General features: G+C 38.3%; 46 protein-coding genes and 2 riboswitches (2 of these 48 cut by a window edge). Of the genes, 40 read left to right on the top strand and 6 right to left on the bottom strand.

Features of this window, described 5'->3' with window-relative positions; all coding sequences use genetic code 11:
• The 3 genes from ppk1 to G6N06_RS13770 form a co-directional block, all read right to left on the bottom strand.
• Positions 1-1,828, bottom strand: partial view of a polyphosphate kinase 1 gene (gene ppk1 / locus G6N06_RS13780; protein WP_163517350.1) — the 5' portion only. The gene continues 245 nt to the left of window position 1, outside the view; the window shows 1,828 of its 2,073 coding nt (coding positions 1-1,828); the start codon lies at positions 1,826-1,828; its stop codon lies off the left edge, out of view.
• 118 nt (positions 1,829-1,946) lie between these two features.
• The gene (locus G6N06_RS13775; protein WP_163517349.1) at positions 1,947-2,561 is read right to left on the bottom strand and encodes a deoxynucleoside kinase; all 615 of its coding nucleotides are present in this window, start codon (positions 2,559-2,561) and stop codon (positions 1,947-1,949) included.
• 2 nt (positions 2,562-2,563) lie between these two features.
• Entirely contained in the window at positions 2,564-3,343 is a 780-nt protein-coding gene (locus tag G6N06_RS13770) for a hypothetical protein (protein WP_163517347.1), read from the bottom strand.
• A 222-nt stretch (positions 3,344-3,565) separates the two neighbouring features.
• Between G6N06_RS13770 and G6N06_RS13765 the strand changes: the two genes are divergently transcribed.
• The 3 genes from G6N06_RS13765 to G6N06_RS13755 all read left to right on the top strand — a co-directional run bounded on the left by G6N06_RS13765 (position 3,566) and on the right by G6N06_RS13755 (position 8,859).
• Positions 3,566-4,441 carry a GLPGLI family protein gene (locus G6N06_RS13765; RefSeq protein WP_163517346.1) on the top strand — a complete coding sequence of 292 codons (876 nt, stop codon included), beginning with the start codon at positions 3,566-3,568 and terminating at the stop codon, positions 4,439-4,441.
• Between the two features lie 43 nt (positions 4,442-4,484).
• A complete protein-coding gene (locus tag G6N06_RS13760; protein WP_163517345.1) occupies positions 4,485-7,241 on the top strand; it encodes a TonB-dependent receptor in 2,757 nt (918 codons plus the stop codon).
• 70 nt (positions 7,242-7,311) lie between these two features.
• Positions 7,312-8,859 carry a M20/M25/M40 family metallo-hydrolase gene (locus tag G6N06_RS13755; protein ID WP_163517344.1) on the top strand — a complete coding sequence of 516 codons (1,548 nt, stop codon included), beginning with the start codon at positions 7,312-7,314 and terminating at the stop codon, positions 8,857-8,859.
• A 127-nt stretch (positions 8,860-8,986) separates the two neighbouring features.
• Here the strand turns inward: G6N06_RS13755 and metK are convergent, their stop codons facing one another.
• A complete protein-coding gene (metK, locus tag G6N06_RS13750; RefSeq protein WP_163517342.1) occupies positions 8,987-10,279 on the bottom strand; it encodes a methionine adenosyltransferase in 1,293 nt (430 codons plus the stop codon).
• 407 nt (positions 10,280-10,686) lie between these two features.
• Positions 10,687-10,809: riboswitch (SAM riboswitch) on the top strand.
• A gap of 119 nt (positions 10,810-10,928) precedes the next feature.
• On the opposite strand from metK, the gene G6N06_RS13745 reads away from it, so the two are divergent.
• From G6N06_RS13745 to G6N06_RS13650, 20 genes are all read left to right on the top strand, one after another.
• Positions 10,929-12,233 (top strand): O-acetylhomoserine aminocarboxypropyltransferase/cysteine synthase family protein, encoded by a 1,305-nt coding sequence (locus G6N06_RS13745; protein ID WP_163517341.1) that lies wholly within the window; start codon positions 10,929-10,931, stop codon positions 12,231-12,233.
• Between the two features lie 14 nt (positions 12,234-12,247).
• Positions 12,248-12,700, top strand: coding sequence for an OsmC family protein (locus tag G6N06_RS13740; RefSeq protein WP_163517339.1), 453 nt, complete (start codon positions 12,248-12,250; stop codon positions 12,698-12,700).
• On the top strand, positions 12,701-16,096 hold the full coding sequence (thrA, locus tag G6N06_RS13735) for a bifunctional aspartate kinase/homoserine dehydrogenase I (RefSeq protein ID WP_163517338.1): 3,396 nt from the start codon (positions 12,701-12,703) through the stop codon (positions 16,094-16,096). It begins immediately after the preceding gene.
• Between the two features lie 116 nt (positions 16,097-16,212).
• A complete protein-coding gene (locus G6N06_RS13730; protein ID WP_163517337.1) occupies positions 16,213-17,385 on the top strand; it encodes a trans-sulfuration enzyme family protein in 1,173 nt (390 codons plus the stop codon).
• An 18-nt stretch (positions 17,386-17,403) separates the two neighbouring features.
• Complete coding sequence (locus G6N06_RS13725) at positions 17,404-17,817, top strand: RrF2 family transcriptional regulator (RefSeq protein WP_163517336.1); 414 nt, start codon at positions 17,404-17,406, stop codon at positions 17,815-17,817.
• A gap of 125 nt (positions 17,818-17,942) precedes the next feature.
• Positions 17,943-18,212 (top strand): DUF2061 domain-containing protein, encoded by a 270-nt coding sequence (locus G6N06_RS13720; protein WP_163517335.1) that lies wholly within the window; start codon positions 17,943-17,945, stop codon positions 18,210-18,212.
• Positions 18,212-18,826: a phosphoadenosine phosphosulfate reductase domain-containing protein gene (locus G6N06_RS13715; protein WP_205334776.1), complete on the top strand. Its 615-nt coding sequence runs from the start codon at positions 18,212-18,214 to the stop codon at positions 18,824-18,826. Before G6N06_RS13720 ends, G6N06_RS13715 begins: the two co-directional genes overlap by 1 nt.
• Positions 18,827-18,935: 109 nt before the next feature.
• A complete protein-coding gene (cysD, locus tag G6N06_RS13710) occupies positions 18,936-19,841 on the top strand; it encodes a sulfate adenylyltransferase subunit CysD (RefSeq protein ID WP_163517333.1) in 906 nt (301 codons plus the stop codon).
• Between the two features lie 123 nt (positions 19,842-19,964).
• Positions 19,965-21,212, top strand: a complete 1,248-nt coding sequence (locus G6N06_RS13705; RefSeq protein WP_163517332.1) for a sulfate adenylyltransferase subunit 1 — start codon at positions 19,965-19,967, stop codon at positions 21,210-21,212.
• Between the two features lie 141 nt (positions 21,213-21,353).
• Positions 21,354-23,447: a ferredoxin-like domain-containing protein gene (locus G6N06_RS13700; protein WP_163517331.1), complete on the top strand. Its 2,094-nt coding sequence runs from the start codon at positions 21,354-21,356 to the stop codon at positions 23,445-23,447.
• Between the two features lie 66 nt (positions 23,448-23,513).
• Positions 23,514-24,281, top strand: a complete 768-nt coding sequence (cobA, locus tag G6N06_RS13695; protein WP_163517329.1) for a uroporphyrinogen-III C-methyltransferase — start codon at positions 23,514-23,516, stop codon at positions 24,279-24,281.
• Positions 24,282-24,283: 2 nt separating this feature from the next.
• Entirely contained in the window at positions 24,284-24,859 is a 576-nt protein-coding gene (locus G6N06_RS13690) for a precorrin-2 dehydrogenase/sirohydrochlorin ferrochelatase family protein (RefSeq protein ID WP_163517328.1), read from the top strand.
• Between the two features lies 1 nt (position 24,860).
• Entirely contained in the window at positions 24,861-25,910 is a 1,050-nt protein-coding gene (locus tag G6N06_RS13685; RefSeq protein WP_163517327.1) for an NAD(P)/FAD-dependent oxidoreductase, read from the top strand.
• A 63-nt stretch (positions 25,911-25,973) separates the two neighbouring features.
• Positions 25,974-26,735: a serine O-acetyltransferase EpsC gene (gene epsC, locus G6N06_RS13680; RefSeq protein WP_163517326.1), complete on the top strand. Its 762-nt coding sequence runs from the start codon at positions 25,974-25,976 to the stop codon at positions 26,733-26,735.
• Positions 26,732-27,622, top strand: a complete 891-nt coding sequence (gene cysM / locus G6N06_RS13675; protein ID WP_323027402.1) for a cysteine synthase CysM — start codon at positions 26,732-26,734, stop codon at positions 27,620-27,622. Before epsC ends, cysM begins: the two co-directional genes overlap by 4 nt.
• Before the next feature lie 58 nt (positions 27,623-27,680).
• Positions 27,681-27,823, top strand: a riboswitch (SAM riboswitch).
• A gap of 51 nt (positions 27,824-27,874) precedes the next feature.
• The gene (locus G6N06_RS13670) at positions 27,875-28,885 is read left to right on the top strand and encodes a homocysteine S-methyltransferase family protein (protein WP_163517325.1); all 1,011 of its coding nucleotides are present in this window, start codon (positions 27,875-27,877) and stop codon (positions 28,883-28,885) included.
• A gap of 811 nt (positions 28,886-29,696) precedes the next feature.
• Entirely contained in the window at positions 29,697-32,390 is a 2,694-nt protein-coding gene (gene metH / locus G6N06_RS13665; RefSeq protein WP_163517323.1) for a methionine synthase, read from the top strand.
• A 163-nt stretch (positions 32,391-32,553) separates the two neighbouring features.
• Positions 32,554-33,510 carry a methylenetetrahydrofolate reductase [NAD(P)H] gene (gene metF, locus G6N06_RS13660; RefSeq protein ID WP_163517387.1) on the top strand — a complete coding sequence of 319 codons (957 nt, stop codon included), beginning with the start codon at positions 32,554-32,556 and terminating at the stop codon, positions 33,508-33,510.
• A 98-nt stretch (positions 33,511-33,608) separates the two neighbouring features.
• Positions 33,609-34,703 carry an acyloxyacyl hydrolase gene (locus G6N06_RS13655; protein WP_163517321.1) on the top strand — a complete coding sequence of 365 codons (1,095 nt, stop codon included), beginning with the start codon at positions 33,609-33,611 and terminating at the stop codon, positions 34,701-34,703.
• Between the two features lie 205 nt (positions 34,704-34,908).
• Entirely contained in the window at positions 34,909-35,658 is a 750-nt protein-coding gene (locus tag G6N06_RS13650; RefSeq protein ID WP_163517319.1) for a head GIN domain-containing protein, read from the top strand.
• 4 nt (positions 35,659-35,662) lie between these two features.
• Here the strand turns inward: G6N06_RS13650 and gldA are convergent, their stop codons facing one another.
• Entirely contained in the window at positions 35,663-36,559 is an 897-nt protein-coding gene (gldA, locus tag G6N06_RS13645) for a gliding motility-associated ABC transporter ATP-binding subunit GldA (RefSeq protein ID WP_163517318.1), read from the bottom strand.
• A gap of 325 nt (positions 36,560-36,884) precedes the next feature.
• Between gldA and G6N06_RS13640 the strand changes: the two genes are divergently transcribed.
• The 17 genes from G6N06_RS13640 (at position 36,885) to dnaG (ending at position 57,271) form a co-directional block, all read left to right on the top strand.
• Positions 36,885-37,712, top strand: a complete 828-nt coding sequence (locus G6N06_RS13640) for a prephenate dehydratase (protein WP_163517317.1) — start codon at positions 36,885-36,887, stop codon at positions 37,710-37,712.
• Positions 37,709-38,854 carry a pyridoxal phosphate-dependent aminotransferase gene (locus G6N06_RS13635; protein WP_163517315.1) on the top strand — a complete coding sequence of 382 codons (1,146 nt, stop codon included), beginning with the start codon at positions 37,709-37,711 and terminating at the stop codon, positions 38,852-38,854. Before G6N06_RS13640 ends, G6N06_RS13635 begins: the two co-directional genes overlap by 4 nt.
• 170 nt (positions 38,855-39,024) lie before the next feature.
• Positions 39,025-39,876: a prephenate dehydrogenase gene (locus tag G6N06_RS13630; RefSeq protein ID WP_163517314.1), complete on the top strand. Its 852-nt coding sequence runs from the start codon at positions 39,025-39,027 to the stop codon at positions 39,874-39,876.
• A 121-nt stretch (positions 39,877-39,997) separates the two neighbouring features.
• Entirely contained in the window at positions 39,998-41,080 is a 1,083-nt protein-coding gene (locus G6N06_RS13625) for a bifunctional 3-deoxy-7-phosphoheptulonate synthase/chorismate mutase type II (protein ID WP_163517312.1), read from the top strand.
• Positions 41,081-41,325: 245 nt separating this feature from the next.
• A complete protein-coding gene (gene rsgA, locus G6N06_RS13620; RefSeq protein WP_163517311.1) occupies positions 41,326-42,273 on the top strand; it encodes a ribosome small subunit-dependent GTPase A in 948 nt (315 codons plus the stop codon).
• 158 nt (positions 42,274-42,431) lie between these two features.
• Positions 42,432-42,884, top strand: a complete 453-nt coding sequence (dtd, locus tag G6N06_RS13615) for a D-aminoacyl-tRNA deacylase (RefSeq protein ID WP_163517310.1) — start codon at positions 42,432-42,434, stop codon at positions 42,882-42,884.
• A gap of 51 nt (positions 42,885-42,935) precedes the next feature.
• Positions 42,936-44,855, top strand: coding sequence for a DUF3858 domain-containing protein (locus G6N06_RS13610; RefSeq protein WP_240338072.1), 1,920 nt, complete (start codon positions 42,936-42,938; stop codon positions 44,853-44,855).
• A 4-nt stretch (positions 44,856-44,859) separates the two neighbouring features.
• Positions 44,860-46,866 (top strand): DUF3858 domain-containing protein, encoded by a 2,007-nt coding sequence (locus tag G6N06_RS13605; protein WP_163517309.1) that lies wholly within the window; start codon positions 44,860-44,862, stop codon positions 46,864-46,866.
• A 1-nt stretch (position 46,867) separates the two neighbouring features.
• Positions 46,868-47,194 carry a nucleotide pyrophosphohydrolase gene (locus G6N06_RS13600; protein WP_163517308.1) on the top strand — a complete coding sequence of 109 codons (327 nt, stop codon included), beginning with the start codon at positions 46,868-46,870 and terminating at the stop codon, positions 47,192-47,194.
• A gap of 319 nt (positions 47,195-47,513) precedes the next feature.
• A complete protein-coding gene (locus G6N06_RS13595; protein WP_163517307.1) occupies positions 47,514-48,776 on the top strand; it encodes a 3-phosphoshikimate 1-carboxyvinyltransferase in 1,263 nt (420 codons plus the stop codon).
• Between the two features lie 180 nt (positions 48,777-48,956).
• Positions 48,957-50,006, top strand: coding sequence for a tRNA preQ1(34) S-adenosylmethionine ribosyltransferase-isomerase QueA (queA, locus tag G6N06_RS13590; RefSeq protein ID WP_163517305.1), 1,050 nt, complete (start codon positions 48,957-48,959; stop codon positions 50,004-50,006).
• A gap of 240 nt (positions 50,007-50,246) precedes the next feature.
• Positions 50,247-51,287, top strand: a complete 1,041-nt coding sequence (gene rlmN / locus G6N06_RS13585) for a dual-specificity RNA methyltransferase RlmN (protein WP_163517304.1) — start codon at positions 50,247-50,249, stop codon at positions 51,285-51,287.
• A gap of 126 nt (positions 51,288-51,413) precedes the next feature.
• The gene (locus G6N06_RS13580; protein ID WP_163517303.1) at positions 51,414-52,391 is read left to right on the top strand and encodes a polyprenyl synthetase family protein; all 978 of its coding nucleotides are present in this window, start codon (positions 51,414-51,416) and stop codon (positions 52,389-52,391) included.
• Positions 52,392-52,603: 212 nt separating this feature from the next.
• Positions 52,604-53,179, top strand: coding sequence for an RNA polymerase sigma factor (locus G6N06_RS13575; protein ID WP_163517301.1), 576 nt, complete (start codon positions 52,604-52,606; stop codon positions 53,177-53,179).
• A complete protein-coding gene (locus G6N06_RS13570; RefSeq protein ID WP_163517300.1) occupies positions 53,163-53,909 on the top strand; it encodes a hypothetical protein in 747 nt (248 codons plus the stop codon). The genes G6N06_RS13575 and G6N06_RS13570 overlap by 17 nt, the downstream gene beginning before the upstream one ends.
• Before the next feature lie 67 nt (positions 53,910-53,976).
• Positions 53,977-55,038: a hypothetical protein gene (locus G6N06_RS13565; RefSeq protein WP_163517298.1), complete on the top strand. Its 1,062-nt coding sequence runs from the start codon at positions 53,977-53,979 to the stop codon at positions 55,036-55,038.
• Positions 55,039-55,303: 265 nt separating this feature from the next.
• Positions 55,304-57,271 carry a DNA primase gene (gene dnaG, locus G6N06_RS13560; RefSeq protein ID WP_163517385.1) on the top strand — a complete coding sequence of 656 codons (1,968 nt, stop codon included), beginning with the start codon at positions 55,304-55,306 and terminating at the stop codon, positions 57,269-57,271.
• On the opposite strand, the gene G6N06_RS13555 is transcribed toward dnaG, so the two are convergent.
• A protein-coding gene (locus G6N06_RS13555) for a response regulator transcription factor (RefSeq protein ID WP_163517297.1) crosses the window boundary here: on the bottom strand, positions 57,268-57,671 show its 3' portion. The gene runs 226 nt beyond the window's last position; only the last 404 of its 630 coding nucleotides appear in the window; its start codon lies beyond the right edge, outside the window; its stop codon occupies positions 57,268-57,270. The two genes, dnaG and G6N06_RS13555, sit on opposite strands and share 4 nt — an antisense overlap.

The raw sequence follows: 57,671 nt of genomic DNA, 5'->3' as shown, positions 1-57,671 counted from the left end.
TTTTTTCATCACCTCCATTTCCGAAAATATAAATGCGGCCATGTTCTAAAAACCGATCCAAAATACTGGTGACCTTTATGTTTTTGCTTTGGCCTTTGATTCCTGGTACTAAACTGCACATGCCCCTTACCAACAATTTGATTTTAACTCCTTTATTGCTGGCTTCATAAAGCAATTTGATCATTTTTTTATCTTCCAGACTGTTCATCTTCAAGATCATATAAGCTTCTTTTCCAGCTTGGGCCAAGTGGATCTCCCGTTCAACCAAACTCACAAATTTATTGCGCATGTTAAAAGGGGAGATCAATAATTTTTTTGCTTTAGGTACGATAAAAATACCTTCCAGGACCAGAAACAGCTTATTGAGATCCTCAGTAATTTTTTTATTGTTGGTCATCAACCCAAAATCGGTATAAAGGGTTGCCGTGTTTTCGTTAAAATTTCCGGTCCCAATATAGCAATACGGCTTAATTACTTCATCAACTTGACGTTCAATATATATTATTTTGGAATGGACTTTAATTCCAGGATAGCTGTAGATCACCTGAGCGCCATTTTCTTTAAAAATCTCACCCCATTTCAAATTGTTTTTTTCATCAAAACGTGCCTTGACCTCAATAAAAACAATGACCTTTTTTCCGTTTTTGGCAGCTCTTGCAATGGCATTATTTAAACGTGATTCCTCCGCCACCCGATAAAGTGTCATCTTTATAGTTGTCACTTTCGGGTCTTCTGCGGCCTCCTCCAACAGTTTAATAACGGGCTCAAAGGACTGATAGGGATAGTGGGCCAATTGATCTTTAGTGTCAATAGCTTCAAACATAGAGTTAAACTTTGAAGTCACCGGATGATCAAGTGGTGGAAATTCTTCAAAATAAAAGTTTTTATTGGTTGGATTTGGGAAATTGAAAAAATCCTTAAAATTATGATAACTGCCTCCTAAGACCACATCTACATTGGTAACATCCAAAGCTTTTTTCAGGATCTTTTGGAAACTCTCTGGCATACGCCTGTCAATCAAGACTCGAGTGGCCTGACCTGTCTCACGCATAGGAAGCGATGCTTTAATTTTTTCCATGAGATTACCAGAAAACTCATCTTCAATATAAAGTTCAGCATCCCGAGATATTTTGATGGCATAATAGGATAAGTCGAGTTCCGGTTGCGTCCTGTAGAGATTGTATTTGATGATATCATCAATAAATGTGATATAATGCGCTTCGTTTTCTATAGTTGGTTGAGAACTCTTACCTGCATGAAGACTTGGAAACACAAAGAAACGAGGTTCATCTTTTGGTATTTGAACCACTTGAAATTTATCCTTTGAGATTGATGCTGTTATATAGGAGCTTTCGTTCTCTACAAAGACAGAATCTTTTGTCGAAAAAATCGAATTTTTAAAATCAATTTTAGATTTTAGGTTAGATTCGAAATAGTCTTTAGCTACCTTTTTTTGCGCTTCTGAAAAATCCTTATATTTTATCAAATGGATCCCTTCTTTCTTTAAGTCCGGGATGATTTCGTTCTGAAAAATTTGGCCGAATTCCTCTTGGAGCAGATCGACTTGTACTTTGATTTCGGCGAGTACGCGATTAGGTTTGCTGACCAATTTTTTACGAAGGGCCTTATCTAAATCCTTGACCTGCCTTATATCGGAAACCCTGACCCTGAAAAACTCATCTAAATTGGATGAAAAAATGGCCATGAACTTGATGCGTTCATAAAGTGGATTGCGCTTGTCTGCAACTTCTTGCAAAACGCGATGGTTAAAGCGTAACCATGAAAGATCACGATGATAATATTTAGTGTTATATAAAGGTAATGCCATAAATGAATATCAATAGTCGATCTCTCTTTCAGAATTTTCTAAAACTTATTTCAAAAAAATTTAGAAATGGAAAAATACACTTTTTAGCGTAAAAGAGTGTTAGAAAAATGATAAGGTCTTAAAATAATCCATGAATTTCTGCATCAATCGTGGTGATAATACTTCCCAAGTCCTCAGGATTTGAAACAAAATCTAAATTGTCAACATCAATAATCAAGAGTTTTCCTTTGTTATATCCGTGGATCCAAGCTTCATATCTTTCGTTCAATCGGCTTAGATAATCAATGCTGATGGAGTTTTCGTACTCTCTTCCCCGACTGTGGATTTGCTTGACCAGGTTAGGAATGGAACTGCGAAGATAAATTAAGAGGTCTGGACCCTGAACAAAGGACTCCATCAATTCAAATAACGCTCGGTAATTCTCGAAATCCCTGTTGGTCATAAGTCCCATGGCATGTAGGTTGGGTGCAAAAATATGGGAATCTTCATAGATGGTACGGTCTTGAATAATGTCCTTCCCGCTTTCACGAATCTGCAGGACCTGTCGAAATCGACTGTTTAAGAAATAGACCTGCAAGTTAAAACTCCAGCGTTCCATTTGATTGTAAAAGTCATCCAAATACGGATTGTCAACAACATCTTCCAATTGCGCCTCCCATCTATAATGTTTGGCTAATAATTTTGTGAGCGTGGTTTTCCCAGCGCCAATATTTCCGGCGATTGCAACATGCATATTTATCTGATTTTTAGTTGGAACTGATGAAGCGTTTCATCGGTGTAAATATACAAGCTTTCATTGGTTACTAAAAACTGTTTTATTAACAATTCAGGGAGGTGGATAGGGATGAGTTGGGGGGTGTCTTTGGCCAAAAAATAAAGTTTCTGATCACGTTGGATAATTAAATTGCCGTTGTCCTCCGCGATATGAATGAAACCGTCATTTTTTATTTTAGAAATGGTACTTCCAAAATAATTATAGGTGTACAAGAATTTTTCGGTAAGCAGCCAACTGTAGTTATAATTGCTCATAAGGTCCAGTACTTTTGATTCTACTGGCATGGTAGTGGCTCTTGTTTTGTTGGTTTTATAATCAAAAAGCTCTAAGTGCTGTGTGTCCTGATTGAAAATCCAAATGGTGTTATCCGATCCTGTAGAAATGTGGGTAATGTTTTTATAAGGTTGGATGTTGTTGAAATCGATTTTGTAGATTTCAGAGAGTCGATTGTCCAAAATCAAAACCGTGTTGAAATTTTTATAAAACATATTGATTTTTAAAGGATTGAAAGCATTTGCTGAGGTGATTGCTCCCAATTGCACATTGCTGTAACTATAGTTCTGGTTGGGTTCTTTTTTGTAGAAAGTGTTGCCAACGGTATAGAAAAGTGCTCCGAAATTATCAATATGGATAAGCTGATCCGCTGTTAAGGGAAACGTACCTATAATTTCGGTAGTGATTCTTTCTTGGGAAAACAGTGCTATCGAAAAAAAGAAGGAAAAATATAGAAGGCTTTTCATTATGGATTGAAATTTACAAAAATCGAACCACAAATTAGCAAATTAACTTATGGCCAAGGCCTCTAAAGTGTAAAAGTATTAGAATTTGAGAAAGGCGATAATATTCTCCTCAGGTGTTTTTGTGAAAAATTTAACGTTTGTTGATTTAACTATTTGGAGTTTATATAGTCCAACTGTAATGTTATATTTCTTAAACCACATCATACTAACAAAACGAATACAATGAAATCACACTCTTTTAAAATACTTGCCAGCTTTATCTTTTTGATTTCTGGAACGATAATGGCCCAAGACTTTCAAGGCAAAGCCTATTACCAATCAAAAACCACTATGGATATGAGCAATTTTGGTGGTCAGCAAATGACTGAACAGCAAAGGAAAATGATGGCCGAACGTATGAAAAGCATGCTGGAGAAAACCTTTATTCTAAGCTTCAATAGAACGGAATCTATTTATAAAGAAGAGGAGAAGTTGGCAGCACCAGGTGCGGGTGGTGGTAGATGGGGCGGTATGATGGGCAGTTTTACAGCTGGCGCACAATATAAAAACGTAAAAGACCAACAGTTGATTCAAGACCAAGAATTCTTCGGAAAGCAATTTTTAATCAAGGATTCAATTCCGAAACTGGAATGGAAAATGGAAAGTGAATCGAAGCAAATTGGACAATACCTTTGTTTTAAAGCTACCGCTGTTAAAAAAGTTGACGACATGGACTTTTCAAATATGAGACGTCGTAATAGAGATAACGAGCAAAGGCAGGGTGAAAAATCGAAGGACACTGCAAAATCAACCAATCTCATGGATGAAATTGAAGTGCCAAAGGAAATTCTTGTTACCGCGTGGTACACACCACAAATTCCCGTTAATCAGGGTCCAGGCGAGTATTGGGGACTTCCAGGCTTGATTTTGGAAGTCAATTCAGGCCGTACCACTATTCTGTGTTCAAAAATTGAGATCAATCCCACCGATAAAACAGAGATTAAAGCACCATCAAAAGGTAAGGTAGTTACCAAAAAGGAATACGAGGACATCGTCAAGGAGAAAATGGAAGAAATGCAAGAAATGTACGGTGGCAGAGGTCGTGGCTCCCGTCGTTAAAATACAATTACCTAACCTAAACTAATCCATCAAATACATTACAATGAAAAAGTTCATCACGCTTTTACTACTTTTAGTAGTAGGGCATTCATTTGCTCAAATAAAAGTAGAAGGGGTCGTTAAAGATAGTATCGGCAATCCGCTGGAACTCGCCAACGTCATTGCCATCAATCAAGAGACCAAAGCTTTAGAGTCTTACGGAATTACCAACGATCAGGGCCAATATAAATTGGCGCTTACAAAAAACACTACTTACTTGGTTCAGGTGAGTTATATCGGCATGAAAACCGTTGATGAAGTTTTGGCCGTAAAAGAGTCTGATCTTACCAAAAATTTCACCATGCAGGAAGATAATACTCTGGACGAGATTCAACTTACCTATGAAATGCCCGTAACCATAAAAGGGGACACCTTGACTTATAACGCCGATTCTTTTAATAAAGGCACAGAAAGAAAGCTTGAGGACGTCCTTAAAAATTTGCCAGGAGTTGAAATTAATGCCGATGGACAAATTGAAGTTGAAGGCAAAGTCGTCAATAAATTAATGGTAAACGGAAAGGATTTCTTTGATGGTGATTCAAAATTGGCTACTAAAAACATTCCATCAAGTGCTGTAGATAAAATACAGGTTTTGCGAAATTATTCCGAAGTTGGTCAATTAAGTGGTGTGCAAAACAATCAAGACAATGTCGCCATCAATATTAAATTGAAAGAAGGCAAGGAGAATTTTTGGTTTGGTGATGTGACTGCAGGAGGTGGTGTTGCGCCATCGCCAAATGATGAGTTGTATTTGGTGCAGCCCAAGCTGTTCTATTACAGTCCAAAATACAGTATTAACGTTATTGGCGACATCAATAATATAGGTGAAGTTGCACTTACCGGTCGTGATATTAGAAATTTTGGAGGCGGTTTTAGAAGTCCAAGTAACAGTAGTGGAACACGGATCAATCTTGGCGATAACAGTTTAGGGGGGTTGACCAATCTTGGAAATGCGCAAACCATAGAATCGAAATTAGGAGCCCTCAACTTCAGTTATGCTCCCAATAAAGCCTTGGATATTAGTGGATTTGCAATATATAATAGCAATAGATTGAAAACCCGACAAGAAAGCTTTGTACGCTATACAGATTCAGATTTGGGAATTCCAGACGAAGAAAAAGTAGAGACTGGTCGTGAAGCAACAAATCAAGGTTTGGCTAAGTTCAGTGCACGTTACAAGCCCAATGTCAATAATCAGTTGGACTATGATATCTTAGGCCGAATTTCGAGCGACTCTGAAGTCAATAATGTATTTTCATCGGTAGTTGGAAATACCGATCAACTTGATGAGGCTAAGCCTTTTAGTATCCATCAAAATGTGAATTATTACTACACATTAAACGAAACCAATATCTTTGCATTTGAAGCTCAGCATCTACTCAAGGACGAAGACCCGTTTTACAATGCGCTTTTGGTAAATGATCCCACCAACAACGATGCTCCTCCAAATGAAAGAGATGCTTTTGACAACACTGCGGAAAGTTTAGGGTTAAACAGAGATCAATTTGGATATAATCTGAATCAAGAACGACGTATTAAGTCCAACCAGCTCGATGCCAAGCTGGACTATTATAATATTTTGAATGCTACCAGCAATATCAATTTCACTTTGGGAGCCATTTTGAGCAATCAAAAATTCAATTCCAATATTTTTCAATTTTTGGACGATGGGTCCTATTTTGATCCTACTGCAAATTTAACCGATATTGAAGGAAATCTTCTCCGCAATGAAAATGACACAGAATACAATTTTAGTGATATCTATTTGGGAGTGCATTACAGGTTAAAATCCGGAAAATTTACATTTACACCTGGTTTCTCGCTTCATGCCTATGGCAATAAAAACATCCAATTTGGCAAAACTTACGAAGATAATTTCTTTAGGGTATTACCCGATTTTGAAACTTTGATTCAATTTAAAAGAAGTGAAAGCCTAACCTTTCGTTATAGTATGCAAAATTCTTTTACAGACGTTACGCGGTTAGCTCAAGGTCTGGTTTTAAATAACTATAACAGTATTCAATACGGTGAGCCAGAATTACAGAATGCGCTATCGCACAATTTGAGTTTGCGTTACTTTAGCTTTAACTTGTTTAATTACACCAATATTTTTGCATTTCTTAACTACAATAAAAATATAGACCAAATTAGATCACTGACTAATTTTGATAATGTGATTAGAACAAGCACCTACTTTAATTCAAACTTTGCAGATGAAAGTGTCTCTGCATCTGGTCGAATACAGCGTACTTATGGCAAGTTGAGAGCGAGCATGGGTGTGAATTATAACTACAGTAAAAGCAATCAGTTTATACAGGACCGAAGATCTGTAAATGAAAGTTTTTCTCAAAGTTACACACCAGAATTAAGGACCAATTTTAAGAAAGCTCCAAATGTGTCTTTGAGATATCAATACAGAGTGAGTAATAATAATCAAGGAACAAACAGCACCAAGTTTATAACCAATGCACCATCCATTGAATTTGATGCTTATATATGGAATGCCTTTACCGCAAGAACCGATTATTCCTATACCAAGCAAAGCAGTGATGTTGGTCCGTCCGATTCGTACCAAACATGGAACGCAAGTCTGGCCTATAGAAAAGATAAGGATGCCAAATGGGAATATGAATTAAAAGCCTCTAATTTATTGAATATAGATTCTAATATTAATAACGGCTCCAATAATATTTCGGTTTACAGTTCAGAGACCTTTATTCTGCCCCGATTTGTGACCTTTAGAGTTATTTACTCACTTTAAAAATATTTAAAATCTTGAATAATAATCGTATTTTCATACACTTAAATTTACATTATAAAACAAACTAAACATGAAGAAAATTTTATTTGGGGCATTCCTAATGTGCTCAATGTCTATTGTTACTGCACAAGAGAAAAATGCAGTTATTGAAAACATCATAAAAGAAGCCAATGAGAACTCACAATTGGAGGTGTTGGGGCATGAATTAATGGATGTTATTGGCCCGCGTTTGGTTGGGACACCACAAATGAAGCAAGCGCATGATTGGGCTGTGGATACCTATAAAAAATGGGGGATTCCAGCGGAAAACCAACAGTACGGCGAATGGAAGGCATGGGAGCGAGGCATTACTCATATTGATATGATCTCACCACGTGTTCAAAGCTTGGCCGGTACACAATTGGCTTGGAGTCCTAGTACAGGTCCAAAAGGAGTCACTGCCGAAGTGGTTACACTACCTACGGTAAAAGATTCTATGGATTTCCAAAATTGGCTGAAAAATGCCAAGGGCAAATTCGTCATGGTTTCTGAATACCAAATTACTGGAAGGCCTGACTATAACTGGGAAGAATTTGCCACACCAGAATCTTTTGAGAAAATGAAAAGAGAGCGTGATTCTTTATCCAAAGAATTTTATGCCAATATTCGACGTACCGGATACACCACTCGCAACATTCATGAAGCTTTGGAGAAGGCAGGAGCGGTAGGGATTGTTTCTTCATATTGGTCAAAAGGGTTTGGTGCCAATAAAATATTTGCATCAAGAACCAAAAAAATTCCAACTGTGGATATACAATTGGAAGACTATGGTATGTTGTATCGTTTAGTGGAATATGGTAATAAACCAAAGATAAAAATCGTTGCCGAATCTAAAGATTTAGGAGTGGCACCAACGTTTAATACGATCGCTCAAATAAAAGGAAGTGAAAAACCAGACGAGTATGTTGTTCTATCAGCACATTTTGATTCTTGGGATGGTGGTACAGGAGCCACTGACAACGGCACTGGAACTTTGGTAATGATGGAAGCCATGCGTTTATTGAAAAAGTTTTACCCAAACCCTAAGCGTACCATTTTGGTAGGCCATTGGGGCAGTGAAGAGCAAGGTTTGAATGGGTCGCGTGCTTTTGTTGAAGACCATCCAGAAATGATGGATAAGATCCAAGCCGTGTTCAACCAAGATAACGGTACCGGACGTGTGGTTAATTTATCAGGTGCAGGATATTTGCATGCTTATGATTATTTGACGCGTTGGTTAAATGCAGTTCCGAAAGATATTACTAAACATATTAAAACGGATTTCCCTGGCTCACCAAGTGGAGGTGGTTCTGATAATGCCTCTTTTATAGCTGTTGGAGCACCCTCATTTAACTTGAGTTCTTTAAATTGGTCATATTGGAATTATACATGGCACACTAACTTGGACACCTATGATAAAATTGTTTTTGACGATGTAAGAAGCAACGCCATCTTGACTGCAATTTTAGCCTATATGGCAAGTGAAGATGAGACAAAAGTGTCAAGTGAAAAAATCATATTGCCGGTCAGCGAACGTACTGGTAGACAAATGGAATGGCCAACTCAGCGTTCTCCAGAACGTAGAGGTGGGTTGGATTAATTTAAGCCTGTATAAAAAAACAAAAAACCTTCAACAGCAACGTTGAAGGTTTTTTTATGCTTTATAAAGTCTTGATTCCCTGCCTGCCGGCAGGCAGGTTAATTCTTAAAGCGAAGCGGTCTTAATTTTAATTAATTTCAAATGCTTCTTTCACCTTATCCACATAATCCAATTTCTCCCAAGTAAACAGCTCTACATCAAGCGTTATTTTTGTTCCGTTGAATTGCTCAAAGGTTTTGGAAACCGTTTCATTAACTCTACCCATATGGCCATAAGCTGCGGTTTCACTGTACATTGGTTGGCGAAGTTTTAAACGCTCTTCAATGGCCGCGGGACGTAAATCGAAAATCTCAAATATCTTTTCTGCAATTTCGCCGTCGGTCAAGTTGAAAGGGCAAGTGCCATAGGTGTTGACATAAATTGATGTTGGTTCTACTACGCCAATAGCATAACTTACCTGAACCAGGATTTCCTCACAAAGACCTGCAGCAACTAAATTTTTGGCAATATGACGCGTCGCGTAAGCAGCACTCCTATCCACCTTACTTGGGTCCTTTCCACTAAATGCGCCACCGCCATGACCACCTTTTCCACCGTAAGTATCCACAATGATTTTACGTCCTGTTAGTCCTGTATCCCCATGAGGTCCACCGATAACAAATTTTCCTGTAGGATTGATGTGGTAAGTAATATCATCACTAAACAGTACCTGAATATGCTCAGGAAGTCCTGCCTTAACTCTCGGAATTAAGATGCTGATAATATCTTTTCTGATCTTCTCCAACATTTCAGTTTCAGCAGCATCGATATCGGCTTTTGAATTTGATTTTGGTTTTATAAAATCGTCGTGTTGGGTAGAAACTACAATGGCATCAATGCGTTGTGGGATGTTGTCATCGCTATATTCAATGGTAACTTGACTTTTGGAATCTGGTCGTAAATAAGTGATATCCTTATTTTCTCTGCGTAATGCCGCCAATTCAATCATCAGTCGATGCGAAAGATCGAGGGCCAATGGCATATAATTTTCGGTTTCGCTGGTGGCATAACCAAACATCATCCCCTGATCTCCTGCTCCTTGCTCTTCTTTAGTGGCTCTATCAACTCCTCTGTTGATGTCTTCAGATTGCTCATGGATTGCTGAAAATACCCCGCAGGAATTGCCATCAAACATATAAGCGCTTTTAGTGTAGCCAATTTTATTGATGGTGTCCCGTGCTATTTTTTGCACGTCCAAATAGGTTTGTGATTTCACTTCGCCAGCCAAAACAACCTGTCCCGTTGTGACCAGGGTTTCGCAAGCAACTTTTGAGTCCTTGTCAAAGGCTAAAAAATTGTCTATTAAAGCATCACTAATTTGATCCGCTACTTTATCTGGGTGACCTTCAGATACGCTCTCTGAAGTAAATAAGTACGCCATAACCTTTTGTGTATTATATGTTTACGGAAGATTTGACGTGTCGTGTCGAAGGTAGTTTGCACTGCCTTTAGCATTTTTATCCCACATCGATTATGGGACTCGTCCTCGGAGTTTCCGATTCAGAAGAGGTTGCAATCAGTCAAATCTTTCCTCTTTATTATTAAGTGGCAAAAGTAAAAAAATTAAATGGATGGCAAATAGTTTTAATTTCTTTTGAGCTAAAATTAACGTTTTATAAAAAGATTCAAAATAATTGTCTATGATAAATACCCAATGAATATAGGGGGTTAGGTTTTATTTTATAAACAAAAAAACATAGGCAATTAAAAAAAAATTCAATTATAATTTGGAATTGTAACATTTGTGTTGCAATATTTGTGCTCACAAAGTTCAAATAACTTATTGAAGTGTTATCAAGAAAGGCGGAGGGATTAGACCCGGTGAAGCCTTAGCAACCCTTTAGGAATGGAGAAGGTGCTAAATTCTACTTAATTACTGATTCATTTATCAGGTAATTGGATAGATAACTAAACGTAATTACTCATCTGTAATTATAATTTTCTTTTTAACATTTTTCTATTAGGTTCGTCAGTGATGACGCAATTGGCTTTTGTTTTAATTCATTTATTAACTCAAAAAATTTAGAAAAATGAGTACACAAAAATTTGCAACCCAAGCGTTGCACGCAGGACACGATGTTCAATCCAATGGAGGTACCAGAGCCGTACCAATTTATCAATCTACAGCATTTGTTTTTAAAGATTCTGATCACGCCGCAAATTTATTTGCATTGGCAGAACCAGGAAACATTTACACCCGAATCAATAATCCAACCAATGACATTTTAGAGCAGCGGTTAGCGGCACTTGATGGTGGTATCGCGGCAGTTGTAACCTCTTCAGGCATGGCAGCAATTGCCACATCGTTGCTCACGCTTTTGAGAACGGGAGACCATATTGTGGCTTCAAGTAGTTTGTACGGAGGTACTTATAATTTGTTGAATGTGACCTTGCCAAGACATGGAATCACCACCACATTTGTTGATCCTTCAGATCCTGACAACTTTGATAAGGCAGTAAAAGAAAATACACGTGTGATTTTTATCGAATCCTTAGGAAATCCGAAATTGGATGTGTTGGATATCAAGGCCATTTCCAAAGTAGCCAAAGCTAATAAAGTACCTTTGTTTGTTGATAATACAGTGGCCACTTCGTATTTGGTAAAACCAATTGAACACGGGGCTGATATTGTCATCCATTCCTTGACGAAATATGTCAACGGAAATGGAACGGCCATTGGTGGAGCCATTGTTGACGCTGGGAAATTTGACTGGGCCAATGGGAAATTTCCTGAGTTTACGGAGCCATCTCCGGGTTATCATGGATTGGTCTATACCGACGTTTTGAAAAATGCTTCGTTTATAGCGAAAGTACGTATTGAAGGACTTCGCGATTATGGTTCTGCATTGAGCCCGTTTAATGCCTTTCAAATTATTCAAGGTTTGGAAACTTTGGAATTGCGTATCAAACAACACAGTAAAAATGCCTTGGAACTGGCCAAATGGTTGCAAGAACAAGAAGAAGTGACTTGGGTAAATTATCCAGGCTTGGACAGCAGTCCTTATAAAAAATTAGCCGATCAATATCTTCCTGAAGGTAAAAGCGGACTAGTGACTTTCGGTGTTGTTGGCGGTTACGAAGCTGCAAAGATTATTGCGGACAAAACCGAGTTGTTCTCATTGTTGGCAAATATTGGCGATAGCAAATCGCTTATCATCCATCCTGCAAGTACCACGCACCAGCAATTATCTGATGAAGCCCAAGAAACAACAGGTACAACCAAGGACTTAATCCGTTTGTCAGTTGGCTTGGAGCATATTGATGATTTAAAAGCCGATTTAAAACAGGCATTTAAAGTCGTGAGTGAGACACTTTTACATAATTCATCCAACTAATCCAGACCAAAATTATGAGCGATTTAATATTTAGTGTGCAGGGCGAAAGTGCCTCTGCAGCAAAGTTTGTTGCCAAAACTAGGCAGTTCAAGTTGATTGTGGACGAGCCTGAGGGTTTGGGTGGAACGGATGAAAATGCCAACCCGGTTGAATATATTTTAGCGGGTTTAGCAGGATGTTTAAACGTAGTTGGGCATTTGGTAGCGAAAGAATTAGGCTTTACAATTACGAAGTTAAACATAGAGGTGACCGGAAATATCAACGCCAATAAATTGTTCGGACTTCCTGGTGATGACAGGGCAGGTTTTAAAAAAATAGATTTAAAGCTGGTCCCAGAAACAGATGCGTCAATTGAGACCTTGGCCGAATGGTTAAGAATAGTTCAAGAGCGCTGCCCGGTAAAAGACAATTTAACCAATAGCACTCCTGTAAACGTGAGTGTTGAAAAACAATATGAAGTTCAATAAATGTCACAATTAAATTTCATACAAATTCAAGATTTTGAATTGGAGAGTGGTAAGGCAATTTCTTTAAAATTGTCTTACCAACTTTTTGGTCAAGCTTTAGGAAGCGCGCCAATTGTACTGGTTAATCACGCATTAACCGGCAATAGCAATGTTGCAGGTGAAGGAGGTTGGTGGTTGGATTTAATTGGGCCTGATAAAGTAATTGACACTAATGCTTATACTATTTTATCTTTTAATATTCCGGGGAATGGCTACGATGGTTTTGTGATCGAAAACTACAAAGATTTTGTAGCAAGAGATATTGCCCGTTTATTTTTGGAAGGATTGAGAGCATTAAAAATCCAAAAACTTTTTGCTTTGATAGGTGGTTCGTTGGGTGGTGGAATTGCTTGGGAAATGGCGTTTTTAGCACCAGAATTGGCCGAGCATTTAATTCCGGTAGCAACCGATTGGAAATCAACCGATTGGCTCATTGCCAATTGCCAGATCCAAGAGCAGTTTTTGGTCAATTCAAGTAATCCCGTACACGATGCCAGAATGCATGCCATGTTGTGTTACAGAACACCTAAATCTTTTAAAGAACGTTTTCAACGCAGCAAAAATGACGATTTAAAAATCTTTAATGTGGAGAGTTGGCTGTTGCACCATGGTAAAAAATTACAGGAACGCTTTCAATTATCTGCCTATAAATTAATGAATCAATTGCTAAAAACAATTGATGTGACAAAGAACAACGGGGATAGCGCCGATATTCTAAATGCCATCAATTCAAATATCACCATCATTGGGGTGGATTCCGATCTGTTTTTTACAGCTGAAGAAAATCGTGAAACTCAAAAACAATTGGCATTGACCCATCCAAATGTGACTTACAGTGAAATTAATTCAGACCATGGCCACGATGCCTTTTTAATAGAATTTGAACAATTGGAAAAAATTATTGAACCTATTTTCAGACCTCATACCGCACATAAAAAGATGAAAATATTAAAATTCGGGGGAAAATCATTAGCAAATGGTGAAGGGCTAAAACGTACCATCGCCATCATAAAGAAAAAAGTACAAGATCATGAGAGAATTGCGGTTGTCGTTTCCGCACGTGGTAAGGCAACTGATGAGTTGGAAAGTATTTTAACCAAAGCATCTCGAAGAAAAGATTTTCAGGAAGAATTTGAAGCCTTCAAAACTTATCAATCAGGGCCGTCTTCGCGTGTCGATTTCACTGCAGAGTTTTCAGCTTTGGAAAACATATTTCAGGGGGTCAAGCTTTTAGGTGACTACAGTGAAAAAATAAAAGCTGAGGTTTTAGCTGCTGGCGAAGTTATTTCGGCCAAATTGATTACCGCTTTATTGAAAGAAGAAGGGATCAATGCAAATGCAACCTTTGCCACAAAGCTGATTAAAACTGAAGGTGATTTTCTTAATTCACAGCCCCTTCAAAAGCAATCTCGCGAAAATGTTTTGGCACATTTTAAACAATTTGGTGGAACAACCGTCAATATTGTGACTGGATTTATAGGCTCTAACCTTAATAATGAAATTACCTTACTTGGACGCAACGGCAGTAATTATTCGGCGTCATTATTGGCCAATTACTTAGATGCTGAAGAACTACAAAATTATACACACGTCAACGGAATTTATACGGCTAACCCTGAGTTGGTTGAGGATGCCCAAAAAATAAGAGAACTGTCGTTTGCAGAAGCTAATGAACTCGCCAATTTTGGAACTACGGTTTTACACGCCAAAACCATTATTCCATTATTGGAAAAAAACATCAAACTTCGGATTTTAAATACCTTTAATCCTGAAGATGAAGGCACTTTAATTTCAGCAAAGGCCAATACCAAGGAAGTGACTTCTTTATCTGTATTGGATAATGTGGCCTTGATCAACTTTGAAGGTCGAGGCTTGTTAGGAAAGGTTGGAATTGATGCCAGAATTTTTAAAGCCTTAAGCCAGCATAATATCAGTGTGAGTATTATTTCACAAGGTTCTTCTGAGCGTGGCATTGGCTTGGTGATTGATGCCGAAAAGGCAACCCAAGCGGTTATAGCATTGGAGCGTGAGTTTGAAAACGACTTTTATTCGCAAGATGTGAGTAAAATTGCAGTGATTGATGACGTCTCGGTAATTTCAATTATTGGTATTGAATTGGGCTCGTTTCATAAGCCGTTTAATGCCTTGATTAAAAACCAGATCACACCGTTGTTGTTCAACAACACCGTTACGGGTAAGAACGTGAGTTTGGTAGTCAGAAAAAATCAATTGCATAAAGCTGTTAATGTAATCCACGGCGAAGTCTTTGGAATTTCTAAAAAAATCAATATTGCTATTTTCGGACACGGAGGTGTGGGTGGTGCTTTGATCAATCAAATTCTAAAATCAAAGAATGATATTGAAAACCGAAGAGGGATCAGCTTGAATGTTTTCGCGATTGCCAATTCTAAACAAGTGCTGCTGAACAAAAAGGGAGCTGACGATAATTGGAAGAATGATTTAGAACAGACTTCAAAAGGATATACCGTTCAGGATATTATTGATTTCGCAAAAAGTCATCACCTAGAGAATTTAATTGCTGTGGATAACACCTCAAGTTCTGTATTTTACAAAAATTATATCCCATTGGTAGAGGCTGGATTTGATCTGGTATCTTCCAATAAAATAGCCAATACGATTTCTCACGATTTCTATTCAAAACTCAGAAGCAATTTAGATAACAATAAGAAAAATTACCTGTACGAGACTACGGTTGGCGCTGGTTTACCATTGATAGATACAATTAATCTATTACATGAATCTGGTGAAAATATCACAAGAATTAGAGGTGTGTTTTCAGGTACTTTAAGTTACTTGTTCAATAATTTTTCAGTACAGGATAAACCGTTCAGTACGATTATACAAGAGACCATTGATAAAGGTTTTACCGAACCAGATCCGCGTGAGGATTTCTCAGGAAATGACGTGGCAAGGAAACTATTGATCTTGGCAAGAGAACTCGATTTGCAGAATGAATTTGAGGATATTTCTGTTGAAAATCTTATTCCGGAAGACTATCGAGAGATTCCAACTTCAGAGTTTCTGAAGCAATTGGAGGTTTTGGATGACAAATTCCAAGCCATAAAAGACCAACAAAAAGAAGGTCATGTGCTGCGCTATGTAGGCGATTTGTCGGGCGATTTATCTAAAGACAAAGGGAATTTGGAAGTTAAACTGGTATCCATTCCATTGGATAGCACTTTAGGCCATATCAAAGGTTCCGATGCCATTTTTGAGATTTTCACAGAATCTTATGGCGAGCAACCCATTGTCATTCAAGGTGCGGGGGCAGGAGCGGAGGTGACGGCAAGAGGTGTTTTTGGAGATATCTTAAGATTGTCAAAACATATTAATTAGAAAAGAATGTTTCGCAGACCTTTTCAGACCTGTCAGGTTTTTAAAACCTGACAGGTCTTTAAGGCTACACCAACCGAAAAAACATTCGTGAATTCGTGGCTAAAAAAAACCAGAACATGAGCAGCAACAAATTTGAAACCGACGCTATCAGAACCCAAATGGAGCGTTCAGAATTTTTGGAACATTCCACCCCCTTGCATTTAACGTCAAGCTTCATTTTTGAAGATGCTGAAGATATGCGAGCTTCTTTTGCTGAGGAAAAACAACGTAATATATACAGCCGATTCACGAATCCGAACACTTCTGAGTTTATAGATAAAATGTGCAAACTGGAAGGAGCCGAAAGCGGATATGCCTTTGCTACTGGAATGGCAGCCGTGTTTTCAACCTTTGCGGCTTTGTTGAATGCAGGCGATCATATTGTGTCGGCACGTAGTATCTTTGGTTCTACCAACACGTTATTTACAAAGTTTTTCCCGAAGTGGAATATAGAAACCAGTTACTTCAAAATTGATGAGGTTGATCAAATTGAAAGTCTAATTCAGCCTAACACCAAGATTTTGTATTTGGAAAGTCCCACGAATCCGGCAGTAGATATTTTGGATTTGGAACTTTTGGGACAGATTGCCAAAAAGCACCATCTGATTTATATTGTTGATAATTGTTTTGCGACGCCGTATTTACAAAATCCCATAAAATTTGGCGCTGATTTGGTGATCCATTCGGCTACAAAATTGATTGATGGTCAAGGTCGGGTTCTTGGTGGGGCAACCGTGGGAAGAGCTGATTTAATTCGGGAAATCTATTTATTTTCAAGAAATACCGGACCCGCATTATCTCCGTTTAACGCCTGGATTCTTTCAAAAAGTTTGGAGACTTTGGGGGTCAGAGTTGATAGACACTGTGATAATGCACTCAAAGTTGCGGAGTTTTTAGAATCGCATGAGAAGGTGGCTTTGGTGAAATATCCTTTTTTGAAATCCCATCCCCAGTATGAATTGGCCAAAAACCAAATGAAGCAAGGAGGGAATGTCGTTGCTTTTGAGGTTAAGGGAGGAATAGAAGCTGGACGTCAATTTTTAAACCATTTAAAAATGCTATCACTATCCGCAAATTTAGGCGATACACGTTCCATTGCTACGCATCCTGCAAGTACAACCCATAGCAAGTTGAGCGAGTCAGAGCGCCTTGAAACAGGTATTTCTGATGGATTGGTCCGTATATCAGTGGGATTGGAACATGGAGATGATATTATTGCGGATTTGAAACAAGCGTTAGAATATGTATAAAAAAAGTATCTTTACCGGATGCTTTCAAAAAAGACGAAATACGGAATTAAGGCGCTGACCTATTTGGCGAGACAAGAACAAAACGTTCCTGTGTCAATTGCGACCATTTCGGAAATGGAAAATATTTCACTTAAATTTCTGGAGAGTATCTTGTTGACCCTTCGCAAAAGTGGGCTTTTAGGATCTAAAAAAGGAAAAGGTGGTGGTTACTACTTACTTAAAAATCCTAAGGATATTAAAATGACTACCGTCATGAGAGTATTGGAAGGTCCCATTGCCATGATTCCATGTGTGAGTTTAAACTATTATGAAAAATGTGATGATTGTCCCACTGAAACGGAATGTGCGGTGCACCTTTTGATGATCCGCGTGCGCGATAGTAATTTGAAAATTTACGGAGAAACATCTTTGGCTGATTTGATCAATTATTAAATTCACAAAAAAAACCTGTTATTTTTATTGAATTCGGTGAGTACCGTTTTAAAATTATTTCTTAGGTTTGCACGATACCCTACTAAATCTATAGGGTTAAAAGTAAAAGGTAAAATATATTATTAATGGAAACAGTTTTAGAATCAAACATATCACATAGCCAAAACGGAACTACCGTCAGTACTGACGCGGAACCTAAAGAAAACATCAAACGAACGTTGCTAAAAACCATTAGTTGGCGTGTTGTAGGTACCCTTGCCACGGTGGCCATTTCCTATGTCATCACCGGAACCTTGGCATTGGCCTTCTCAATAGGCGGTATAGAATTGGTTTCGAAAATGGCGCTGTACTTTTTTCATGAACGCGCTTGGAATACTATAAAATGGGGAAAATAATGAAAATTAATTTAGAACAGATCAATAAAGATCTACGTACAAAATCACCTTTGGAAATTATTTTGTGGGCCGTTTCAGTTTCTGATCATCCAGTAGTCACCACCAATTTCAGACCTTATGAAGCCGCCATCTTGCATGCCGTTGCAGAGGTAAAACGAGATATTAAAGTGATTTGGTGCGATACGGGCTATAACACGCCACAAACTTACAAACATGCCGAGGCAGTTATAAATCAACTCGACTTGAACGTGCATTTATATGTACCTAAACAAACGACTGCACATCGGGATATCGTGTTGGGAATTCCTCACGTGGATGATCCAAATCATAAAGTGTTTACAGAGCAGGTAAAGTTGGAACCTTTTAAAAGAGCGATGTCTGAGCACCAACCTGATGCTTGGTTCACAAATTTACGCAAAGGACAGACCGCATTTAGAAATAGTATTGATATTGTATCCCAAGGCGCTGATGGCATTTTAAAGATAAGTCCTTTTTATTATTGGACGGATGAAGAACTTGATGGGTATCTCATTGAACATAACCTGCCCAATGAATTTAAATATTTTGATCCCACAAAGCAATTGGAGAACAGAGAATGTGGCTTGCACGCCTGAGTTTGAGGTCGCAGTCTCAGTCAGCACGTGCTAACAACTATATAACAACAACAAAACCCACCCCAGTAAAGATTTACTCGTCGGGGTAAGGGGGACAAGAAGTAAAATTATGAAGAAAGACACCTCGAAAATTAATCCTTTAGAAAATGAAGCTATCTACATTATTAGAGAAGTAGCTGCACAATTTGAAAAGCCTGTGCTCTTGTTTTCTGGAGGAAAGGATTCCATTACCTTGGTGAGATTGGCCCAAAAAGCCTTTTATCCTGCAAAAATTCCGTTTCCTTTAATGCATATTGACACTGGCCACAATTTTCCTGAAACCATTGAATTTAGGGATCGCTTGGTGAATGAATTGGGACTGGAATTGATTGTTCGGAAGGTTCAAGATTCCATCAATCAAGGAAAGGTAAAGGAGGAATCTGGCAAATATGCCAGCAGAAATAGCCTTCAAACCACGACGCTTTTAGATGCTATTGAAGAATTCAAATTTGACGCCTGTATTGGAGGTGCCAGAAGGGACGAAGAAAAGGCGAGAGCCAAGGAACGCATTTTTTCTGTGAGGGATGATTTTGGACAATGGGATGAAAAAAATCAACGTCCCGAATTATTCGATATGCTCAATGGACAAATTCAATTGGGACAAAATGTACGGGTGTTTCCGATTTCCAACTGGACAGAATTGGATGTTTGGTCGTATATCGAAAGAGAAAATATTGAAATCCCTTCCATTTATTTTGCACATACAAGAGCGACTTTTTTAAGAGACGGCTTGATTTGGTCTTCTGACGACGACGTGGTATACAGAGACGAAGATGAAGTGGTTGAAGAACGCGTGGTCCGATTTAGAACGGTGGGCGATATGAGTTGTACTGCGGCGGTGCTTTCTGAGGCAGCGGATATTGCCTCTGTCGTACAAGAAATCCGAGACTCCACCATTTCCGAACGTGGTGCACGCATTGACGACAAACGCTCAGAAGCCGCGATGGAAAAACGCAAACAACAGGGGTACTTTTAGTATTAGGAATTAAGTACAAAGAATTAAGTACTAAGAGAATTATAAAATTATAAGTAAAACATATAAGTATAAAACCGGTAAAATCTTAATACTACCTACTTAATACTTAATATCAAACAAAAAATGGAAGTTTTAAAAATAGCAACAGCAGGAAGTGTAGATGATGGGAAAAGCACCTTAATTGGGAGAATTCTATACGATACAAAATCTTTAACGAGTGATAAGCTCGACGCCATAAAAAATACCAGTAAACAAAAAGGATACGATTATCTTGATTTTTCATTGGCAACAGACGGTTTGGTAGCCGAAAGAGAACAAGGGATTACCATTGATGTCGCTCATATTTATTTCTCAACACAAACCAAGAGTTATATCATTGCGGATACTCCTGGTCATGTGGAGTATACGAGAAACATGGTGACAGGTGCTTCTACTTCGCAAGCGGCCATCATCTTGATTGACGCCCGAAAAGGGGTGATTGAACAAACTAATCGGCATTTTTTCATTAATAATTTATTGCGTGTAAAAGATGTGATCGTCGCCATCAATAAAATGGATTTGGTTGATTTTTCCCAAGAAATTTATAACAAGATCAAAGCCGATTTTAAAAGCTTAATGGATAAACGTGATTATCAAGAGCAAAACATCACCTTTATTCCGGTAAGTGCTTTAAAAGGTGATAATGTCGTTCATAAATCCAATAACATGCCATGGTACGATGGACAGACCTTATTGGAACATTTTGAGCAATTGGACACTAAAGACATCTACAATGTGGGCACGCCAAGATTTCCTGTACAGTATGTCATAAGACCAAAGACTGAAGAATTTCACGATTTTAGGGGCTATGCTGGAAAAGTATATGGAGGTGAACTTAGTATTGGTGATGAAGTGGTCGCTTTGCCATCCCAAACGAAATCTAAAATAAAAGAGATTTTTGTATATGACCAATTGTATCAAACCGCTTCAAGACGCTCGTCGGTTACCATCACTTTGGAAGATGATATCAATTTGAGCAGGGGCGATATGTTGGTGAAAGTAGATGACTTACCAATTATTGATAAGCAATTCACAGCAACCATTTCTTGGATGGATTCTCAGAATTTAGTCGCTGGTAACAAATATGTGCTGCAACATGGTGTCAATAAAGTTTTAGCAAAAGTAGATGCCATCCATCATAAAATCCATCCCGATTATTCTGGAATAGAAGAAAATATCAAGGCTTTGGGGATGAATGATATAGCTACCGTCACCTTTAAATTGAACAAGCCTATCTTTTTCGATCCGTTCAAACACCATCGTACCAATGGTTCCTTTATCTTAATTGATTCACACTCCAATAATACCGTTGGGGCAGGCTTTATTCAATAAGAATCTCAAACCTAAATTGGTGAACTAACAGGATTGCTCATAATCACAAATCACTAACAATATTCTCGCTTACCCGAGTCAGAATACCTTCCAGAACTTGCATAGATTGCAGTACAGATGGGAGGTTAGCAGGGCATTTTTATGCAAAGTTTTAGAACAGAATTAGAAAATCCAGTCGTTGAAAAAGATATTATCGATTTAGCCAATAAAATTGAACTCTTCAAATATGGCAAGATTGACGAGGATCAATTTAGAAGTGTGCGTTTGGCACGAGGTATTTATGGACAGCGCCAACAAGGTGTCCAAATGGTACGAATCAAATTGCCTTACGGAAAAGTTCTGAGTCAACAGTTAAGACGAATTGCGGATGTTTCTGACGAATATTCCCGAGGACGCTTACACATCACCACCCGCCAGGACATTCAAATTCATTATGTTGATATTGATAGAACTCCCGAACTCTGGGAAGAATTGGAAAAAGATACGATGACCATTCGTGAAGCCTGTGGGAATACGGTTAGAAATGTGACTGCAAGTGAAACTGCCGGGATCGATATCAATGAACCATTTGATGTATCGCCTTATGCCGACGCTATTTTTAAATTCTTTTTAAGAAATCCTATCTGCCAGGAAATGGGACGAAAATTTAAAGTCTCTTTTTCGGCGTCCGATGAAGATTCAGGCCTGTCCTACATGCATGATTTGGGCTTTATTGCTAAAACCAAAAATGGCATCAGAGGTTTTAAAGTCATGTTGGGTGGCGGATTGGGCTCACAACCGCGCCTTGCAGATGTGCTTTATGAATTTTTGCCAACCGATCGGATAATTCCATTGATGGAAGGGGTGCTACGTGTTTTTGACCGCCATGGCGAGCGAAAAAGTCGGGCCAAGGCACGGATGAAGTTCTTGATCAATGCTATTGGATTGGAAGAATTCAAATCTTTGGTTGATGAAGAGCAGAAGGCGATTGCGAATTCCACTATTCCCATTAATGTTGAAAATTATCCAATATCCATCCCGGTAACTGTTGACGTGCCGAAAGTAAACCTTAAAGATAAAGATGCTTTTAATGTTTGGAAATCTACCAACCTCATTCCACAAAAACAGGAGGGCTATGTGGCCATAGGAATTAAAGTCTTGTTGGGCGATTTCTATACGGACAAAGCACGTTTGTTAGCGGATTTGGTTCAGAATTATGCCGCGGGAGAAATCCGGTTGACCTTACGTCAAAACATCCTCATTCCTTTTGTGAAAGAGGAGTTGTTGCCTTATTTCTATCAGGAATTGGATAAGCTCGGTTTTGCGGAAGTTGGTTATAATAAAGCAGTTGATATCACGGCATGCCCAGGAACGGATACCTGTAATTTAGGAATCGCGAGTAGTACTGGAATCGCGGAAGAACTGGAGCGTGTGATCAAAACTGAGTATCCTCACTATTTAAACAATGATGATTTAGTCATCAAAATAAGCGGCTGTATGAATGCCTGTGGTCAGCACAACATGGCCAATATTGGATTTCAGGGCATGTCTATAAGAACTCCAGATAAATTAGTGGCGCCTGCGCTTCAAGTTTTGCTTGGCGGCGGAAATTTGGGCAACGGAAAAGGAGTGTATGCCGATAAAGTGGTGAAAGTACCGAGTAAGAGAGGGCCAGAGGCTTTACGTCGTATTTTAAATGATTTTGAAGCCAATGCCCATGGGAAGTCCTTTTTGGATTATTATTTGGCACAAGGCGAAAAATACTTTTATAACCTTTTAACCGACTTGTCAGATGTGTCCAGTTTAACCCAAGACGATTTTATTGATTGGGGGACTAATGAAGATTATGTAAAAGCCATTGGAATTGGAGAATGTGCAGGGGTGATGATCGATTTGATTGAAACCTTGTTTTTGGAAAGTGAAGAAAAAATTGATAACGCCAAGGAAGCTTTAGGACATAAAGTGTATTCCAATGCCATTTATTTAGCCTACACGGCCATGGTTAACGCGGCAAAGGCACTATTAATTTCAGAAGACATTGTCACAAATACCCAAGCCGTAATTATAAGTCAGTTTGATGCTGAATTTGTTGAATCCCAAAAAATTGATTTGGGAACTAGCTTTTCGGAAGTCATTTATCAAATAAGAAAGAATGCTCCAACGCAAGCTTTCGCCCAAAATTACATTGAGAATGCAACGGTGTTTTTAGATAAAGCAAGAGCTTTTAGAAAACAAAAACAGGCCATAACTATTTAAACAAACCTGACGGGTTTTTACTTGTCCGCCGAAGGAGGAAAACCTGTCAGGTTTAAACCCACAAACATGAAAACACCAAAATTAACCGTAGTAGGTGCAGGTCCAGGAGATCCAGAACTGATCACCCTTAAAGCCATCAAAGCGATAGAATCTGCAGATGTCATTTTATATGATGCCTTGATCAACGTAGTTTTGTTGGACTATGCTTCCCCAAATGCAGAACTCATATTTGTGGGCAAACGCAAGGGCTGTTATGCCTACGAACAAAACCAAATCAACGACTTGATTGTGGCCAGGGCAAAATCCCATGGACACGTAGTCCGACTAAAAGGTGGCGATCCTTTTATTTTTGGTCGTGGTGCTGAGGAAATTGATTTTGTGCGACACTATGGAATAGAAACCTATGTCGTTCCTGGCATTTCATCAGCATTGGCGGTGCCTGCCTACCAAGGGATTCCATTAACAAAACGAGGTGCATCTGAAAGTTTTTGGGTGATAACTGGCACCACAAAATCCCACCAATTATCAAAGGATGTCAAACTTGCCGCGCAATCTACAGCAACGGTGGTCATTTTAATGGGCATGGGCAAATTGTCCGAAATTGTCGACGTGTTTTCTTCGGAAGGAAAGCAAAATACTCCAGTGGCAATTATCCAAAATGGCACCACGGAAAACGAAAAATTTGGTGTCGGAACCATTTCAACAATTTATGGTATCGTCGAAAAGCAGAACTTATCCAATCCCGCAATCATCGTCATTGGTGAAGTTGTTAACCAGCGGGTCAAGCTAAATTCTATACATACAGAAGTCAACCAACAACTCATAACAGCTTAAAAATGGAACGAAATAACTTATACCCTATTTTCTTAAGAATGCATAAAATCCAAACCTTAATTGTTGGTGGTGGGAATGTTGGTTTGGAAAAACTCACATTTTTATTAAAATCGAGCCCCGACGCCAATGTGGAAATGGTGGCCCCTTTTTTCAGGGATGAGGTGAAAGCACTCGCGGAACAATTCAACATCAACTTAATCTATACGGCTTATGACGAGTCTTTTTTATGTGACAAAGATTTGGTCATCGCAGCAACTGATAATGTGGAAGTCAACACAAAAATCTATAAAGATGCCAAAAACCGCAATCTATTGGTCAACGTCGCAGACACCCCTGAATTTTGTGATTTCTATTTAGGAGGTATTGTCACAAAAGGCAATGTTAAAATAGCCATTTCCACCAATGGGAAATCGCCCACTACAGCGAAACGCTTACGTCAGTTTTTTGAAGAAGTCATTCCTGACGATGTCAATATTCTGGTAGAAAATTTAAACCAATACAGAAAAACAATTAAAGGCAATTTTGAGCAAAAAGTGAATGCACTCAACAAAATTACCGAAACTTTAATAAGCAAATAACATGATTAAAACAGATATATTAATAATAGGTGCTGGACCTACAGGATTATTCACCGTCTTTGAAGCAGGATTATTGAAACTCAAATGTCATTTAATTGATGCTTTGCCACAACCTGGAGGTCAGTGTTCAGAATTATATCCTAAAAAGCCCATTTATGATATTCCGGGAGTGCCAGATATTTTGGCTGGAGATTTGACGAATAACCTCTTGGAACAAGGCAAGCAATTCCAGCCTGGATTTACTTTGGGTGAACGCGCAGAGACTATAGAAAGGCAAGAAGATGGTAGTTTTATTGTAACCACTAACAAAGGAACTCGGCATCATGCGCCAATTGTCGCTATAGCTGGGGGTTTGGGTAGCTTTGAACCGAGAAAGCCATTGATTGATAATATCGCCTATTACGAGGATTTAGGGGTGGACTATTTCATCAAAGATCCTGAAATCTATAGAAATAAGAAAGTGGTGATTTCTGGAGGTGGTGACTCCGCTTTAGATTGGAGTATTTTTTTGGCGGATATCGCATCAGAAGTAACGCTTGTTCATAGACGTACTGAATTTAGAGGCGCTTTGGATTCGGTTGAGAAAGTCCAAGAACTAAAGCTTCTTGGAAAAATAAACCTTATCACACCTGCAGAAGTTACTGCATTACACGGGAATAAAAGATTGGAAGGTCTTACTATAGAACAGGAAGGAGAGAGAATCTTGCTTGAAGCAGATCATTTTATTCCACTTTTCGGATTGTCGCCAAAATTAGGACCAATTGGCGATTGGGGCTTGGAAATTGAAAAAAACGCCATAAAGGTCGATACTTTTGATTATCAAACCAATATCCCAGGGATTTATGCCATTGGCGATGTCAATACCTATCCCGGAAAATTGAAGTTGATTCTTTGTGGGTTCCATGAAGCAACCTTAATGTGCCAATCGGCGTATCAAATCATCAATCCCGGTAAAAAATATGTGCTTAAATATACTACGGTCAGTGGCATAGATGGGTTTGATGGCACGCGTAAGGAAGCGCCGAAAGCAGTTGTTCAAGCTATTCTATAATTTGCTGTAAATAATTGATTAATTTTGATATTACCCTCATGAATAATGCGTAATATTGATCATATGAGTATACTTTCAAATCAATTAAATCAATTTCAGACTTATAATATCTGTTTAAAGGATCCTGTCGAGACCTTCACAAAAGCCTTGTTTTATATGCTATTTGATGAAGAATATCGGACTCTAAACTGTCAATTTGTAAAAGACACATTTCTTAAGATTGCGACAAAATTGAAATTGGAGGACGGTGAAGAAACATGGTCGAAATTTGAAAGTCAATTTGGAACTATTCGGGAGAAGCTTGACTTGGATGCGATTGCCATAGAACAAAATGATCCTGCGGCCAAGAGTTTAACTGAAGTGTATCTGGCATATCCAGGGTTTCACGCCATTGCTATTTATAGATTAAGTCATGCGCTATATAAGCTAAACTATTTTGTTATTTCAAGAATGATGAGTGAACACGTACATGGTTTAACCGGCGTGGATATTCATCCCGGTGCAACAATCGGAGATTCTTTTTTTATCGATCACGGTACAGGAATTGTCATTGGCGAAACGGCCATCATTAAAAACAACGTCAAAATTTATCAAGGGGTGACCTTGGGCGGCATTCAAATAAAAAAGAGTCTATCGGAAACAAAACGTCACCCCACCATTGAAGATAATGTGACCATCTATGCCAACGCAACTATTTTGGGAGGAGATATCGTCATTGGCGCAAATAGCATTATTGGGGCGAACGTATGGATTACCCAATCGGTTCCTGAAAATTCGTTAGTCACCTATCAAACAGAAATAAAAATTAGCACACGCAAAAAATGATTCAAAGTCAATCGATAATCGACCAAATTGGTAACACACCACTTGTTGAAGTGAAACATATTATTTCGAAAGATGGCGTCCGTTTGTTTTTAAAATTAGAAGGCACAAATCCAGGAGGCAGCGTTAAGGATCGCGCGGCTTTGAATATGATTTCGGAAGCTTTAAAACGTGGTGATGTCAAAAAAGGAGATACTTTGGTAGAAGCTACAAGCGGGAATACAGGAATTGCCTTAGCATTCATAGCTCAGTTGTTAGGTGTGAAAATGGTGTTGGTCATGCCTGAGAATTCTACCGAAGAGCGGATCAAAACCATGAGGGCCTATGGTGCGGAATTAATTCTGACTTCCGCAGATGATGGAATCGAGGGAGCCCGAGACGTCGCTGAAAAGCTCGAAAAAGACAAGGGCTATTTTATGTTAAACCAATTTGGCAATGACGACAATTGGAAAGCCCATTATAAAACCACCGGTCCAGAAATTTGGCGTGATACTAATGGTGAAGTGACACATTTTGTTTCGGCTATGGGAACCACCGGAACCATTATGGGCGTGTCCACGTTTTTAAAAGAGCAGAATAAAAACATCACCATTGTTGGCGCACAACCAAAAGATGGTGCTAAAATCCCTGGCATCCGTAAATGGCCGGAAGCTTATCTTCCCCGAATTTTTGATCGCTCGAAAGTGGATAAGGTGATTGAAGTGAGCGAGGAAGATGCAAGAGCCACAACCCAAAGATTGGCTAAAGAAGAAGGTGTCTTTGCAGGAATGAGCAGTGGAGGCTCGGTTGCTGCGGCCTTAAAAATCGCTCAAAAAATGGATAAGGGAATCATCGTCGCCGTCATCTGTGATATTGGCGATCGGTATTTATCTTCAGATTTATTTGAATAAAAGTTGGTGGACTATTTTTTATACACTAAATTCGCCCTTAGTTCATACTATTATTAATTTGTTATCACGAAAGGCAGAGGGATTAGACCCAGTGAAGCCTTAGCAACCCTTACGAATTCCTGCGAAGGCAGGAATCTCAATTTAAGAAGGTGCTAAATTCTACTTTATTCTGAATTGTTTCAGAATTAAGACAGATAACCAAAGTGTTTTTTCTCCTCACTTTCCTGATGACATTATTTAGTTTATTAAACAATGTCAGATATCAATCGAATTTTACAAGACCGTATTCTCATCTTAGATGGTGCCATGGGGACCATGTTGCAACGCTATAACTTCTCTGAAGAAGATTTTCGTGGCGAACGTTTCAAAGATTATCCAAGCTCACTTAAAGGCAATAATGATTTGCTATCATTAACCCAGCCACAGGCTATTGCTGATGTTCATCGTAAATATTTTGAGGCGGGAGCAGATATTGTAGAAACCAATACCTTTTCGGGAACTACCATCGCTATGGCCGACTATAATTTGGAGGATTTGGTTTACGAACTGAATTTCGAATCTGCTAAAATAGCCAAACAAGTTGCCGATGAATTTACCAAAGCCAATCCTAATAAACCACGATTTGTTGCAGGCAGCATTGGGCCTACCAATAAAACCGCAAGTTTATCGCCAGATGTCAATCGGCCAGAATTTCGAGCCATCACCTTTGACGAGCTTCGGATTGCCTATAAACAGCAAGTGGAAGCTTTGATTGATGGAGGTGTCGATATTTTACTGGTAGAAACGATTTTTGATACCTTAAATGCCAAAGCCGCCTTGTTTGCTATTGATGAGGTCAAAGAAGAACGAGACCTCGATATTCCAATCATGGTTTCAGGAACCATTACAGATGCTTCTGGACGGACACTTTCTGGACAAACAGTGGAAGCGTTTTTACTGTCCATTTCCCATATTCCTTTGCTCAGCGTCGGATTTAATTGCGCGCTTGGAGCAGATCAATTACAACCTTATTTACAACGATTATCCAACGAAACAGAGTTTTTTACATCAGCGCACCCCAATGCAGGATTACCAAATGCTTTTGGAGAATACGAACAGACCCCTGATCAAATGAACGCTTTTATTGAAGAATACCTGAAAGATGGATTGATCAATATTGTTGGTGGCTGTTGTGGATCTACCCCAGAGCATATTCAAAAAATAGCAGAAACCGCAAAAAACTATAAACCTCGTAGAATTCCTGCGGAGGCAGGAATCTCGTGAACAAAAGCAAAATTAAGATAGTTATAGCCAATTCCTGCGAACGCAGGAATCTCATGTACAAAGGAAATATTATGACAATTGAAGTTTGGCTAAGTATTGAATCACTTTAGGTCAAATTAGAGCAGTAACCAATTCCTGCGGAGGCAGGAATCTCGTGAACAAAAGCAAAATTAAGATAGTTATAGCCAATTCCTGCGAACGCAGGAATCTCATGTACAAAGGAAATATTATGACAATTGAAGTTTGGCTAAGTATTGAATCACTTTAGGTCAAATTAGAGCAGTAACCAATTCCTGCGGAGGCAGGAATCTCGTGAACAAAAGCAAAATTAAGATAGTTATAGCCAATTCCTGCGAACGCAGGAATCTCATGTACAAAGGAAATATTATGACAATTGAAGTTTGGCTAAGTATTGAATCACTTTAGGTCAAATTAGAGCAGTAACCAATTCCTGCGGAGGCAGGAATCTCGTGAACAAAAGCAAAATTAAGATAGTTATAGCCAATTCCTGCGAACGCAGGAATCTCATGTACAAAAGCAAAATTATGACAGTTACAATTAGCCAAAGTATGGAGTCACTTATCGCCATCTTAGAGCAGTAAACTTTTAGGTTCAGCGTTGCTAAACCTTATGAATAGAATGATAATGAGCAAAAAACACAAATACTTAGCACTTTCTGGATTAGAACCCTTGGTTGTCACCCCAGAAAGCAAATTCCTGCGAAGGCAGGAATCTTGTTGATATGATAAAACGGATAGTAAATATTTAATATTATCGCATTTTAATAAAGTGTCATAGAGAATACATATGCATGCGAAATAGAAAGAAAATGAAGAAACAAAATAAATATCTAACACTTTCAGGACTCGAGCCATTAATCGTAACTCCTGAAAGTAATTTCATCAACGTAGGCGAGCGCACCAACGTCACAGGATCACGTAAATTCCTACGTCTTATAAAAGACGAAAACTACAGTGAAGCCTTAGATGTGGCACGAGATCAGGTTGAAGGCGGCGCGCAAATTATTGATGTCAATATGGATGAAGGCATGTTGGACGGCGTGAATGCGATGACCAAGTTCTTAAACCTTATTGCTTCAGAACCCGATATCGCCCGATTGCCCATCATGATTGACAGTTCCAAATGGGAAATCATTGAAGCGGGATTGAAAGTAGTGCAAGGAAAATCGGTAGTCAACTCCATAAGCTTGAAGGAAGGTGAAGAGACGTTTATTCATCAAGCTAAATTGGTGAAACGATACGGAGCAGCCGTCATAGTGATGGCTTTTGATGAAGATGGGCAAGCCGATACCTTAGAACGGCGTATCGAAATCTGTAAGCGCTCGTACGATATTTTGGTGAACAAAGTCAAATTCCCACCTCAGGATATAATTTTTGATCCCAATATTTTCCCGGTGGCGACAGGAATGGAGGAGCACCGTTTGAATGCTCTCGACTTTTTCAAGGCTACCCAATGGATTCGTGAGAATCTTCCGTATGCTAATGTTTCTGGTGGTGTGAGTAACGTTTCGTTTTCTTTTAGGGGGAATACAGTTGTTCGTGAAGCCATCAACTCGGCATTTCTGTACCATGCCATTCAGCACGGAATGAACATGGGCATCGTCAATCCGACCATGTTGGAGGTTTATGACGAAATTCCAAAGGATTTATTAGAGCATGTGGAAGATGTTCTGTTTGACCGACGTGATGATGCCACGGAGCGTTTGTTGGACTTTTCTGAGACGGTTAAAGGTGATAAAAAGGAAGATGTTGCCAAGATTTTGGAATGGCGAAATGATCCACTACAAGAGCGCATCACCCATTCCTTGGTTAAAGGGATTGAAGCTTTTATCATAGAAGATGTAGAGCAGGCCCGTCAAGAAACCTTAAAACCAATTGAAGTTATTGAAGGCCATTTAATGATTGGGATGGGCGTGGTTGGTGATTTATTTGGTAGTGGAAAAATGTTCTTGCCCCAAGTGGTCAAATCGGCTCGAGTGATGAAAAAGGCCGTTGCCTATCTGCAACCTTTTATTGAAGCCGAGAAAGATGGAAAGCAAGAGTTTGCCGGACGAGTATTAATGGCAACCGTAAAAGGTGATGTACATGATATTGGTAAAAATATCGTCAGCGTTGTTTTGGGATGTAACAATTATGAAATCATCGATTTGGGTGTGATGGTGCCGCCTGAAAAAATTATTGAAACGGCCATTAGGGAAAACGTCGATATTATTGGATTAAGTGGACTTATTACACCGTCATTGGATGAAATGGTCTATGTCTCCAAAGAAATGGAAAAGAAAAATATTAACATTCCGTTAATGATAGGTGGTGCCACGACCTCCAGAGCACATGCAGCCGTTAAGATTGCTCCAAACTATGGCCACACCACCGTACATGTCAACGATGCCTCAAGGGCAGTGACTGTTGTAGGTAGTTTGCTCCAAAAAGACAATCGGGTGTATAAAGAACAAATTCGTGAGGAATATGAGAAATTTCGCGAGCAGTTTTTAAAACGTGGCAAACAAAAGAATTATATCACGATTGAGGAAGCGCGAAACAGAAAATATAAAGTCGATTGGAATACGGCAGAAATTATTAAACCCAATCAGTTGGGCGTTCAGGTTATCGAAGACTTTGAATTGACAAAGCTGGAGGAATTTATTGATTGGAGTCCGTTTTTTAGAAGCTGGGATTTGCACGGAAAATATCCCGATATCCTAACCGATGAGGTTGTGGGAGAACAAGCCACTGAACTATTTAAAGATGCAAAAGCACTATTGAAAAAAGTCTTCGACGGAAAACTTTTAAAAGCTAAAGCTATTTTTGGACTGTTCCCTGCTAATACCATAAATGATGATGACATTGAGATTTATGACGAATCAGGAAAACCAAAAGTTACGTTTTTAACCCTTCGGCAGCAATTGGATAAACGCGAAGGCGTTCCAAATATCGCTTTAGCCGATTTCATAGCACCAAAAGATTCAGGAAAAAAAGATTATATGGGATGTTTCTGTGTATCGACAGGATTTGGTACAGCAGAATTGGCGAAAAAATTTGAAGAGGATTTGGACGATTATAACGCCATTATGATCAAGGCCATTGCAGATCGTCTTGCCGAGGCATTTGCTGAGTATTTGCATAGGGAAGTACGGATTGATCATTGGGGCTACGATACTGATGAGGATTTATCTAATGAGGAACTGATCAAAGAAAGCTATAAAGGAATTCGTCCAGCACCTGGATATCCAGCCTGTCCTGACCATTTGGAGAAAAAAACCATTTGGAGACTGTTACAGGTCAAAGAAAATATTGGTGTAGAAATCACGGATAGTTTGGCCATGTGGCCTGCAGCAAGTGTTTCGGGGTATTATTTTGCAAATAAGGAAGCCAAATACTTTGGATTGGGGAAAATAACCGACGATCAATTGAAAGATTATGCGAAAAGACGAGGCGTTTCTAATGAAGAAGCTGAAAAATGGTTGAACCCAAATTTAGCGGATTAAAGATGAAATGCTATGTGTCTCTCTGTGAAATACCTATACCGCAAAGTTTCGCAGAGAGACCCAGAGGAACGCAGAGTAAAAAAATAAATATTAATTGTAAATCATAGAATACATTCGTGTATTCGTGGCAAAAAAGAGATCCCCACTTTCGTGGGGAGTTGACATGAAAGTAACAGAACATATAGCACAAGCCAACGGAAATACACAGTTTTCGTTTGAAATTTTACCCCCATTAAAAGGGCAACATATCAAATCAATTTTTGATAATATTGATCCGTTAATGGAATTCAATCCGCCGTTTATTGATGTGACTTACCATCGAGAAGAATATATTTATAAAGAACAGGAAAACGGATTGCTTAAACGACAAGTGGTCAAGAAGCGGCCTGGAACTGTGGGTATTTGTGCAGCCATTCAAAACAGGTACAAAGTGGATGCTATTCCGCATATTTTATGTGGGGGTTTTACTAAGGAAGATACCGAAAATTTCCTGATCGACCTCGATTTTTTGGGTATTCAGAATGTCATGGCCTTAAGAGGCGATGCCGTTAAAACTGAAACCTATTTCACCCCTGAAAAAGAAGGCCATGAGTACGCCAATGGTTTGGTGCAGCAGATTAATGCACTGAACGATGGAGTCTACCTTGATGAGGAACTACAAAATACCTCAAAAACCAATTTTTGCATTGGTGTTGCGGCCTACCCTGAAAAACACATGGAATCCCCAAGCTTGGACAGTGACATCCATTTTTTAAAGAAGAAAATAAAAAGTGGCGCAGAATATGTCGTCACCCAGATGTTCTTTGACAATCAGAAATATTTTGATTTTGTTGAAAAATGCAGAAAAGAAGGCATCACCATTCCGATAATTCCCGGATTAAAACCCATTGCCACCAAAAGGCAATTGAACTTGTTGCCTCATCGTTTTCATGTTGATTTGCCTGAAGCTTTGATTCTTGAGGTTATTAAATGCAAGGACAACTCTGAAGTGAAACAAGTGGGTATCGAGTGGTGCATCCAACAATCAAAGGAATTACAAAAAGCCGGAATTCCTGTACTGCACTACTATTCTATGGGGAAAAGTGATAATATTCAAACCATTGCATCTCAAGTTTTTTGAGTTTAAGCTAAGATCTAAGACACCAACTTAAAAAGATAGATTCCTACAAGCCTTCCGGTTTTAATTATTCTTTTAAATTTGCGGTATAACTCAAATGAATGAAGTATTTTCTAGTTGGTGTTTTTTGTTTAACGAGTTCATGTCTGTTTGCGCAACAGAATCCTGGACTGTTTACCTTAGACGCCAATTATTTCTATGGAACCATTCTTGAACACAATCCGGATATAGCCCATCTCATCACTGATCATCCCACCGGTCTGATTTTAAGCTTTAACAAAAAAACATACGGTCATAAGCCATGGGAAAGTCGCTACAATTACCCAGATTGGGGAGCTTCTTTCATCTATCAGGATATGAAAAACCAATATTTAGGTGAGAACTACGGCGTGTATGCCCATTATAATTTCTATTTTTTAAAACGGAATCTTAACTTCAGAATTGGACAGGGTATTGCTTACACCACCAATCCGTACCAAAAAGAAACCAATTATTTGAACGGGGCCTATGGCTCGGATTTGATGAGCACTACCTATCTCATGCTCAATTATAAAAAAGAGAATGTTTTTAAAGGTTTGGGGTTTCAGGCGGGGATTTCAGTGATCCATTATTCCAACGCAAATGTTAGGGCTCCAAACAACTCCACCAATACGTTTGTTTTTAATATAGGAACCAATTATTTATTTGATTATAGCAAAGAACCCAACTATCAACCATCAACTGAATCTAAAAAATTCACGGAAAAGATCAAATACAATCTTGCCTTTAGGACAGGTGTCAATGAGAGCGATATCATCGGTACTGGGCAATTTCCATTTTATAACGTATCGTTCTATGCTGATAAACGCATCAACAGGAAAAGTGCATTTCAGATCGGAACAGATATGTTTTTTGCCCAGTTTCTAAAGGAATTGATCTATTTCTACTCGGTGGCCTATCCAGAACGTAATGTGGATCCTGATACAGATTACAAACGTGTAGGCGTTTTTGTGGGGCATGAATTGTTTATTAATAAACTATCCGTAATTGCTCAACTGGGCTATTACGTGTACTATCCTTACGATTTTGAAGGTCGAGTTTATAACAGAATAGGCTTAAAACGCTATTTTGGAGATCAGTTTTTTGGTGCGATTACCTTAAAAGCCCATGGCGCAAAGGCAGAAGCGGTTGAATTTGGCGTGGGAGTGCGATTGTAGGAAGTGGGAAGTGGGGAGCACTGATTGACGATTATTGATTGTTGATTGCTGATTTGTCGAATGTGAAGGTTAATAAATAGTACATAGATGAGAGACAGAATTGTAATAACAAATAAAAATAAAAAATAAGTAATATAGGAATAACGAAGCTTGAAGCGCGAAGAAAAATGGTTTGATCAATAGTAGTTATTCGGAAAGAAATATAATGAAAAAATACATTTACATCCTATTTGCAATAGTCTTGCTGTCATGCAATGCCAAGGTGATGCCTGATTGTTTGCAGAATGCTGGACCAATTATTCAGATGGAAGTTCCTGTGGCTGCGTTTAGTAAGATTATTGTTTTTGAGCGGGTGCAACTCATCCTTAAGGAAGCACCAGAGCATAAGGTCGTCGTCGAGACCGGCGAATATTTGAGGAATGATATTGAAGTAAAAATAGAAGATGATGTATTGCTATTAAAAGACCATAACGGCTGCAATATCACACGAGACTATGGCATTACTAAAATTTACGTTAGTGCGCCCAATATTACCGATCTCAGATCCAGTACAGGACTACCTATTTTGAGTGATGGTGTTTTAAACTATCCAAATTTGACTTTGATTTCTGAAGATTTTGAAGCTGAAGACCAATACCATACGGTGGGCGATTTTAGATTGGAGGTCAATTGCACAAACCTGAATGTAGTGACTAACAACTTGTCCCATTTATTTTTAAACGGGACGGTAGAGAATTTGGAAATCGGTTTCTATTCTGGCGATTCTCGATTTGAAGGCCGGCACTTAATTGCACAAAATATCAGAATATTTCAGCGCAGTAGTAATGACATGATTCTTAATCCGCAGGCATCATTAAGAGGAGAAATAAGAAGTACAGGCAATGTTATTGTGGTAAATGAACCTCCTATTGTGGAGGTTGAAACTTATTATAAAGGACGTTTGATTTTAGAATAAGCCTTTATTCCATGGTCAACTCCCTAAACAGGCTTTCCAGGTTTTTATTCTTTTGGTTGAGTCGTAGAATTTTCAAGCCATTATCATGTGCAAAATCAAACACCATTGGACGCATATCTTCTTTGGTAGAAAAGGTCAATTCATATATAAAATCGTGCGTATTTTTGACGTTTTGTATGTGTTTTAAGCGGTTCATCAGAATATCTTCAACACGATAATCAAATTCAACTTCGATAATTTGCTCTTGGTTGGCTTTTAAATCCGAAAGTTTTTTGTCAGCAACAATCTCGCCTTTATTGATAATGATGACGCGATCACAGATAGCTTCCACTTCTTGCATAATGTGGGTGGACAAAAAGACTGTTTTTTCTTTCCCCAAAGATTTGATCAGATGTCTGATTTCCACCAACTGATTTGGATCCAATCCTGTAGTAGGTTCATCCAGGATCAACACTTCCGGATCGTGTAATAGGGCGTTCGCCAATCCGACGCGTTGCCTATAACCTTTTGAAAGTTGTCCTATCTTTTTATGGGCTTCTGTTGTTAGTCCCGTAAGCTCAATAACTTCTTCAATTCTGGATTTTGAGACTTTGTAAACATCCGCATTGAATGACAAATATTCCTTGACATACATTTCTAAGTAGAGGGGATTGTGCTCAGGTAAATACCCGACACGTTTTTGAACTTCGCGCGGATTTATTTGAACATCAAAGTCGTTTACTTTTGCTTCACCATCAGAAGCTTCAATATAGGTGGTCAGGATTTTCATCATTGTGGATTTACCAGCCCCGTTGGGACCTAAAAAACCAACGATTTCGCCTTTATCTACTTTAAAGGAAATGTTGTTGAGCGCTTTTTGATCGGCGTATAGTTTGCTAATATTAGTGACTTCAATGGACATAATTCAAATTGTTTGCCCAAAAATAAGCATTTTACACATGTTATGATTTAACGAAATCGTTGTATTATAAAAAGAATCGAAAAAATATTTTGTTTATAAAAATTATTCGCTACTTTAGCGAAATCAAATTATGCAAACAGCTAATTATACATATCAAAACTGGTTTTATTTCTTTTTTAGCAAAAGGGACGAGACTTCGTATGTGTAATTTATGAACAATAAATTTAATATAAAGGTCTCGATGAAAATCGGGACTTTTTTGTTTCAAAAAACTTGAAAAATCAGCAAAAATGATGAAAAACAATAAATTAAATTGATTTAGCACATGATAAAATCTGTTGCCATACAAGGAATTAAAGGATCATTCCACCATATTGTCGCTTTACAGTATTTTGACAATCCATTGAACATTGATGAGTGCATGACCTTTGATGGCGCTGTGCAGAGTGTTTTATCCAATAAAACAGATGCGGTGATCATGGCCATTGAAAACTCTATAGCTGGGTCTATCATTCCAAATTACGCGTTGATTGACGATAATAAATTGCATATTATTGGCGAGCATTATTTGGATATTCAACATCACTTAATGGCCTTGCCAGGTCAAAGCATTGAAGATATCCATGAAGTGTATTCACATCCCATGGCTTTGTTGCAGTGTAAACAATTTTTTAAAAATTATCCTCATATCAAATTGGTAGAGGATAAAGATACCGCTGAAGTGGCACAACGGATTCGGCAGAAACAACTTAAAAATGTAGGGGCTATTGCCAGTCAATTGGCTTCAGAATTGTTTGAACTGGAGATTGTCGCAGAAAGTATCCAGACCATTAAACAGAATGAAACCCGTTTTGTGGTTGCTGTGACCAACAATTCTGAAGCGCAAGAAGTACAGATCAATAAGGCTTCCTTAAAATTTGACGTAGATCACAAACGTGGCAGTTTGGCATCGGTCTTAAACGTGATGAGCGACTGTAGAATGAACCTTACCAAAATACAATCCCTGCCAATAATTGAAACCCCATGGAAGTATGCTTTTTTTGTGGATATCACTTTTGAGGCGTATCAGGATTATCAAAAAGCAAAATCAATAATGGAAATAATGGCACAAAATTTCAAGGTTTTGGGCGAATATAAAAATGCACGAAAATGATCACTTTTGCAGATAGATTAAACACTGTTGAAGAATACTACTTCTCAAAAAAATTGAGGGAAGTCAACTTACTTAAATCCCAAGGGAAACCTATTATAAATTTAGGGATTGGGAGTCCCGATTTGGAACCGCCATCCCGAGTTATTATGGCTATCAATGAGAGCATGAACGATGCTGTAGCCCACAAATACCAGAGTTATCAAGGTTTGCCGGAGTTGAGAGAGGCCATGGTGGATTTTTATAAGGAACATTTTGGTGTCCACTTAAGTCCGCTGACTGAAGTATTGCCATTAATGGGAAGTAAGGAAGGCATCATGCATATATCTATGGCGTTTTTAAATCAGGGAGATGAGGTTTTGATTCCAAACCCAGGATATCCAACCTATGAATCTGTGACAAAACTAGTGGGTGCGAAACCCGTCTTTTATGATTTGGTGGAAGAAAACGATTGGTGTCCTGATTTTGTTGCCTTAGAAAAAAGTGACTTATCCAAAGTAAAATTAATGTGGGTCAGTTATCCACATATGCCAACGGGAGCTACAGCAAGTAATAAGGTTTTTGAAGATATTATCGCTTTTGCAAAAAGACATAATATTTTGGTGGTGAATGATAACCCTTACAGTTTTGTATTGAATGACTATCCACGAAGCATTTTAAAATATAAAGGTGCCAAAGATTTTTGCTTGGAGCTTAATTCGTTAAGTAAAACCTTTAATATGGCGGGATGGCGAGTTGGAATGGTTTTAGGAAAAACAGAATATATCAACGCTATTTTAAAGGTGAAAAGTAATATGGATTCTGGAATGTTTTATGGTATTCAAAAGGGCGCCATTGAAGCTTTGAAATGTTCAAAAATGTGGTTTATCAGTTTGAACAGTGTTTATGAAGAGCGTCGCCAAAAAGTATGGGAACTAGCCACAGCATTGAATTGTACCTATGATGTAAGTGCAACAGGACTTTTTGTTTGGGCAAAACTACCGCCACATATAAAGGCCGAAGAATATATCGATAAGATATTGAAGGAACATTCAATTTTTATTGCTCCTGGGACCATTTTTGGGAGCAATGGAGAAGGCTATATACGCTTTTCACTATGTGCGCCATTGGAAGACTTGCACGAAGCAATCTCAAGGGTGAAATGAGTGGAACACTTGTCGGATGTCAGATTGAAGTTGGCAGTTACGGTTGTTAGAACGAATGATAATGATATTACATCCAAAAATTATAGTCTTGGAGAGATGGTCCATTTGTAGATCAAAATAATAATAAGAAAACAAGAAGAATGTCCAAGAGGGACGACATAATATCAGTAATGAAAAATATATACATCATAGGAGTTGGTTTGATTGGTGGAAGTTTGGCCCTTGATATTAAGAAACACCATCAAAAGGTGAAGGTGTTTGGGATTGATCATAACGAAACCCATTTGGAAGAGGCTGTACAGCTCAATGTTATCGATGCCAAAGCCACTTATGAAGATCTGAAAAAGGCGGATTTGGTCATTATGTCCATACCTGTAGATGCCGCAGTCAATGAGATCATAAAGGTATTGGATTTGGTTTCAGATGATACCTTGGTCATGGACGTTGGATCTACAAAAGCCGAAATCTGCAAAGCTATTGACGGCCATCCAAAACGTCGTAATTTTCTGGCAACGCATCCCATCGCAGGGACGGAGTTTTCTGGGCCAAAAGCCGCAATAAATGGATTGTACCAAAACAAAACCAATATTATTTGTGAGGTTGAAAAGACAGCTTTCAAACTTCAGGAAAAAGCCCTTACGTTATTTGCAGATCTGGGTATGCGCATCCGCTATATGAATCCTGAAGCCCATGATAAACATATTGCCTATGTGTCGCATCTATCGCATATAAGTTCGTTTATGTTGGGTAAAACAGTGATTGATAAAGAGCGAAACGAACGCGATATTTTTGATATGGCAGGAAGTGGATTTGCATCGACCGTCCGTTTGGCAAAAAGCTCCCCAGAAATGTGGACGCCAATTTTCAAACAGAATAAAGTCAATGTCTTAGAAACCTTGGATGAATACATCATCAATCTCCAAAAATTTAGGGAGTTCATACACGAGGATGATTTTGAGGCCATTTATACACAAATGAAAAATACAAATCACATAAAAGAAATATTAAACGGTATACAATAGTATTAAATAAATGAAAATCACAGCACCAAATTCCAATACTATCAGCTTATAGAGTAAACCTTGGAATTTGCCTGCCTGTCGGCAGACAGGGAATTTTAAAATTTGGAAATTAATAAGTATTATGGAAAACAAGAGAGAATTAAGAACATGGTTAGATGATCTGAAATTGGATCATCCTTTGGTCATTGCAGGTCCATGCAGTGCAGAAACAGAAGAACAGGTATTGGGTATTGCCCAAGAATTGAAAGATACAGATGTTAGTTATTTTAGAGCTGGAATTTGGAAGCCACGTACACGTCCTGGAATGTTTGAGGGCGTTGGCGCATTGGGATTGAAATGGCTGCAAAAGGTTAAAGAAGAAACAGGTCTTAAAACCGCAACGGAGGTAGCCAATAGAGCACATGTTGAACTGGCTTTGGAGCATGATATCGACTTGCTTTGGATCGGTGCACGTTCTACCGTGAGCCCATTTATTGTTCAAGAAATTGCTGATGCACTAAAAGGAACAGACAAGATTGTACTGGTGAAGAATCCGGTAAATCCAGATTTACCATTGTGGTTGGGAGCTATTGAGCGCTTGGCATCGGCAGATATCAAAAGATTGGGTGCTATACACAGAGGGTTTTCAACTTATGAAAAAACGAAGTACAGAAACAATCCAGAATGGCAATTGGCCATTGAATTGCAAACGAAGTTTCCAGATTTGCCTTTGATCAATGATCCGTCGCACATCACAGGAAAGCGAGATATGATTTTTGATGTATCACAAACTGCCTTAGACCTGAATTTTGACGGGCTCATGATTGAGACTCATACAAATCCAGATGCAGCTTGGAGTGATGCTTCCCAACAGGTAACGCCTCAAACCCTGATTCAAATTATGAAAGATTTGCGCATAAGGAAAGAATCTGATCCTGAAAAAGAATACAATGCCGAATTGAGTCATTTGAGAGCGCAGATTGATGTTGTAGATAATCAGCTCATTGAAATACTGGGCAAGCGTATGAAATTTTCTGATGGGATTGGGGCTCTAAAAAAGAAAAAGAACGTGGCTGTTTTACAAAGCAAGCGTTGGAATGAAATTTTGGGGAATATGGTCTTGGAAGGTGAACAAAATGGTTTGAGCGAAGAGTTTATACTTAAAATGTTTAAAGCAATTCACCAGGAATCAATTAATCACCAAGAAAAGATTATTAATTCTTAACCCTTAAAACAACTGTCATATTGAGCGGATTGAAATGTTTTTGTAGCTAAAAGTGTGGCAATCTTCGCTCAAGCTGACGGGTGTTATGAAAGAAACAGGAAAAATCCTGTGAAATATTGAGTTTTTAATCTACTAAAGCAAGTGTTGTTTGTAACTATCTCAATTAGCCTTATGGCATAATATTAAATTGTAGAAATAGCCTTTATCGACTTAAAAATTGTTATTTTGTTTATTAAATTTGATGCATGACAGGAACCGTTTATAAGTCTACAGGAAGTTGGTACACCGTAAAAACTGAACTCGGTGCGTTTTATGATTGTCGCATAAAAGGAAAATTCAGAATCAAGGACATCAAAAGCACTAACCCCATTGCAGTGGGCGATGTGGTTGATTTTGATGTGGAGGTTTTGGACAATGTCACTACCGGAATTATCCATACCATTCATGATCGGGAGAATTATATTGTACGCAAATCGGTTAACCTCGCCAGGCAGACCCATATTATTGCCGCCAATATCGATCAGGTGTTTTTGCTTATCACCATTAACAATCCTCCAACCTTGACCAGTTTTATAGATCGGTTTTTGGTAACTACTCAAGCGTATCGCATAAAGACGGTTCTGATTTTCAATAAAATGGATACTTATGATGAGGAGAATGTGATGGAAGTAAAGTACTTATCCTCCATCTATAGACGAATTGGCTATGAATGTATCGAAGCTTCAGCAGTAACCGGTAAAAATATCGAACATCTGAAAGCTTTGATGAAAGATAAAACAAGCATGTTTGCCGGGCATTCTGGTGTTGGGAAGTCGACTTTGGTCAATGCCATTGAACCTGGATTAAATCTGAAAACCAAGGAAATATCCATGCAGCACATGCAGGGACAGCACACCACAACGTTTGCGGAAATGTTTGACTTGAGCTTCGGCGCGAGAATTATTGACACACCTGGAATTAAAGGTTTTGGTGTGGTGGATATGGATAGGGAGGAAGTTGGCGATTATTTTCCAGAGTTTTTCGCATTAAAACATAAGTGCAGATTTAATAATTGTTTGCATATTGAAGAACCGCAATGCGCAGTAAAAGAAGCATTGGACAAAGATGAAATCTCATTCTCCCGCTATAGAAGTTATCTGCAAATTTTGGAGGGAGATGATGAGCATTACCGCACCGAAGAATGGGTGAAATGAGTTTTTGGTCTTCAGTAGGCAGTCTTCAGTTTTTATTTTTCAGTTGACAATTTACCAGCAATCCTGCAAGGTTTCAAATACTTCCTGCAAGGTTTCAAAATTAAAATAGCCAAAATCAAAATCAACATTTTAAACACCCTACAAGACTATAGATTATCATGAGAGCAGTCATCCAAAGAGTATCAAGAGCAAGTGTCACCATTGATAATGAAAAAGTCGCATCGATCGGATCAGGCTTGCTGATTTTATTGGGAATTGTCAACGACGATACACAGGAGGACATACAATGGCTGTCCAGAAAAATTGCCAATCTTCGTGTTTTTCAAGATGATAATGGCGTGATGAATCGTTCGCTTTTGGAGGTAGATGGAGATGCCATTGTAGTCAGTCAGTTTACACTTCATGCGTCCACCAAAAAAGGAAATAGGCCAAGTTATATTAAAGCTGCTAAGCCGGATATTGCAATCCCTTTATATGATCATTTCGTAAAACAATTGGAAGGAGATCTCAATAAGGCAGTTCAAACTGGTCAATTTGGTGCGGATATGAAAGTGGAGCTCTTAAATGATGGACCAGTAACTATCATTATAGATTCTAAGAATTCTGAATAACAATTTTGATATTTCATAAAAAGGGTTACTTTAGCTATATAACTTAGCCCCATGATCAAAATTTACCGCTTAATTTTTGTTCTGGTTTTTCCTATGCTCTGCTTTTCTCAAAAGGATGAACTATTGAACTCCCACACCATCCCTTCTGCCTTAAGAGAAAATGCCAATGCCGTCGTAAGATGGGACGACTCCTATATTGAAGTCAAGGCAACCAATAAAATGGCACATACCAACAAACGGATTGTCACCATATTAAATTCTTCCGGAAACTCTAAAGTCGATGCTTTTTTGGGATATGATAAAGGTGTTTCCATCAAAAAAATGGAAGCACGAATTTATAACGCCCATGGAAAGGAAATCAAAAGAATCAAAAGAAATGATTTTGAAGATGTCAGCGCCGTAGATGGTGGCACACTTTATTCTGACAGTCGTGTCAAATATTTAAAATATACCCCAACTGATTACCCTTATACGGTGTTGTTTGAAACCGAGGTGGAATACAGTTATACGGCTTATATCAGGAGATGGATGCCTATAGAAGGATTTTCTACAAGCACTGAATATAGCCGCTACGCATTTCGTTACGACCCTTCCAACGAATTGAATAAATCTGAAACCAATTTCGAGGAGTTTGGCGTTGTCAATCAATCCAAGCCAGGAGAGATCCATTACGAAGCCAATAATCTTAAAGCTATCGTTTATGAGGCTTACAGTCCTAACTTGAAGGATATAACGCCATACGCCATGCTCAACTTAAAAAACTTCTCCTATGAAGGCTATGTCGGTAATTCGAACGATTGGGAAGGATTGGGAAAATGGATGCATGAACAATTGTTGATAGGAAGAACGCAAGTTTCTGAAAAAACCAAGAATGAAATCATGAACTTGGTTGCAGGACTTGACCATCCTATTGACAAGGCTAAAGTGGTGTATCAATATGTTCAAAATAACACAAGATACATCAGTGTACAGGAAGGTATTGGTGGAATACAACCTATTGATGCCTTAAAAGTTGATGAAGTCAAATATGGCGATTGTAAAGGACTTACAAATTATACCAAAGCCTTGCTGGACCTTGTTGGGGTGGAATCATATTATACAAGAGTCTATGCATCTCCGAACAATCTTGTAGATATCAATAAGGATTTTGCCTCTTTTCTTGGGCAATCAAACCATGTTATTTTAAATCTACCTTATGAAGGAACAAATATCTGGTTGGAATGCACGAGTCAAACTTCGCCATTTGGGTATAATGCCAATTTTACTGACGACAGAAATGTCTTTGTGATCAGGCCAGATGGTGGCGAAATTGTCCGTACAAAAGTTTATACTGCTGAGGAAAACCTGTTGGATACCAAGGCAAATATCGTCTTGACAGAAGAGGGCGATATTGAAGCTAAAATTAATTTAAATTCCTACGGTACCCAATATGGTTATCACGAGGGAATCCAAAATAGGACTTTAAAAGATCAAACCCTTCATTACAAGGACTATTGGAACTATATCAGCAATGTAGATATACTCTTAATGAAGTACAGTAATGATAAGGACATGATAAGGTTTACCGAAGACATTGAGCTGACCGCAAAAAAATATGCATCCAAAACTGGCGACAGATTATTGTTGAGTCCTAATTTCTTCAATGTGCTTTCTAAAGTGCCAACACGTTATAGAGATAGAAAACTGCCATTCCAAATAGCACGTGGTTATCATGATACGGATGAATACGTGATTTCAATTCCGGAAAACTTTGAGATTGAAGCACTTCAAAATGACGTTCTTATTGAAAATAAGTTCGGGAAATACAGCTATTCCATTACTAAAAACGACGATCATACCTTAATGTTTAAACGCAGTTTTATTTTAAATAAAGGTGATTACACCAAGGAAGATTATGAAAACTTCAGAAACTTTTATTTAGAAGTTGTTAAGCAAGATCAATCAAGAATTATACTCATAAAAAAATCTTAGCCCCATGAAAAAAATTACCTACCTACTTATTGTTTTGGCCTTTAACTGGACCTATGCCCAAGATTACCGATTTGGTAAAGTATCGAAGGACGAACTTCAGGAAACCGTATATCCTGGAGATCCTGAGGCAAATGCAGCCGTTTTATACCTAAATCAAAAAACCTATTACAATTTTATGCAAAATGAAGGTTTTGTGCAGGTTACTGAAGTGTATAAACGCATAAAAATATATAATAAAGATGGTTATGATTGGGCTACCGAAGAGATCCAATTACGAGATGCTGGATCAAAAGGCGAAAGTGTCAGTAATTTAAAGGCAGTTACCTATACTTTGGAGAACGGAAAGATAGAGGAGACCAAATTAAAGAAAGATGGCATTTTTGACGAAAAAAACAATAAATATTGGAAAACCTCAAAGTTCACCATGCCAAATATTAAAGATGGATGCGTCATAGAATTTGAATATAAGATTATTTCTCCTTACATAAGTATTGGCGACATTAATTTGCAATATGGAATTCCAATAAAGGAATTGGATATGTACGTAAGAATACCTGAGTTCTATAATTTTAATAGATATGTTAATCCAAGAGCGGTCTATATCCCAAAAATCAATGAAAGTCAGGTGAACCGAACTGAGGAAATTCGCAGTAAGAGCAGAGAAGCTGGTGGCGTTTCAGCTACAACTTTTTCTTCAAGAAAATGGGAGTTCAGAGAGAATAAAACCGAAATAAAATTATCCAATATTCCGGCACTTAGAAGTGAAAGCTTTGTGAGTAATCTAAATACATACAGAACAAAATTAATATGGGAATATGCTTTTTCTAAAGACCCCGGAGGTCAAATTACCAATTATGCTTCCACCTGGGATGATGTGACAAAAACAATTTTCAACGACAAAGATTTTGGAGCGCAATTGAATCAGACCAATTATTTTGAACAGGATGTTTCTGCATTGATCGACGGTGTCACAAATGATTCAGAAAAAATAAAACTCATTTATAATTTTGTAAAATCAAAAGTTAAGTGGAATGATTATAATGGATACACCACAGATAACGGTGTGAGAAAGGCCTATAAAGATGGTGTGGGTAATGTGGCCGATATTAATTTAATGCTCACCGCAATGTTGCGTTATGCCAAAATAAATGCCAATCCGATGTTGATTAGTACAAGAAGCAATGATATTCCCCTATTTCCTGCCACCGGCAGCTTTAATTATGTTGTTGCCGCAGTAGAAGTTCTCAATGATGTCATTATTTTGGATGCAACCGACAAATATGCAACTCCGAATGTGCTTCCTGTGAGAGCTATTAACTGGCAAGGGCGGATTATAAGAGAGTCTGGTAGTTCTGCATGGTTTGATCTGAAACCTAAAGAGGTCGTAAAAGAGAATACCTTTTTAAGTGCAAAAATTAATGACGATCTTTCTATTGAAGGTAAGGTAAGGGGTTATATGACCTCATTTGCCGCCAAGAACTTTAGGAGTAAATATCAAAATTTTAATGCCGAAGAAAAATTGATGGCCATTGAAAAGGATAAGGGCGAAATAGAAGTGTCAAATTATGAAATTACTGATATGGAAAATGTAGATAATCCAATTATTTACGTTTATGATTATAATCTGAAGAGTGGGATAGAGCAAATTGGAGATAAAGTATTTTTAACACCAATGTTGTTTTTTGCTCCAAAAGAAAATCCGTTTAAACAGGACAAAAGAGAATATCCAATTGATTTTGTGTATTCATTTAACGATAAATATACTATTAATGTCATGATTCCTGACGGATATATGGTGGAGTCCATGCCCGAAAGTTCTGTTGTACAATTTCAAGAAAATGCAGGTGAGTTTAAGTATATTGCAAAGCTAAATGGGAAGATGCTACAGTTTTTAGTGACTATGGATATCAACCAATCCTTCATTCTTCCAACTGAATATACCAATTTCAGGCAGTTCTATCAGTTGATGACAGAAAAGCAAACTGAAAAAGTAGTGCTTAAAAAAATATAAAATGGAGCTTAAAAATGCACAAAAAATAGTTGATGAGTGGATCAAAACCCATGGTGTCCGATATTTTAATGAGTTGACCAATATGGCACAACTTACTGAGGAAGTTGGAGAGGTGGCCAGGATTATCGCGCGTCGCTATGGCGAACAGAGTGAAAAGGAAAGTGACAAAGACAAAGATCTCGGTGAGGAATTGGCAGATGTGGTCTTTGTCGTTTTATGTTTGGCCAATCAGACAGGAATTGATCTGCAGGCGGCTTTCGACAAAAAGATGGACCAAAAAACAAAACGTGATCACGATAGGCATCATGGGAATGAGAAGTTGAAATGATTTTTTTAAGTTATGAGTTATGAGTTATGAGTTATGAGTTATGAGTTCAGAGTTTCAGAAGTTCAAAGTTTATGGAATAACTTTTTTACTTTCGTAAATCCCGCCTCTACAAATGCTGAGGAAGGGTAGGCGTAGATCCTAAATCCTAAATCAAAAATAATCAATCAATAATCCACAAATTTTTGTGAAACTTCGTGCCTCTTTTGTGTTCCATTGTGGAATAGCTTTTCTATTTTCGCAGATCATAAATCTCGCCTCCGCAAAAGCTGAGAACAGGCAGGCGTAAATCGTATATCAAAAATCGTAAATCGTAAATCCCATGTTGTTAGCTCTACATAAATCTACCATTGTAGAAAATCCTCCAAAAATAGTCATCACTGGTTCAAAAAGTGAAACCAATAGATTATTATTGTTGCAAGCACTTTATCCCGAACTAAAGATTCATAATATCTCCAATTCTGACGATTCTGAAGTGATGCAAAAAGCATTAAAATCGGCATCAAATCTTATTGACATTTCCCATGCTGGTACGGCAATGCGATTTTTGACTGCTTTTTTTGCGACACAGGAAGGAAGAGGAATTACCATAACCGGTTCAGATAGGATGAAAGAACGGCCGATCCAAGTATTGGTAGAAGCCCTAAATGCTTTAGGCGCAGATATCTCTTATGTGGAAACTGAAGGCTGTCCGCCATTAAAAATCAACGGTAAATTGCTGTCAAAAGAGAAAGTGTCTCTAAAGGCCAATGTAAGCAGTCAATATATTTCTGCGCTATTATTGATTGCCCCAAAATTGAAAAGCGGTTTGGAATTGACCTTAGAGGGCGAGATTACATCCGTTCCCTATATCAATATGACCTTGGACTTACTTAATCAAATTGGGGTGAAAACCCATTTTGAGAATAATAAAATAAAAATAAGTCCACTTGAACGCTTAAGTCCTGATCAACCACCTCTCACCGTAGAAAGTGATTGGTCTTCTGCATCTTATTTCTACTCTATTGTAGCATTAAGTCCTGTGGGAACTGAAATCACTTTATCCTCCTACAAAAAAAACAGTTTGCAAGGCGACTCTATTCTATCCAAGATTTATACTGATTTTGGTGTGGAGACTACATTTGGAAACCATGCTATCACCCTTTTGAAAAAAGAAGAATGCCAATTAAAAAAGATGGACTGCGAGCTTAAAAACGCTCCGGATATTGCGCAAACGATAGCCGTAACCTGTTTTGGACTCGGAATTGGCTGCTATTTAACAGGATTACATACATTAAAAATTAAAGAAACGGACAGGCTTGTCGCTCTTAAAACAGAACTTGAAAAGTTAGGCGCAAAGGTTACCATTACAGAAAATAACTTGACGTTACAGCCGAATCAATTGTTTGATCTTGGGAGTAAATCCCATGTGAATCAAGGGTTAGGAGAGATTATTGGTACTTATCATGACCATAGAATGGCGATGGCCTTCGCACCTTTAGGTCTCAAAATGAATCTCCAAATAGAGGACGCGATGGTCGTTTCAAAATCCTATCCCACCTTCTGGAAAGACCTTAAAACTGTCGGTTTTAAAATAACAAAATAATAAACGCTCATTTACTTGACAAGGCCTAGTTTGAGATTGTATCTTTGCAGCCTGCAAAAATCTATACAAATGGTGTTGTGACGTACTTATGATTAAGCTGTTAGCATACGATTTGATAGAAAAGGATATTTTTAAGATTTGTTGGCAAACAGATCTGATCATTAAAAAACATATAAATACATGAAATTATCCCACTTTAATTTTAAACTTCCTGAAGAACTATTGGCTGAACATCCAGCAGAAATTAGAGATGAATCCCGTTTGATGGTCTTGGATAGAAAAAAACAAACTATTGAACACAAAATGTTTAAGGATATCATTGATTATTTTGATGAAGGAGATGTCATGATCTTAAACAATACGAAGGTTTTTCCAGCCCGTTTATACGGCAATAAAGAAAAAACAGGAGCAAGAATTGAAGTCTTTTTATTAAGAGAACTTAATGAAGAACAACGTTTATGGGATGTTTTGGTTGATCCAGCCCGAAAAATACGAATTGGAAACAAATTGTATTTTGGAGATGATGAAACTTTAGTAGCTGAAGTTATAGATAACACGACATCCAGAGGACGTACCTTACGTTTTCTTTACGACGGATCCTATAAAGAATTCCGTCAAAAACTCACCTTACTCGGAGAAACGCCGTTACCAAAATACATAAAAAGGGAGGTTGAACCAGAAGATGAGGAGCGATACCAAACTATTTTCGCTAAAAACGAAGGCGCAGTAGCAGCACCAACTGCTGGTTTGCATTTCTCTAAACATCTATTAAAACGTTTGGAAATTAAAGGTATCGAATTTGCCGAGGTGACCCTTCACGTTGGATTGGGTACATTCAATCCTGTTGAGGTGGAAGATTTATCCAAACATAAAATGGACAGTGAGGAAGCTTTTATCACACAACAAGCAGCCGATATTGTCAATGATGCCAAAGCTCGTAAAAAAAGAGTGTGTGCGGTAGGTACAACTGCCATGAGAGCCATCGAAAGTTCGGTATCTTCAAGTGGAACGTTGAATGAGTTTTCAGGATGGACCAATAAATTCATTTTCCCACCATATGAGTTTAGCATTGCCAATTGCATGATCACTAATTTCCATACGCCAAAATCCACTTTGTTGATGATGGCTTCTGCATTTGCCGGTCATGATTTTATTAAGAAGGCCTATGAAGAGGCTGTTAAGGAGAAATACCGTTTCTATACTTATGGCGACGCCATGTTGATTATCTAAATAACAGATTGTTTTAAATATGGCCTCATCTTTGGATGGGGCTTTTTTTTTAGTAGGCAGTCAACAGTCGGAAGTCTCAGTTTTCAGTAGAATAGGCGTCAATATCAGGTTGGGCGCTTCAATTTCATCTTCAATTTGAATTTCACTTAACTCCCTAGGGATCTTTAAATTCGAACTTTCTCAAATTATATCTTGACCTTTTCGAAATTCGTCAAACCTTTCATTATTTTTGCAACATCAATGGAAACAACAAAAAAAGACATACGCGCATTAACCAAAGAGCAACTTCGTGAGTTTTTTGTCGCACAGGGCGATAAGGATTTTAGGGGTAATCAGGTTTATGAATGGCTGTGGAACAAAGGCGCCCACAAGTTTGACGACATGACCAACATCTCAAAAGAGACACGGCTTATGTTGGAGGACAATTTTGTCATTAACCATATTGAGGTGGACCAGATGCAACGCAGCAATGACGGTACCATTAAAAATGCCGTACGCCTGCATGATGGTTTGATTGTAGAGTCCGTACTGATTCCAACAAAGAAGCGGACCACTGCCTGTGTATCTTCGCAAGTTGGGTGTAGTCTCGACTGCAAATTCTGCGCTACTTCGCGTCTCAAACGCATGCGTAACTTGAATCCTGATGAAATTTTTGATCAAGTTGTTGCCATTGACAAACAAAGTCGATTGTATTTCAATAAACCTTTGACAAACATCGTGTTTATGGGAATGGGAGAGCCTCTTATGAACTATAATAATGTATTGAAGGCAATTGATAAGATTACCTCCCCTGAAGGTTTGGGGATGTCTCCAAAACGCATTGTGGTGTCTACCTCAGGTGTTCCCAAAATGATCAAGAAAATGGCCGATGACGAAGTCAAATTCGGTCTTGCCGTTTCCTTGCATTCTGCCATTGATGAAATCCGCACCTCCATTATGCCATTTAACGCAACGTTTCCATTGGCCGATTTAAGGGAGGCTTTAGAGCATTGGTATGCCAAAACAAAAAACCTTATTACTTTTGAATATGTGGTATGGGATGGCATCAATGACACTAAAAAGGATGTGGAAGCCTTGATTCAATTCTGCAAGTTCGCTCCCAGCAAAGTCAATTTAATTGAATATAACCCTATTGATGATGGCGAATTCCAACAAGCGGATAACGCAGCATTAGATATGTATATTTCCATGTTGGAAGCAAACAATATCACCGTGACGGTAAGACGTTCAAGAGGCAAGGATATCGATGCGGCTTGCGGACAGTTGGCAAATAAGTCATAAATAAAGCTGCTTGTTGTTTTATTTGTAGAAATTATCGTAAAAAAACTTAGCTTTCTGAAATTTTAGATAGCATATCATTCCCATTTTTAGTACGTTTGTTATAGAAATTCGCTTGACGACCTCCATTTGAAAATTGACGAACAAATAAAGCAGCCCATTGCCTATGAAATGGAACTTTTCGAACAGAAGTTCCTGCTCTCCATGTCTTCAAAAGTGGCACTTTTAAATAGGATTACCACCTTTATTGTCAATAGAAAAGGCAAGCAAATGCGACCTATGTTCGTGTTTCTCGTCGCCAAAATGGTCAATAATGGCAATGTTAGCGAACGGACTTACAGAGGCGCTGCGGTCATAGAACTGATCCACACCGCCACCTTGGTACACGATGATGTGGTAGATGATAGCAATAGACGGCGCGGCTTTTTCTCGGTCAATGCCTTATGGAAGAACAAAATTGCCGTGCTTATTGGCGATTATCTACTGTCAAAAGGCTTGCTGCTCTCCATTGATAACAATGATTTTGACTTGCTTAAAATTATTTCCGTAGCCGTTAGGGAAATGAGCGAAGGTGAGTTGTTGCAAATTGAAAAGGCACGTCAACTGGATATTACGGAAGACGTTTACTACGAAATTATTCGGCAAAAAACAGCGACTCTCATTGCAGCATGTTGTAGTCTTGGTGCGGCTTCCGTAAAACCCAATGCGCCTGATGTGGAAATCATGCGTAAATTTGGGGAACTTATCGGAATGGCATTTCAAATTAAGGACGATCTATTCGACTATGGTAATGAAGCTATCGGAAAGCCAACGGGAATCGATATCAAAGAGCGAAAAATGACCCTTCCGCTTATTTATGCCATTAATAATTCTACTAAAAAGGAAAAGTCCTGGTTGATCAATTCGGTTAAAAACCATAATAAAGATAGAAAGCGCGTTAAAGAGGTTATTGCATTTGTGAAAAATAAAGGGGGATTGGAATACGCTGTTTCTAAAATGCTCGAATTTCAGGACGAAGCCTTACTGCTTTTAAATAACTATCCCGAATCTCAATTTAAAGCATCGTTGCTACTAATGGTCAATTATGTGATTGACAGGAAGAAGTAGGTGCTGAGTTTGAAGCTCGAAGCATGAAGATACAAGTGCGAAGCGCTTGACTTTTTTAAAATAATAGACGTTTAATTCATTGTGATAACCTCCTTATATCCAGTGTCATTCGTCTTTTTTTAAACAACTCAATAAAAAAAAATTAATTCCCCAGGCAACCTTTTACGTGATTTTTGCGTCTTTATAAATAGAAGACCTAATAGAACCAATTTTTGAAAGTCATTCAACTACATAGCCACAACATCGCGCTCATTAAAAAAGCGGCCGAGAACAATCGTGAGGCGCAGCACAGGCTTTATGAGGCCCATGCTCCAAAAATGTTGAGTATTTGTAGATATTATGTAAAGGATATTCAAAAAGCGGAAGAGGTTATGTTAAACGGATTTTTTAAAGCTTTTGTCAACTTAAAATCCTTTAAGAACGAAGGCAGTTTTGAGGGTTGGCTCCGGAGGATCATGGTCAGGGAAGCTATTTCTTTTTTGAGGCAGGAAAAGAAGATTGAGTTTTCGGTTGAAGATATAGAGGTAAATCCTGAACAGGTTAGCAACATCCAAACGGCAATTGAAGTGAATGAGATCCAACAGCATATTGACGAATTGCCCGAAGGCTATAAAATGGTTTTTGTAATGTATGCCATTGAAGGCTACAAACATCATGAAATTGCAAGTTTGCTGAATATCAATGAAGGTACCTCAAAATCGCAATTGTTTAAGGCAAGACAGCTATTGCAATACAAGATCAACAAGTGGAACAATATAAATAATGGTACAGATGAAATGGGAGGATAATATAAGGGAAACGCTTGAGAATAGAACAATCAAGCCATCTGCTACATCGTGGGATACCTTGGCCGGCCAATTGGATGCTGCCGATAAAAAGAAGAGTAAAACAATGTATTGGTGGATAGGTATTGCAGCTAGTGTTGTAGCGATATTATTTACGGTGAACGTTTTTTTCAACGGGAATAGCACTGAAAGTCAAAGTCCGGTTATAGTCAATACGCAGGAACAGGTTGATGAGTATAATATTCCGACGGAGAGATTGCCAGTGGAAGAACAGATAGCAACAACACAGCAAGATGATGAAATGCTCCAGCCGGTTGATAAAAATACCGCTGAAAAAGAGCTTCTCAAAAACCAGAATGATTTAACGCCACCAATAAATAAGTACAGTTCTGTTGCTAAAATCGAGAAGGAAATAACTGAACCATTAGATACAAATCTTCAAAAGGAAATTTTAGAAGATAAAAAAGTCTCTGAGATTGTTGCCCAAATTCAGGATTTAAAAAGTAAGGGTCAAACCGTAACTGATGCTGATATTGATGCGTTGTTAGCTCAGGCTCAGAAGGAAATTAGGTTTCAAACCATGGCTCAGGGAGGTACATTAACGGTCGATGCAAATGCGCTGTTACAGGACGTCGAATCCGACTTACAGCAATCGTTTAGAAATAAAATCTTTGAAGCTTTAAAGAATAGTTATGAAACCGTAAAAACTGCAGTTGCGGAACGAAATAATTAAACCAATTTCTGCGAAGGCAGGAATTGAAAGAGTAAAAAATAAATTCATCAATCAAAAAACGAACATCATGAACACAATCACAAAACTTGTTGTGCTGACATCGCTCTGCCTTATTATGGGTCCATCGCATGCACAAGACACACTACAAAAACCGGACAATCACTACAAAATCGAGAATCTTAAGCAGTTAAAAGAAACAATCGTAAACGAAGAAAAAGCATCTTTAAAGGCCGAAGTAGAGACGATTAATCAACGTCTTGAAAGAGGTGAAATTTCGCAAGAAAATGCCGAAGTCTTAAAAAAAGAAATGGCCAAAAAAAGAGCCCTGAACATTGAAAACCGTTTGGCGATTATTGATAATAAAATTGCACTTCTTCAACGCAACGATGCCAGTTATAAATTGGAAAGCGAGAATAGAAATGAAATTGGTGTGAGCATTGGTTCTTTTACAGGAATTAGCATTAACAGTAAAAACAAGCCCCCTAAATATGATATTCGCACTACCAACGATTTAGTGTTTGCCATTGGCTTTAACAATACGATTATCGAAGGTCAGAGTTTGGACGATTCACCTTACCAAATAGGAGGTTCTGGATTTGTAGAGCTGGGTTGGCTTTGGAAAACCCGACTCCTGAAAAAGTCGAATTTTACGCGAGTGACTTATGGGCTTTCCGTACAATGGAATAAACTGTCCATAAAAGACAACCAATACTTTGTTGAGAACGGAAATGTCACAACATTGGAACCGTTTCCATACGATATGAAAAAGGCGAAACTTAGAACTACAAGTTTGGTCGTTCCGATTCACTTTGAATTTGGTCCCTCAAGATTTAAGGATTATGGAAACCGAATCAGATATTATACGGGCAATCAATTCAAAGTTGGCGTTGGCGGTTTCGGCGGGGTCAATTTAGGGACAAAGCAAAAATTGAAGTATAAACAAGATGGGAAAAATCAAAAGGATAAATTTAAATCAGATTATAATACCTCTAACTTTGTTTATGGTGTAAGTGCTTATGTTGGAGTTGGCGATTTTAGCGTTTATGCCAAATTTAATCTTAACGATTTGTTCAAGGATCAGACTATTGCGCAGCGAAATGTGTCCTTAGGATTACGATGGGACTTTTAGTTAATTTAATTCAATTGTGTTAGTCAAAAAAGGTGTTGACGGTTATTCAATGCCTTTTTTATTTTAGGACTATTAGATTTTATATGATGTGAATGACCTCTGCATTTTTATGTGAGTTTAGTTTGTTTCGAGTCTCTATCAAGGACGATGTCAATTTTGAAAGACCGGATTTGTTTTAGATTGTTTTTACAAAAAACTCAAATCATACATTCCTTAAATGTTTGCTTTCTTTGTGCTATTTTTACAAAAAATTACATCTGCAACTTTGATTTCAAGATCTACCATAGACCGAGTATTTGAAGCCGCCCGAGTTGAGGAGGTCATTGGCGATTTTGTCAACCTCAAAAAATCAGGAAGCAATTTCAAGGGTTTGAGCCCGTTTAGCGACGAACGTTCACCAAGTTTTATGGTCAGCCCTGTAAAACAGATATGGAAGGATTTTAGTAGTGGCAAAGGGGGGAATGCAGTAACGTTTCTCATGGAACACGAACACTTCACCTATCCTGAAGCTATTAAATATCTTGCCAAAAAATACAATATTGAGATTGAAAAAACCGAGCAGACCAATGAGCAAAAGGAGGTTGCCAATGAAAGGGAAAGTCTTTATTTGGTCAATGAGTTTGCGAACACGTATTTTCAAAAAATACTGCACAAAACAGACCCTGGTAAAGCGATTGGACTCAGTTATTTTAAGGAGCGTGGTTTTACAATAGACACCATCAAAACCTTTAGTTTGGGCTATTCCTTGGATGAATGGCAAGCGTTTACTGACGAAGCTTTGAAAAATGGATACCAACTCGAATTCCTTGAAAAGACGGGGCTGACCATTGTCAAGGACCAGAAACGATTTGATCGGTTTAAAGGCCGGGTCATGTTCCCCATCCACAGTATGAGTGGACGGATCTTAGGCTTTGGAGGCCGAATTTTGGGTGCCGATAAAAAGGCCGCTAAATATCTAAATTCTCCAGAAAGTGAGGTCTATCATAAAAGTAAAGTTTTGTATGGTTTGTTCCATGCCAAACAATCCATCGCCAAAGAAGATAATTGCTATTTGGTAGAAGGGTATACGGATGTCATCCAATTTCATCAATCTGGAATAAAAAATGTCGTGTCATCATCCGGTACGGCTTTAACACCGGAACAGATCCGTCTGATCAATCGTTTAACCAAAAACATCACCGTACTTTTTGATGGTGATGCTGCGGGTGTTCGTGCGGCGGTCAGAGGTATTGACTTGATTCTTGAACAGGGCATGAATGTCAAAGTATGCTCCTTTCCAAACGGTGCCGATCCAGATAGTTTTGCGAGACAAAACACACCGGAAGAGCTTGCATCCTATCTTGAGGATCATGCGAAAGACTTTATTCAGTTTAAAGCTTCTTTGTTAGTAGAAGAAGCCAAAAACGATCCCATAAAAAAGGCAGATACTATTCGAGAAATTGTCAATAGCATTTCAAAGATCCCTGACCCGATTAAACGGGAGATTTACGTAAAAGAATGTTCCAGTATCATGGACATCAGTGAAGCTGTTTTGTTCAGTACATTGGCACAAATCGGTAAAAAAGAAACTCAAGAGGCCAACAGACAGCATAGAACGGAGCAAAAGGCTTTTGAGGTAGTGCGCTCAGAACAACCAGCCAAAAAAGTAAACCATCAATATGTATTGGAGCAGAAAATCATAGAAATCCTGTTGCTTTATGGTAAAGAAACAGAAGAATTTGAGGATTTGGTCATGAAGGAAGATGAGACCGGTGAACTAAAAATGGAACCAATAATTCATCAGGCCAAAGTGTTTGAAAAAATTTATCTGGATCTGCAGGAAGATGAAATGCAGTTTTCCAATGAGCACTTTCAAAATCTATATTATATCATTATTGAGGCATTGCATCAGTCGAAGGAGTTTCAATTGAAGGACTTTATCAACAGACTTGATCAACAAATGGCCAATGAGGTGACTACTATTTTGATGAATGATGAACGTTATAGTCTCCATGATTGGGAGCGTAACCATATTATTCCTAAGGATAAAGATCAATCTATTGCACAATTGGTTACTCAAACGATCTTGAGTTTAAGATGCTTTTTAATCGACCAAAAGGTAATGGAATATAAGTTAGAGATTGCTGAGCCACAGAACGATCCTATGGGAATAATGGAAGATGTGCGAGATTATTTAAAATTAAAAACACTCTTGTCCAAAAAATTGGGAAAAGTGGTTGGGGGAAAATACTAAATTGTGCCCAAATGTTCCGCTTGATGGATTAAATCAACCAGATTGGTAACATTCAACTTTTTGAAAAGTCTAGCCTTATAGGTGCTGACCGTTTTTTCGTTGATGTCGAGTTCCAAAGCAATTTCTTTGTTTTTCTTTCCGGTTGATAGCAATTTTAAAACTTCAACTTCCCGTGTGGATAAGCGTTTGTATAGTTTGCTCTTTGAATTACGGGTATCATTAAAGTGTAAATGTTTCTCCATGTTGGCACTTAGGTAAATTTCTCCGTTATGCACTTTAATGATAGCTTCTCTAATAGTTTGTGTATCTACCGTTTTTAAAATATATGCGGAAGCGCCTGCTTTAATGGTGCTGATGGCATAGATTTCTTCTGGGTGATAACTGAACATGATCACTTTGA

This window comes from Gelidibacter japonicus, assembly GCF_010725055.1.
In the GTDB taxonomy this organism is placed as follows: domain Bacteria; phylum Bacteroidota; class Bacteroidia; order Flavobacteriales; family Flavobacteriaceae; genus Gelidibacter; species Gelidibacter japonicus.
The sequence above is the reverse complement of the archived record's forward strand: the minus strand, read 5'-3'. Positions and strand labels throughout refer to the sequence as shown.

What these genes read in the sequence shown, in the direction of transcription:
- G6N06_RS13775 (WP_163517349.1), bottom strand. Translation starts at nt 2,561, where the DNA reads ATGCATGTTGCAATCGCCGGAAATATTGGCGCTGGGAAAACCACGCTC.
- G6N06_RS13770 (WP_163517347.1), bottom strand. Translation starts at nt 3,343, where the DNA reads ATGAAAAGCCTTCTATATTTTTCCTTCTTTTTTTCGATAGCACTGTTT.
- G6N06_RS13765 (WP_163517346.1), top strand. Translation starts at nt 3,566, where the DNA reads ATGAAATCACACTCTTTTAAAATACTTGCCAGCTTTATCTTTTTGATT.
- G6N06_RS13760 (WP_163517345.1), top strand. Translation starts at nt 4,485, where the DNA reads ATGAAAAAGTTCATCACGCTTTTACTACTTTTAGTAGTAGGGCATTCA.
- G6N06_RS13755 (WP_163517344.1), top strand. Translation starts at nt 7,312, where the DNA reads ATGAAGAAAATTTTATTTGGGGCATTCCTAATGTGCTCAATGTCTATT.
- metK (WP_163517342.1), bottom strand. Translation starts at nt 10,279, where the DNA reads ATGGCGTACTTATTTACTTCAGAGAGCGTATCTGAAGGTCACCCAGAT.
- G6N06_RS13745 (WP_163517341.1), top strand. Translation starts at nt 10,929, where the DNA reads ATGAGTACACAAAAATTTGCAACCCAAGCGTTGCACGCAGGACACGAT.
- G6N06_RS13740 (WP_163517339.1), top strand. Translation starts at nt 12,248, where the DNA reads ATGAGCGATTTAATATTTAGTGTGCAGGGCGAAAGTGCCTCTGCAGCA.
- thrA (WP_163517338.1), top strand. Translation starts at nt 12,701, where the DNA reads ATGTCACAATTAAATTTCATACAAATTCAAGATTTTGAATTGGAGAGT.
- G6N06_RS13730 (WP_163517337.1), top strand. Translation starts at nt 16,213, where the DNA reads ATGAGCAGCAACAAATTTGAAACCGACGCTATCAGAACCCAAATGGAG.
- G6N06_RS13725 (WP_163517336.1), top strand. Translation starts at nt 17,404, where the DNA reads ATGCTTTCAAAAAAGACGAAATACGGAATTAAGGCGCTGACCTATTTG.
- G6N06_RS13720 (WP_163517335.1), top strand. Translation starts at nt 17,943, where the DNA reads ATGGAAACAGTTTTAGAATCAAACATATCACATAGCCAAAACGGAACT.
- G6N06_RS13715 (WP_205334776.1), top strand. Translation starts at nt 18,212, where the DNA reads ATGAAAATTAATTTAGAACAGATCAATAAAGATCTACGTACAAAATCA.
- cysD (WP_163517333.1), top strand. Translation starts at nt 18,936, where the DNA reads ATGAAGAAAGACACCTCGAAAATTAATCCTTTAGAAAATGAAGCTATC.
- G6N06_RS13705 (WP_163517332.1), top strand. Translation starts at nt 19,965, where the DNA reads ATGGAAGTTTTAAAAATAGCAACAGCAGGAAGTGTAGATGATGGGAAA.
- G6N06_RS13700 (WP_163517331.1), top strand. Translation starts at nt 21,354, where the DNA reads ATGCAAAGTTTTAGAACAGAATTAGAAAATCCAGTCGTTGAAAAAGAT.
- cobA (WP_163517329.1), top strand. Translation starts at nt 23,514, where the DNA reads ATGAAAACACCAAAATTAACCGTAGTAGGTGCAGGTCCAGGAGATCCA.
- G6N06_RS13690 (WP_163517328.1), top strand. Translation starts at nt 24,284, where the DNA reads ATGGAACGAAATAACTTATACCCTATTTTCTTAAGAATGCATAAAATC.
- G6N06_RS13685 (WP_163517327.1), top strand. Translation starts at nt 24,861, where the DNA reads ATGATTAAAACAGATATATTAATAATAGGTGCTGGACCTACAGGATTA.
- epsC (WP_163517326.1), top strand. Translation starts at nt 25,974, where the DNA reads ATGAGTATACTTTCAAATCAATTAAATCAATTTCAGACTTATAATATC.
- cysM (WP_323027402.1), top strand. Translation starts at nt 26,732, where the DNA reads ATGATTCAAAGTCAATCGATAATCGACCAAATTGGTAACACACCACTT.
- G6N06_RS13670 (WP_163517325.1), top strand. Translation starts at nt 27,875, where the DNA reads ATGTCAGATATCAATCGAATTTTACAAGACCGTATTCTCATCTTAGAT.
- metH (WP_163517323.1), top strand. Translation starts at nt 29,697, where the DNA reads ATGCGAAATAGAAAGAAAATGAAGAAACAAAATAAATATCTAACACTT.
- metF (WP_163517387.1), top strand. Translation starts at nt 32,554, where the DNA reads ATGAAAGTAACAGAACATATAGCACAAGCCAACGGAAATACACAGTTT.
- G6N06_RS13655 (WP_163517321.1), top strand. Translation starts at nt 33,609, where the DNA reads ATGAAGTATTTTCTAGTTGGTGTTTTTTGTTTAACGAGTTCATGTCTG.
- G6N06_RS13650 (WP_163517319.1), top strand. Translation starts at nt 34,909, where the DNA reads ATGAAAAAATACATTTACATCCTATTTGCAATAGTCTTGCTGTCATGC.
- gldA (WP_163517318.1), bottom strand. Translation starts at nt 36,559, where the DNA reads ATGTCCATTGAAGTCACTAATATTAGCAAACTATACGCCGATCAAAAA.
- G6N06_RS13640 (WP_163517317.1), top strand. Translation starts at nt 36,885, where the DNA reads ATGATAAAATCTGTTGCCATACAAGGAATTAAAGGATCATTCCACCAT.
- G6N06_RS13635 (WP_163517315.1), top strand. Translation starts at nt 37,709, where the DNA reads ATGATCACTTTTGCAGATAGATTAAACACTGTTGAAGAATACTACTTC.
- G6N06_RS13630 (WP_163517314.1), top strand. Translation starts at nt 39,025, where the DNA reads ATGAAAAATATATACATCATAGGAGTTGGTTTGATTGGTGGAAGTTTG.
- G6N06_RS13625 (WP_163517312.1), top strand. Translation starts at nt 39,998, where the DNA reads ATGGAAAACAAGAGAGAATTAAGAACATGGTTAGATGATCTGAAATTG.
- rsgA (WP_163517311.1), top strand. Translation starts at nt 41,326, where the DNA reads ATGACAGGAACCGTTTATAAGTCTACAGGAAGTTGGTACACCGTAAAA.
- dtd (WP_163517310.1), top strand. Translation starts at nt 42,432, where the DNA reads ATGAGAGCAGTCATCCAAAGAGTATCAAGAGCAAGTGTCACCATTGAT.
- G6N06_RS13610 (WP_240338072.1), top strand. Translation starts at nt 42,936, where the DNA reads ATGATCAAAATTTACCGCTTAATTTTTGTTCTGGTTTTTCCTATGCTC.
- G6N06_RS13605 (WP_163517309.1), top strand. Translation starts at nt 44,860, where the DNA reads ATGAAAAAAATTACCTACCTACTTATTGTTTTGGCCTTTAACTGGACC.
- G6N06_RS13600 (WP_163517308.1), top strand. Translation starts at nt 46,868, where the DNA reads ATGGAGCTTAAAAATGCACAAAAAATAGTTGATGAGTGGATCAAAACC.
- G6N06_RS13595 (WP_163517307.1), top strand. Translation starts at nt 47,514, where the DNA reads ATGTTGTTAGCTCTACATAAATCTACCATTGTAGAAAATCCTCCAAAA.
- queA (WP_163517305.1), top strand. Translation starts at nt 48,957, where the DNA reads ATGAAATTATCCCACTTTAATTTTAAACTTCCTGAAGAACTATTGGCT.
- rlmN (WP_163517304.1), top strand. Translation starts at nt 50,247, where the DNA reads ATGGAAACAACAAAAAAAGACATACGCGCATTAACCAAAGAGCAACTT.
- G6N06_RS13570 (WP_163517300.1), top strand. Translation starts at nt 53,163, where the DNA reads ATGAAATGGGAGGATAATATAAGGGAAACGCTTGAGAATAGAACAATC.
- G6N06_RS13565 (WP_163517298.1), top strand. Translation starts at nt 53,977, where the DNA reads ATGAACACAATCACAAAACTTGTTGTGCTGACATCGCTCTGCCTTATT.